General features: G+C 70.7%; 44 protein-coding genes. 12 read left to right on the top strand and 32 right to left on the bottom strand.

Translation table 11 applies throughout. The annotated features are described in order from the left end of the window. A partial coding sequence (gene ligD, locus ABZZ04_RS27705) for a non-homologous end-joining DNA ligase (protein ID WP_356934944.1) occupies positions 1-1,076 on the bottom strand: 1,076 nt, incomplete at its 3' end. Positions 1,077-1,173: 97 nt separating this feature from the next. On the opposite strand from ligD, the gene ABZZ04_RS27700 reads away from it, so the two are divergent. After that, positions 1,174-2,235: an ATP-dependent DNA ligase gene (locus ABZZ04_RS27700; RefSeq protein ID WP_356934942.1), complete on the top strand. Its 1,062-nt coding sequence runs from the start codon at positions 1,174-1,176 to the stop codon at positions 2,233-2,235. On the opposite strand, the gene ABZZ04_RS27695 is transcribed toward ABZZ04_RS27700, so the two are convergent. The 19 genes from ABZZ04_RS27695 to ABZZ04_RS27605 all read right to left on the bottom strand — a co-directional run bounded on the left by ABZZ04_RS27695 (position 2,224) and on the right by ABZZ04_RS27605 (position 20,702). After that, positions 2,224-3,447 (bottom strand): lytic murein transglycosylase, encoded by a 1,224-nt coding sequence (locus ABZZ04_RS27695; protein ID WP_356934941.1) that lies wholly within the window; start codon positions 3,445-3,447, stop codon positions 2,224-2,226. The two genes, ABZZ04_RS27700 and ABZZ04_RS27695, sit on opposite strands and share 12 nt — an antisense overlap. Positions 3,448-3,469: 22 nt before the next feature. Then, the gene (locus tag ABZZ04_RS27690; RefSeq protein ID WP_356934940.1) at positions 3,470-4,270 is read right to left on the bottom strand and encodes a hypothetical protein; all 801 of its coding nucleotides are present in this window, start codon (positions 4,268-4,270) and stop codon (positions 3,470-3,472) included. Between the two features lie 70 nt (positions 4,271-4,340). Next, positions 4,341-4,871 (bottom strand): nuclear transport factor 2 family protein, encoded by a 531-nt coding sequence (locus ABZZ04_RS27685; protein WP_356934939.1) that lies wholly within the window; start codon positions 4,869-4,871, stop codon positions 4,341-4,343. 53 nt (positions 4,872-4,924) lie between these two features. Further along, the gene (locus ABZZ04_RS27680) at positions 4,925-5,542 is read right to left on the bottom strand and encodes a hypothetical protein (RefSeq protein ID WP_356934938.1); all 618 of its coding nucleotides are present in this window, start codon (positions 5,540-5,542) and stop codon (positions 4,925-4,927) included. Then, complete coding sequence (locus tag ABZZ04_RS27675) at positions 5,539-6,060, bottom strand: hypothetical protein (protein WP_356934937.1); 522 nt, start codon at positions 6,058-6,060, stop codon at positions 5,539-5,541. The genes ABZZ04_RS27680 and ABZZ04_RS27675 overlap by 4 nt, the downstream gene beginning before the upstream one ends. Then, positions 6,057-7,319 (bottom strand): MlaD family protein, encoded by a 1,263-nt coding sequence (locus ABZZ04_RS27670; protein WP_356934936.1) that lies wholly within the window; start codon positions 7,317-7,319, stop codon positions 6,057-6,059. The genes ABZZ04_RS27675 and ABZZ04_RS27670 overlap by 4 nt, the downstream gene beginning before the upstream one ends. Further along, positions 7,316-8,452 (bottom strand): MCE family protein, encoded by a 1,137-nt coding sequence (locus tag ABZZ04_RS27665; RefSeq protein WP_356934935.1) that lies wholly within the window; start codon positions 8,450-8,452, stop codon positions 7,316-7,318. The genes ABZZ04_RS27670 and ABZZ04_RS27665 overlap by 4 nt, the downstream gene beginning before the upstream one ends. After that, positions 8,449-9,561, bottom strand: coding sequence for an MCE family protein (locus ABZZ04_RS27660; RefSeq protein ID WP_356934934.1), 1,113 nt, complete (start codon positions 9,559-9,561; stop codon positions 8,449-8,451). Before ABZZ04_RS27660 ends, ABZZ04_RS27665 begins: the two co-directional genes overlap by 4 nt. 1 nt (position 9,562) lies before the next feature. Then, a complete protein-coding gene (locus ABZZ04_RS27655; RefSeq protein WP_356934933.1) occupies positions 9,563-10,582 on the bottom strand; it encodes an MCE family protein in 1,020 nt (339 codons plus the stop codon). After that, on the bottom strand, positions 10,579-11,610 hold the full coding sequence (locus ABZZ04_RS27650) for an MCE family protein (protein ID WP_356934932.1): 1,032 nt from the start codon (positions 11,608-11,610) through the stop codon (positions 10,579-10,581). The genes ABZZ04_RS27655 and ABZZ04_RS27650 overlap by 4 nt, the downstream gene beginning before the upstream one ends. Continuing rightward, positions 11,607-12,920, bottom strand: a complete 1,314-nt coding sequence (locus tag ABZZ04_RS27645) for an MCE family protein (protein ID WP_356934931.1) — start codon at positions 12,918-12,920, stop codon at positions 11,607-11,609. Before ABZZ04_RS27645 ends, ABZZ04_RS27650 begins: the two co-directional genes overlap by 4 nt. Next, positions 12,920-13,723, bottom strand: a complete 804-nt coding sequence (locus ABZZ04_RS27640; protein WP_356934930.1) for an ABC transporter permease — start codon at positions 13,721-13,723, stop codon at positions 12,920-12,922. The genes ABZZ04_RS27645 and ABZZ04_RS27640 overlap by 1 nt, the downstream gene beginning before the upstream one ends. Positions 13,724-13,726: 3 nt before the next feature. Further along, positions 13,727-14,605 carry an ABC transporter permease gene (locus tag ABZZ04_RS27635; protein ID WP_356934929.1) on the bottom strand — a complete coding sequence of 293 codons (879 nt, stop codon included), beginning with the start codon at positions 14,603-14,605 and terminating at the stop codon, positions 13,727-13,729. After that, positions 14,602-15,597, bottom strand: coding sequence for an ATP-binding cassette domain-containing protein (locus ABZZ04_RS27630; protein WP_356934928.1), 996 nt, complete (start codon positions 15,595-15,597; stop codon positions 14,602-14,604). Before ABZZ04_RS27630 ends, ABZZ04_RS27635 begins: the two co-directional genes overlap by 4 nt. Before the next feature lie 567 nt (positions 15,598-16,164). Further along, positions 16,165-16,725 (bottom strand): hypothetical protein, encoded by a 561-nt coding sequence (locus ABZZ04_RS27625; protein ID WP_356934927.1) that lies wholly within the window; start codon positions 16,723-16,725, stop codon positions 16,165-16,167. 20 nt (positions 16,726-16,745) lie between these two features. Continuing rightward, on the bottom strand, positions 16,746-17,705 hold the full coding sequence (locus ABZZ04_RS27620; protein WP_356934926.1) for a hypothetical protein: 960 nt from the start codon (positions 17,703-17,705) through the stop codon (positions 16,746-16,748). 46 nt (positions 17,706-17,751) lie between these two features. Beyond that, positions 17,752-19,218 carry a DUF6801 domain-containing protein gene (locus tag ABZZ04_RS27615; protein WP_356934925.1) on the bottom strand — a complete coding sequence of 489 codons (1,467 nt, stop codon included), beginning with the start codon at positions 19,216-19,218 and terminating at the stop codon, positions 17,752-17,754. A 74-nt stretch (positions 19,219-19,292) separates the two neighbouring features. After that, complete coding sequence (locus tag ABZZ04_RS27610; RefSeq protein WP_356934924.1) at positions 19,293-19,955, bottom strand: hypothetical protein; 663 nt, start codon at positions 19,953-19,955, stop codon at positions 19,293-19,295. A 96-nt stretch (positions 19,956-20,051) separates the two neighbouring features. Next, positions 20,052-20,702 (bottom strand): hypothetical protein, encoded by a 651-nt coding sequence (locus ABZZ04_RS27605; protein WP_356934923.1) that lies wholly within the window; start codon positions 20,700-20,702, stop codon positions 20,052-20,054. A gap of 1,093 nt (positions 20,703-21,795) precedes the next feature. Here ABZZ04_RS27605 and ABZZ04_RS27600 point away from each other — a divergent pair. The 4 genes from ABZZ04_RS27600 (at position 21,796) to ABZZ04_RS27585 (ending at position 26,659) form a co-directional block, all read left to right on the top strand. Next, complete coding sequence (locus ABZZ04_RS27600) at positions 21,796-23,010, top strand: helix-turn-helix domain-containing protein (protein WP_356934922.1); 1,215 nt, start codon at positions 21,796-21,798, stop codon at positions 23,008-23,010. A 211-nt stretch (positions 23,011-23,221) separates the two neighbouring features. Further along, entirely contained in the window at positions 23,222-23,485 is a 264-nt protein-coding gene (locus ABZZ04_RS27595; protein ID WP_148832590.1) for a hypothetical protein, read from the top strand. 209 nt (positions 23,486-23,694) lie between these two features. Then, entirely contained in the window at positions 23,695-24,522 is an 828-nt protein-coding gene (locus ABZZ04_RS27590; protein WP_356934921.1) for a hypothetical protein, read from the top strand. A 58-nt stretch (positions 24,523-24,580) separates the two neighbouring features. Beyond that, entirely contained in the window at positions 24,581-26,659 is a 2,079-nt protein-coding gene (locus ABZZ04_RS27585; protein ID WP_356934920.1) for an MDR family MFS transporter, read from the top strand. Between the two features lie 28 nt (positions 26,660-26,687). Here ABZZ04_RS27585 and ABZZ04_RS27580 read toward each other — a convergent pair whose 3' ends face one another. From ABZZ04_RS27580 to ABZZ04_RS27565, 4 genes are all read right to left on the bottom strand, one after another. Then, positions 26,688-27,137 (bottom strand): YchJ family metal-binding protein, encoded by a 450-nt coding sequence (locus ABZZ04_RS27580; RefSeq protein WP_356934919.1) that lies wholly within the window; start codon positions 27,135-27,137, stop codon positions 26,688-26,690. Positions 27,138-27,249: 112 nt separating this feature from the next. Further along, positions 27,250-28,059: an SAM-dependent methyltransferase gene (locus tag ABZZ04_RS27575; protein ID WP_356934918.1), complete on the bottom strand. Its 810-nt coding sequence runs from the start codon at positions 28,057-28,059 to the stop codon at positions 27,250-27,252. Between the two features lie 143 nt (positions 28,060-28,202). Then, entirely contained in the window at positions 28,203-28,439 is a 237-nt protein-coding gene (locus ABZZ04_RS27570; protein ID WP_148832508.1) for a DUF397 domain-containing protein, read from the bottom strand. Beyond that, positions 28,439-29,299: a helix-turn-helix transcriptional regulator gene (locus tag ABZZ04_RS27565; RefSeq protein ID WP_148832511.1), complete on the bottom strand. Its 861-nt coding sequence runs from the start codon at positions 29,297-29,299 to the stop codon at positions 28,439-28,441. Before ABZZ04_RS27565 ends, ABZZ04_RS27570 begins: the two co-directional genes overlap by 1 nt. A gap of 207 nt (positions 29,300-29,506) precedes the next feature. On the opposite strand from ABZZ04_RS27565, the gene ABZZ04_RS27560 reads away from it, so the two are divergent. From ABZZ04_RS27560 to ABZZ04_RS27530, 7 genes are all read left to right on the top strand, one after another. Beyond that, positions 29,507-29,965, top strand: coding sequence for an ATP-binding protein (locus ABZZ04_RS27560; protein WP_356934917.1), 459 nt, complete (start codon positions 29,507-29,509; stop codon positions 29,963-29,965). Beyond that, complete coding sequence (locus tag ABZZ04_RS27555) at positions 29,959-30,393, top strand: hypothetical protein (RefSeq protein ID WP_356934916.1); 435 nt, start codon at positions 29,959-29,961, stop codon at positions 30,391-30,393. Before ABZZ04_RS27560 ends, ABZZ04_RS27555 begins: the two co-directional genes overlap by 7 nt. 402 nt (positions 30,394-30,795) lie before the next feature. Continuing rightward, positions 30,796-34,461 (top strand): DUF4132 domain-containing protein, encoded by a 3,666-nt coding sequence (locus ABZZ04_RS27550; RefSeq protein ID WP_356934915.1) that lies wholly within the window; start codon positions 30,796-30,798, stop codon positions 34,459-34,461. Then, positions 34,458-35,591 carry an AAA family ATPase gene (locus ABZZ04_RS27545; protein ID WP_356934914.1) on the top strand — a complete coding sequence of 378 codons (1,134 nt, stop codon included), beginning with the start codon at positions 34,458-34,460 and terminating at the stop codon, positions 35,589-35,591. Before ABZZ04_RS27550 ends, ABZZ04_RS27545 begins: the two co-directional genes overlap by 4 nt. Then, positions 35,591-37,936: a DUF5682 family protein gene (locus tag ABZZ04_RS27540; protein ID WP_356934913.1), complete on the top strand. Its 2,346-nt coding sequence runs from the start codon at positions 35,591-35,593 to the stop codon at positions 37,934-37,936. Before ABZZ04_RS27545 ends, ABZZ04_RS27540 begins: the two co-directional genes overlap by 1 nt. Continuing rightward, positions 37,933-39,120: a VWA domain-containing protein gene (locus ABZZ04_RS27535; protein ID WP_356934912.1), complete on the top strand. Its 1,188-nt coding sequence runs from the start codon at positions 37,933-37,935 to the stop codon at positions 39,118-39,120. Before ABZZ04_RS27540 ends, ABZZ04_RS27535 begins: the two co-directional genes overlap by 4 nt. Further along, entirely contained in the window at positions 39,117-41,120 is a 2,004-nt protein-coding gene (locus ABZZ04_RS27530; RefSeq protein ID WP_356934911.1) for a hypothetical protein, read from the top strand. The genes ABZZ04_RS27535 and ABZZ04_RS27530 overlap by 4 nt, the downstream gene beginning before the upstream one ends. 53 nt (positions 41,121-41,173) lie before the next feature. Here the strand turns inward: ABZZ04_RS27530 and ABZZ04_RS27525 are convergent, their stop codons facing one another. From ABZZ04_RS27525 to ABZZ04_RS27490, 8 genes are all read right to left on the bottom strand, one after another. After that, positions 41,174-42,352, bottom strand: a complete 1,179-nt coding sequence (locus ABZZ04_RS27525; protein WP_356934910.1) for a DUF711 family protein — start codon at positions 42,350-42,352, stop codon at positions 41,174-41,176. Further along, positions 42,349-43,530 carry a cytochrome P450 gene (locus ABZZ04_RS27520; RefSeq protein WP_356934909.1) on the bottom strand — a complete coding sequence of 394 codons (1,182 nt, stop codon included), beginning with the start codon at positions 43,528-43,530 and terminating at the stop codon, positions 42,349-42,351. Before ABZZ04_RS27520 ends, ABZZ04_RS27525 begins: the two co-directional genes overlap by 4 nt. After that, positions 43,527-44,261: an alpha/beta fold hydrolase gene (locus ABZZ04_RS27515; RefSeq protein ID WP_356934908.1), complete on the bottom strand. Its 735-nt coding sequence runs from the start codon at positions 44,259-44,261 to the stop codon at positions 43,527-43,529. Before ABZZ04_RS27515 ends, ABZZ04_RS27520 begins: the two co-directional genes overlap by 4 nt. Next, a complete protein-coding gene (locus ABZZ04_RS27510; protein ID WP_356934907.1) occupies positions 44,258-45,994 on the bottom strand; it encodes a non-ribosomal peptide synthetase in 1,737 nt (578 codons plus the stop codon). The genes ABZZ04_RS27515 and ABZZ04_RS27510 overlap by 4 nt, the downstream gene beginning before the upstream one ends. A 165-nt stretch (positions 45,995-46,159) precedes the next feature. Then, complete coding sequence (locus tag ABZZ04_RS27505; RefSeq protein WP_356934906.1) at positions 46,160-46,867, bottom strand: ubiquinone/menaquinone biosynthesis methyltransferase; 708 nt, start codon at positions 46,865-46,867, stop codon at positions 46,160-46,162. A gap of 14 nt (positions 46,868-46,881) precedes the next feature. After that, positions 46,882-47,874 carry a UbiA family prenyltransferase gene (locus tag ABZZ04_RS27500; RefSeq protein WP_356934905.1) on the bottom strand — a complete coding sequence of 331 codons (993 nt, stop codon included), beginning with the start codon at positions 47,872-47,874 and terminating at the stop codon, positions 46,882-46,884. A 67-nt stretch (positions 47,875-47,941) separates the two neighbouring features. Next, on the bottom strand, positions 47,942-49,324 hold the full coding sequence (locus tag ABZZ04_RS27495; protein ID WP_356934904.1) for a cytochrome P450: 1,383 nt from the start codon (positions 49,322-49,324) through the stop codon (positions 47,942-47,944). Between the two features lie 380 nt (positions 49,325-49,704). Then, positions 49,705-51,051 carry a 6-phospho-beta-glucosidase gene (locus tag ABZZ04_RS27490; RefSeq protein ID WP_356934903.1) on the bottom strand — a complete coding sequence of 449 codons (1,347 nt, stop codon included), beginning with the start codon at positions 51,049-51,051 and terminating at the stop codon, positions 49,705-49,707. Positions 51,052-51,245: the final 194 nt, after the last annotated feature.

Here is a 51,245-nt window from a genome sequence, read left to right as displayed (position 1 = left end):
CCTGGAACGGGCGCGGACGGGCCGACCGTCGAAGACTGAGTTCTGGGGCCTCTCGTTTTCCCCCTGCCGTCCTCGTCGCTCCCCTCGCGCCGGGCCCGGCTCGGCCGGACCCGCTTCGGTTCGCCCGGCATCTTCGGGTGGTCGGGCGGGTACGGCAGATCGCCGAGCCCGCGCTCCCGTTCGTCCCGGTCCGCCAGTTCCAGCAGCCCGTCGAGCCGGAAGGCGTGGTCGTCCAGGTCCGCGTGCACGTCGCCCGCCTCGGCGCAGCGCGCGGGCATGGTCCGGATGTCGAAGTCGCGCGGCTCGGCGTCGTCGAGCTCCGCCCAGCGCAGCGGGGCGGAGACCGGGGCGTGGGGGCGGGCGCGCACGGAGTAGGCGGAGGCGATCGTGCGGTCACGGGCGGCCTGGTTGAAGTCGACGAAGATCCGTTCGCCGCGCTCCTCCTTCCACCAGGCGGTGGTCACCCGGTCCGGCATCCGGCGTTCCAGTTCGCGTCCGGCGGCGATGGTGGCGCGCCGGACCTCGGTGAAGGTCCAGCGCGGCTCGATGGGGACGAGGACGTGGATGCCCCGGCCCCCGGAGGTCTTGGGCCAGCCGCGCAGCCCGTGGTCGTCGAGCACGGACCGAAGTTCGTGGGCGGCCCGCACGGCGTCGGTGTAGTCCGTCCCCGGCTGCGGGTCGAGGTCGATGCGCAGTTCGTCCGGGTGGTCGGTGTCGGCGGCGCGGACCGGCCAGGGGTGGAAGGTGAGCGTGCCGAGGTTGGCCGCCCAGATGACGGCGGCGAGCCCGGTGGGGCTGATCTCGTCGGCGGTGCGGCCGCTCGGAAAGGCGATCCTGGCGGTGGGGATCCAGTCGGGGAGGTTCTTCGGGGCCCGTTTCTGGTAGAAGGACTCGCCGTCGACGCCGTCCACGAAGCGCTGGAGGGTCGTCGGCCGGTCGCGCAGGGCACGGGTGATGCCGGGGCCCACGGCCAGGAAGTACTCGGCCACGTCCCGCTTCGTGTAGCCCTTCTGCGGAAAGTAGACCTTGTCCGGGTGGGAGAGCCGTACGGCCCGTCCGTCGACCTCCAGCTCCACCGCTTTCGCCGCTGCGCCCATGACGGTCACGGTAGGCCGGGCCCCGTCGTGTCGCACATCGGAGGAATTGTGCGGTTCCACGGGTGAGAATCCGACCATGGACCTTCCGGTGATGCCTCCCGTGAAACCGATGCTCGCCAAGTCCGTGAAGGACATCCCGCCGGGCATGCAGTACGAGGCCAAGTGGGACGGCTTCCGTGCGATCGTGCACCGGGACGGCGACGAGGTGGTGATCGGCAGCCGCACCGGCAAGCCGCTCACCCGCTACTTCCCCGAGCTGGTCGCCGCCGTCCGGGAGAATCTGCCGTCGCGCTGCGTGGTCGACGGCGAGATCGTGATCGTGCACGAGGGGCGGCTGGACTTCGACCGGCTCGGTGAGCGTCTGCACCCCGCCGCCTCCCGGGTGCGGCTGCTCGCCGAGCGGACCCCGGCCGACCTGGTCGTCTTCGACGTCCTGGCGCTGGGGGACGACTCGCTGCTCGCCACCCCGCAGTCCGGCCGCCGCACAGTCCTGGAGGAGGCCCTGGCCGGTGCCGCGCCCCCGGTGCACCTCGCACCGGCGACCACGGACCCGGCGGTCGCCCGGCAGTGGTTCGAGCGGTACGAGGGCGCGGGGCTCGACGGTGTGGTGGCCAAGCCGCTCGACCTGCCGTACCGGCCCGACGTCCGGGCGATGTACAAGGTCAAGCACGAGCGGACCGCCGACTGCGTGGTGGCGGGGTACCGCTTCCACAGGAGCGGTCCGGTCGTCGGCTCGCTGCTGCTGGGCCTGTACGACTCCGAGGGGGTGCTGCAGCACGTCGGGGTCTGTGCGGCCTTCCCGATGCGGCGCCGCGAGGAGCTGGTGGCCGAGTTGGAGCCGCTGCGCGTCGGTTTCCCGGACCACCCGTGGGCGGCCTGGGCCGACGAGCGGGCGCACGAGGACGCCCGGCTGCCCGGGGCGCGGAACCGCTGGTCCGGGAAGAAGGACCAGTCATGGGTGGCGCTGCGCCCGGAGCGGGTCTGCGAGGTGGCGTACGACCACATGGAGGGCGACCGGTTCCGGCACACCGCCCGGTTCCGCCGGTGGCGGCCGGACCGCGCCCCCGCCGGCTGCACGTACGCGCAGCTGGAGGAGGTGGTGCGGTACGACCTGGCCGAGGTGTTCTCAGCCGGCTGACGGCGTCCCGGACGGGGTGGCGCACGGGTCCTCGCTCGTTCCCGGGTCGGGCGACGGCTCCTCGGTCCCGCCGGACGGGTCGGCCGGGTCCGGGCTCGGGCTCGGCGAGTCGGTGGGGCAGCCGGGGGCGGAATCCGTGGGGCTGGGGTCGGGGCTCGTGCCGGGGTCGGGCGAGGCCGGTCCGCTGTCCGTCGGGTCGGGCGACGGGGTGCCCGGCCCGGTGGGGTCGGGGGAACCGGTCGGGTCCGGGGAGCCGGTGGGCGATCCGGAGGGGTTCGGGCCGGTGGTCGGGGACGGGGACGGGCCGGGCGATCCGCCGGGCTGCGGGCCCACGACGATGCCGCCGCCAGTGCCGGGGCCCCCGACCGGGTGCTTCGGCTTGTTGGGGCCGCCCGCGCCGGGGCTCTTCGGGACGGTGCCCTTGCCGTCGGCCACCGTGTGGACGCCCTTGCGGTAGAACTCCAGCCAGGACAGCACGGTGCGCAGATAGGTGTCCGAGTGGTTGTAGCTGAGGATCGCCCGGTCCAGGTCGGCCTTGACCGACAGGTCGCGGGGTCCGGCGCACAGGTAGTGCCCGGCGGCGAGGGCGGCGTCGTAGATGTTGTTGGGGTCGCGGCGGCCGTCACCGTTGCCGTCCTTGCCCCAGTGCGCCCAGGTGGAGGGGATGAACTGCATCGGGCCGACCGCCCGGTCGTAGGTCCGGTCGCCGTCGTACGCGCCGCCGTCGGTGTCCCGGATGCGGGCGAATCCGGCGCCGTCGAGCACCGGGCCGAGGATCGGGGTGGTCGTCGTGCCGTGGGCGTCGACCCGTCCCCCGCCCGCCTGGCCGGACTCGACCTTGCCGATCGCCGCGAGCAGTTGCCAGGGCAGGCGGCATCCCGGGTCGGTCCGTCCGAGCGCGCCCTCCGCCTTGCGGTAGGCGGCGAGGACGGTGGCCGGGATGCCCGCCTCGGTCCACGAGCGGACGGCGTCCGGGTTCCGCTTCTCCCCGGCCTTCGGCGGCTCGGGCGACTGCAGCGGGGGCAGCTCGGTGTGGTACGAGTCGTCGTTGGGAACCTGCGACCACTTGACCTCGTCGGCCTCCCGGCTCTCCTTCGCGGTCGGTTCGTGGCCGGCCGGTGACGGGGCCTGGGACGCGGTGAGCGCGGCCATCGCCGCGACGGCGGCCGCCGTGCCGCCGAGTCCGCGGCGCATCGTGCCGTTGAACCTCATGCGTGCTCCCCTCTCCCCCGGGTCACCGGGTGAACGTGTCGATGGCGGAGATCCGCCAGGTGCCGCCGCGCCGGACGGCGTCCACGGCGAACATGGCCGCCGCGTAGGTCGTCTCCTCCGCCTTGCCGGTACGGGTGTTGCTCTGGTCGGCGTAGATCAGCAGCCGGGCCCGGTCGCCGTTCAGGCGCTCCACCCCGCTGTCGGTGACGGTCGTGGTCAGCACCAGCTTCTGCTTCTGTCCCTGGGCGCGTACCTGGGCGAGCATGTCCCGGTGCTGCTCCACCGCCCTGCCGGTCAGATGGCTCTTCACCGCCCGGTCGGACTTGGCGGGCGAGGCGTAGTCGTACGAGAACACCGCGCCGACGGCCTCGGAGATCTGGCCCTTCACCTCGCTGGTGCGGCCGATGTCGGTGAGGGCGGTGTTCTGCCGGGCCGGGTCGTTGCGCAGGTCGCCGGCCGAGGCGAACGCCCAGGCGGCGTAGGCCCCCAGGAGCACGGTGAGGACGCCGAGAACGGCGGGGAGCCGGATGCGGAGCCGGGGCATCCGCCCGCGCCCCGGCTTCTCTCCCCCCGGCTTCTCCCCCTTCGGCTCCTCTCCGTCCGGGGTCTCCCCCTTCTCCTCCGTCGTCCGCTCGTCGTCGGCGGTGTCCGTGGCCTCGTCGGTGGTGGTGTCCGGCCCGCCCGGGGTCCGCGCGGACTCGTCCCCGGACGGGGCCGGGTCCTCCGGTCCGAGCGGCGGGGCGATGGTGGCGGTGGCGGCGCGTTCCGCGGCGACGGTGGCCAGTCGGCGCCGGCGGTTGACGAGATGACGGGTCGTCGACATGTGCGGGGTCCTCTCGGTGGCGGGGTGGGAGTCGGTGGCGTCGGAGCCGTCGGGGCCTTCGACCGGGCTCTCAGCCCGCCGTGTTGCCGACGGGCGCCTGGCCGAGGGCGCTGAGCTTCCACCCCTCGGCGGTCCGGGTGAGCTGTCCGATCATCCGGCTCTCCTTCACCGCGGGCTTGCCCTTGGGCGCGGTCACGGTGACCCGCAGCGCCACCATGACCCCGGCCCTGCCCGCCCGGTCGTCGAGTTCGGTGACCGCCCCGGACAGGATCTGGGCGGTGCTGACCGTCTTCGCCTCCTTGATCTGCTTCACGAACGCGTCCCGCCCGTCGACGAGTTGCCGGTGCAGGTCACCGGTGGTGGAGTCGGCCCAGCTGTCGAGGCCCTGCTCCAGCCTGCGGTGGTCGAGCGTGTTCATGTTCTGCACGGCCTGCTCGCCCGCGGCCAGCGCGTCGTCGCGGGCCTGCGCGTACGCCGCCGACTCGTCGTGCGCGGCCTCGTACCGGGACACCCCGCCCCAGACCGCCGCGCCGGCGGCCGCGACCGCCAGCGCGATCGCCGCCGCCACCAGCGGGTTCCCCGTCGTCCGTATCCGTGCCATCGTTCCCTCTCCCTGCCGGCCCCTGCGTGCCGAGTCGCGCGCGTGCGGCTCTTTCATCTGGCGGTGATCTCGACGACGGTCCACTGGCCGTCCCGCAGCCGGGCCGTGACCGACAGCTGTGCCGCCGCCGTGGTGGCCCGCCTGCCCTCGCGCTCGTAGACCTGGTCGAGGAAGACGAGCAGGTGGGCGCTGTCGTCCGTCAGCCGGGTCACCCCGGCGCGCACGACATGGGTGGTGAGCGTGAGCTTCTGGTCGGCGGCCTGCTTCTCGACCTGCCCGAACAGCGCCGCGTACTGCTGGAGCGCCTTGCCTGCCAGGAGTTTCCTCGCCGACTCCTTGGTGACGGCGGTGGCCTGCGGGCTGTACGAGAAGACCTTGCCCAGCGCGTTGCTGACGTCGCCCGCGACCCGGGTGGTCGCCTCTCTGTCGGTCAGCGCGTGGTTCGACGTGGCCGGGGTGTCGCGCAGTTGTCCGCCCTCGACGAAGAGCGCGCCGCCCGTCACGAGCAGCGCGGCCGTCAGGACGGCCGCCACCGCGCGCGGCCACCGCCGTCCGGGTTCGGGCTGTCCGGGCGGGTCCTCCCGGGCGTCCGTGCCGGGTTCCGCGAGCTCCTCGGTGTCCGGTGTGTCCACGTCCGTGCTCACGACCGCCGTACCTCCCCGTTCCCTCATGCGCCGCCCCCGGCCGTGATCGCCGTGAGCGCCTTGATCTTCCAGCCGTCCGGGGTCCGGGCGAGCGTGGCCTCGAAGCGTTTGCGTTCGGTGCCGCCCTTCCCGGTGCGCGGGGTGACCTCGACGTCGACGGTCGCGATCATCTCCGCGGTGCCGGTGCGTTCGTCGAGCGCGGTGAGTGCCGCGTCGGTGACCTTCCCGCGGGCGGTGGCGCCCGCCTCGGCCAGTGCCTCGGCGTCCTTGCTCCGGGTGCGTGCCAGCTGGTCGTGGAGCGGTCCGGTCGAGGAGTCGAGCCAGTCCCCGAGGCCGGCGTCCACGCTCCCGGCGTCCTTGCCGTCGAGGCTGTTCAGCAGGGCGAGGCGGCTCTTCCCCTCGGCCAGTGCGGTGTCCCGGCTCTTCGCGTACGCCAGGTCGTCGTCGCCGCGGGCCCGTGCGTACGACCAGCCGCCGAGGCCGCAGAGCAGCGCGGCGACGAGCAGCACCGCCCAGCCGCCCAGGGTCTTCGTGCGCGAGGTCATTCGCCGCTCCCCCGTCCGAGTCCGAGCAGTCCGGCCATGCCGTCGGTGGCCGGTGCGGGGTCCGGTGCGACACCGAGCGCTCCCGGCAGCCGGTTCGCCGTGCCGTTCCCCAGGAGCATCGAGCCGGGCCGGGCGGGCTCGGGCACGGGTCCGCCCCTCGGCGCGTTCGCACTGCCGCGCACGTTGATGCCGGTGCCGGGCGACGAGGTGCAGCGGGCCTTGGTGTTGACGGCCGGTCCGGGCGTGGTGTCCAGGCCGTTGCGGTAGGTGGTGCCCCCGTATCCGGCGGTGCAGGGCAGCGGTTCGAAGAAGGTGACCGACATGCCGAACCGGGCTCCGTCCCCGTCGATCGCGCTGGACCCGGCGGCGGCCACGGCGGGCAGTCGCACCAGGAGTTCCTCCATGCCGCGCTGGCGGGTGACGGCCACCTCGGAGGTGGTGAGGAGGTTGGCGACGACGACGCCGAAGGCCGGGTCGATGTCCCGCAGCAGTCCGCTCATCTGCCCCGCGGCGCCGGGGGCGGCGGCGATCAGTTTGCGCAGGTCGGTGTCGGAGCCCTTGAGCTGCGCGGCGAGTTCCTTGGCGCCGGAGGCGAAGCCCTTGAGCGCCTCGCCCTGTTCGGCCTGGGTGCGCAGCACCGTGCGGGCGTCGGCCATCAGCCGGGTGTTGGTCGGCAGGGCGTCGTCGGCCGCCCGGACGAAGTCGCTCCCGGTGTCCAGCAGGACCTGGAGGTCGTCGCCGCGGCCCTCGAACGCGGTGCCGAACTCGTCGACGACGGTGCGCAGGGACTCCAGGTTCACGGAGCCCGCCAGCTCGTCGACGCTGGTGAGCACGTCGGTGACGGGGGCGGGGACGGCGGTGTCGGCCTGGTCGATGATGGAGCCGTTCGCCAGGTAGGGGCCCTCGGACCGGGTGGGCCGCAGGTCGATGTACTGCTCGCCGACCGCGGAGAGGCTGGCGACGGTGGCCTTGAGGCCGTCCGGGATCTTCGGGGCGTCCTTCTCGATGCGCAGTTCGGCCTCGATCCCCTCGTCGGTCAGCTCGATCGGTCCGACCCGGCCCACCGAGACGCCCCGGTAGGTGACGTTGGAGTGGGTGTACAGCCCTCCGGTGCGCGGGAGCTGGACCTTGACGGTGTAGTAGCTGCGCAGGCCGACGTAGTGCCCGAGGTCGGCGTACCGGATTCCGAGGAAGCCGAGCACGAGCACCGCGATGACGAGGAAGGAGATGTTCTTGAGCCGGATGGAGAGGGTGATCATCGGCTGCTCCCCTTCGTTTCCGCCGTCCGTACCGCGGGGAGGGGCAGTGGCAGTGCCGTGCCGGTCCCGATCTGCGGAGCGGCCGGGGGTACGAGCGACGGGATGATCTGCGTGCCGGGCATGGCCGTCACATCCAGGTAGACGTTGAGGTAGTCGCCCTTCACCCCGCGCAGCACCTCGTCCGTGAACGGGTAGGTGAACAGCACCTGGAGGGAGTCGGGCAGGTCCTGGCCGGAGTCGGCGAGCGCCTTGAGGGTCGGGGCGATGGCCTTGAGGTCGGCGACCATGTCGGCCTTGCTCTTGTTGATCGTGTCGACGGCGACGCCGGAGAGCGTGTCGAGCGAGCGCAGCATGGTGAGGAGCGAGCCGCGCTGCTTCTCCAGGACCTTCATGCCGGGGGTGAGTCCGGTGAGGACCGTGCCGACGTCCCGTTTGCGGGTGGCGAGGGTGGCGGAGAGCCGGTTCACCCCGTCGAGCGCGTCGGTGATGTCCCCCTTGTGCTCCTCCAGGTTGGTGACGAGGGTGTCGACCCGGCCGAGCATGGAGCGGACCTGGGGTTCGCGTCCGGCGAGTGCCTTGTTCAGCTCGGTGGTGATGGTCTTGAGCTGGTTGACGCCGCCGCCGTTGAGGAGCATCGACAGGGCGCCGAAGACCTCCTCGACCTCGGGGTTCCGGTTGGTCCGGGTCAGCGGGATGCGGTCCCCGTCGGCGAGCCTGCCCTGTGCGGTGCCGCGCGCGGGGGCGGCGAGCTGGATGTACTTCTCCCCCAGGAGGCTGGACTGTTCCAGATGGGCGTAGGCGTTGGCGGGCAGGTCGACCTCGCCGTTGACGCGCATGGTGACCTTGGCGTTCCAGCTGCCCGAGCCGAGGGAGACCTTGGTGACGCGGCCGACGGCGACGTCGTTGACCTTCACCGACGCCTGCGGGGCGAGGCTGAGGACGTCCGCGAATTCCGCGGTGACCTCGTAGGGGTGGTCGCCGAGGTCGGCACCGCCGGGCAGCGGCACCTGGTCGAGGCCGGTGAACGAGGGCAGGCCGGAGCCGGTGACGACCAGGGTCAGCCCGACGCCCACGGCCAGCAGCGCGGCGATGCCGGTCGTGCGGGCTCCGGGTCTGCGCAGGACACGGCTCATCGGTTCGCCCCCTTCTTGTCCGTGGCGTTGTCCGCCGGGGTGCCGTAGACGGTGCCGACGGCCGGGAGCGGCAGGGCGGGCAGCGCCTTGCGGCGGGCGGTGTCCACCGGGGTGAGGCCGGCGAGTGCGGCGGCCCCGGTGAGCGGCCCGCCCATGGAGAGTTCGTTGAGGTTGGTGCGGCCGTTGAGCGTGCGGTGTGCCGGGTCGTAGGCGTTGAGGACGTTGTCCGCGGCGAGCGGCAGCGTGTCGAGCGACTCGGCGAGCGAGGCGCGCTGGTCGACCAGGGTCTGGGTGATCGGTACCAGTGCTTCCACGTTCGCCTTCAGGGCGCCGCGGTTCTTCTGGATGAAGCCCTTGACCTGCCCCAGCGCGGTGCCCAGTTCCTTCAGTGCCGCGCCGAGGTTCTCCTTGTCGTCGGCGAGGAATCCGGTGACCGTGTTGAGCTGCTGTTCGGCGGCGCGCACATTGCCGTCGTTCTCCTTCAGCATGGTGGTGAAGGTCTGCAGGTAGGAGAGCGTGTCGAAGAGGTTCCCGCTGCTCTTGTCGAGGGTCTTGGTGGCCTTGCCGAACTGCTCGATGGATTCCCCGATGGCCTTTCCGTTGCCGTCGAGGTTCTTGGCCCCGGTGTCGAGGAGTCCGGAGAGCTCCCCGTTCGCGTTGGCCCCTTCCGGGCCGAGGGCCTTGGAGAGCTTCGTGATGGAGTCGTACAGCTGGTCCACCTCGACGGGGGTGGCGTTCTTCGCGGCCGGCAGCACCGCGTCGTCCTCGATCAGCGGTCCCCCGTCGTAGGCGGGGGCGAGCTGGACGTAGCGGTCGGCGACGAGGCTGGGGGCGACGACCACGGCGTGCGCCCCCTTGGGGACCTTGACGCCCTTGTCGACCCGCAGGGTGACCTCGACCTCCTCCCCCCGGGGCGTGACCGATTCGACCCGGCCGACCCGGACGCCGAGGATCCGCAGGTCCGATCCGGCGTACACGCCGGTGGCCTGGTCGAAGTAGGCGGTGATGGTCGTCGTTCCCTCGTCGTCCATGGCCATCACCCCGCCGGTGACCGCGACGGCCACCACGACGAGTCCGGCGCCCATGCCGACGATGCGCTTCATCTTCATGTCAGCGGCCGCCTCGCTGCTTGGGTGGCATGCATCCGGTCGCCGGGGGTGTGCCGGCGGGCAGGTAGTCCTTCGGGACGAGTCCGCAGACGTAGTTGTCGAACCAGCGGCCGCTGCCGAGGGTGTTGCCGACGAGCCGGTTGTACGAACCGGCGAGCGAGAGCACCTTGTCGAGGCTCTTGCGGTTCTTCACCAGGACCGAGGTGACCCGGCCGAGCGAGTCCAGGGTCGGCTTCAGCTGCTTGTCGTTGTCCTTGACCAGGCCGGTGATCTGGGTGCCGAGGTTCCGGGTGCCGGTGAGCAGCAGGTGGATGGAGTCGCGGCGGGCCTGGATCTCGCCGAGGAGCAGGTTGCCGTCCTCCAGCAGGGTCTCGAAGCTGCTCTTCTTGTTGGCGAGGGTCTTGGTGAGCTGCTTGCTGCCCTTGAGGAGGGTGGCGAGCTGGGCGTCGCGTTCGGAGACCGTCTTCGAGAGGGCGGAGAGGCCCTCGGCTGCGCTCTTCACGTCCGGCGGGGAGTCCTTGAAGGTGGCGGAGATCGTCTCGAAGCTCTTGGCGAGCTGGTCGGTGTCGATCTCCTCGATGGTCTCGCCGAGCCCGTTGAACGCCTGGGTGACGTCGTACGGGGAGGTGGTGCGGCTCGCCGTGATGCGTTCGTCCGGGTCCTGCGGGGCGTCGCCCAGCGGGTCGACGGCGAGGTACTTCTCGCCCAGCAGCGTCTTGATGGCGATGCCGACGGTGGAGGCGTTGCCGATCCAGGCGTCCTCGACCCGGAAGCCGACCTTCACCTTGGAACCGTCCAGCGACACGCCGGTGACCTCGCCGACCTTCACGCCGGCGACCCGCACCTCGTCGCCCTCCTCCAGTCCGGCGGACTCGGTGAAGTCGGCGCTGTAGGTGGTGCCGCCGCCGAGGAAGGGCAGCGAGTCGGCGCGGTAGGCGCCCAGCCCGACGAGGGCGAGGACGACCAGTCCCACCACGGCGACGGCGACGGGGTTGCGTTCCCGTACGGGTTTGATTCTCATGCCAGGCACCTCGGCTGTGTGATCGCGATGCCGGTGGGCGGGGCGCTGCCGTCCTCGGTCGTCACTCCGCCGACCCTGGCCTCGCAGAGATAGAGGTTGAGCCACGAGCCGTACGAGGCGAGCCGGCTGATCGCCGTCATCTTGGCCGGGGTCTTCTTCAGGAAGTTCTCGATCTGCGGGGTGCCCTCGACCAACTGGTCGGAGAGCCGGCCGAGTTCCTCGATGTCCTTCTTCAGCGGCTTGCGGCCGTCCTCGAAGAGGTCCGCGGTGACGGTGGTGAGCGCGCCCATGGCGGTGACCGCCTCGCCCAGCGGTTTGCGGTCGCCGGAGAAGCCGGTGACGAGTTTCTGCAGGGTGACGACGAGGTCGTTGAAGCCGTCCTCGCGGTCGTTGACGGTCTTCAGGACCGTGTTGAGGTTCTTGATCACCTCTCCGATGACCTTGTCCTTGGCGGCGATCGTGCCGGTCAGCGAGCCGACGTGGGAGAGGATGCTGTCGACGGTGCCGCCCTCGCCCTGGAGCACCTGGACGATGGAGCCGGCCAGCTGGTTGACGTCCGGCGGGGAGAGTCCTTCGAACAGCGGCTGGAAGCCGTTGAAGAGCTGGGTGAGGTCGAGTGCCGGGGTGGTGCGGGAGACCGGGATGGTCGCTCCGGCGGCGAAGCTCTCGCCGACCGGTCCGGCGCCCTGGTCGAGGTCGACGTACCGCTGGCCGACCATGTTGAGGTACTTGATCGACGCGGTGACCGAGGCGGGGAGCTTGCGTCCCTTGCGGACGGCGAAGCCGACCTCGGCGAGCCTCTTGTCGGCCACCTCGATGGATTCGACCTGCCCGACCTTGACCCCGGCGATCCGGACGCTGTCGCCGACGATCAGTCCGGTGGCGTCGGTGAACCGGGCCTTGTACCGGGTGGTCTCGCCCACTCCGGTGTTGGCGATGGACAGCGCCAGCACGGTGGTGGCGAGCACGGTCACCAGGATGAAGACGATCGACTTCGTCAGCGGCCCGGCGAGGGAACGGCGCTTCACTTGAGCTTCACCTCCGCACCGCGGAAGGCCGGACCGATGAGCACGCTGCTCCAGTCGGGCAGGGTCTGCGGCTGGACTTTCAGTGAGGGGGCGACCAGCTCGTTCACGAGCCGGCTCTCCTGCGGGGAGTTGGGCATGCCGAGGGCGGGGCCCCGGTCGGGCCGTGCGGTCCGGTCCGCCTCGCCGCCGCGTGCGGCGCTCTCCTGCGAGGCGGCCGGTGCCGTACGGGCGTCCGCGGTCGGTACGGTCCTGCCGACGTACGGCACGGAGTAGCAGTGCGGTCCGCCGGTGGCGTCGTAGACCGGGGTGTCCCGGCCCGGCACGTACTTGCCCTTGGACTTCACGGGCTGGACCGAGACGTGGAGTCCGGGCTGGTCGGTGCCCTTGCCGAGCGCCTTGTCCATGGCGGGGACGAACCCGGCCATGGTCCGCAGGGTGCAGGGGAATTCGTCCGAGTACCGGGCGAGGAGTTCCAGGGTCGGCCTGCTGGTGGCGGAGAGCCGGATCAGGTTGTCCTTGTTCTCCCGGAGGAAGGAGGTGATGTCCTGCGCGGAGGCGGTGGTGGCCCCGTACAGGTCGGCGAGCTGTGCCTGCTGTTCGGCGACGGTGCCGCTGGTGGTGGTGAAGTCGGTGAGCGCGTCGAGGATGTCGGGGGCGGCGTCCCCGTACACCTTGCTCACCTTGACGAGTTCCTTGATGTCGGCGTTGAGCGTGGGCAGTTGGGGGTTGAACTTCGCCAGGTGGGCGTCGAGCCTGACGAGGGTGTCGCCGAGTTTCTCGCCGCGTCCTTCCAGGGCCTGGGACACCGCGCCGAGGGTGGAGGCGAGTTTCTCCGGCTTCACTGCGGTCAGCAGCGGCAGGACGTTGTCGAGGACCTCCTCCAGCTCGATGGCGTTCTTCGAGCGGTCCTGCGGGATGACGGCCCCGGCCCGCAGTGTCCGCGCGGACGGTGCGGCGGGCGGCACGAGTGCCACGAACCGTTCGCCGAAGAGCGTGGTGGGCAGCATCTGGGCGGTGACGTCGGCCGGTATCCGGTCCATCTCGTCGGGGTCGATGGCGAGGGTGAGCCGGGCTCCGTCGCCGTCGGCCGCGATGCCGCGGACCTGTCCGACGACGACGCCGCGCAGCTTCACGTCGGCGTTCTGGTGCATCTCGTTGCCGACACTGCCGGTGCGTACGGTCACGGTGGCGTCGTCGGTGAAGTCCTTCCGGTACACCGAGACCGAGACCCATACGAGTACGGCGGGCACGAGGAGGAAGGCGACTCCGGCGAGCCGGTGGCGGGCGGTCTGCGCGCGTCGGGAATTCATCAGCCTGCCACCTTCACCGTCGTCGTGGCGCCCCAGATGGCGAGGGAGAGGAAGAAGTCGGTGACGCTGATGAGCACGATGGCGTTGCGCACCGAGCGGCCGACCGCCACCCCCACCCCGGCGGGCCCGCCCGTGGCGTGGAAGCCGTAGTAGCAGTGGGCGAGGATCACCATGACGCTGAAGATCAGCACCTTGAGCACGGACAGCAGCACGTCGTCCGGGGAGAGGAAGAGATTGAAGTAGTGGTCGTACGTGCCCGCGGACTGTCCGTTGAACAGGATCGTGATGGAACGGGAGGCGAGGTACGAGGAGAGCAGCCCGATCGCGTACAGCGGGATGATCGCGACGACCCCGGCGATGATCCGGGTGGAGACGAGGTACGGCATGGACCGCACGCCCATCGACTCCAGGGCGTCGACCTCCTCGTTGATCCGCATGGCGCCGAGCTGGGCGGTGAAGCCGGCGCCCACGGTCGCGGAGAGTGCGAGGCCGGCCACCAGCGGGGCGATCTCGCGGGTGTTGAAGTAGGCGGAGATGAAGCCGGTGAAGGCGGAGGTGCCGATCTGGTTGAGGGCCGCGTATCCCTGGAGGCCGACGACGGTGCCGGTGAAGAGGGTCATCGCGACCATCACGCCGATGGTGCCGCCGATGACCCCGAGGCCGCCGCTGCCGAAGGCCACTTCGGCCAGCAGCCGCTGGACCTCGCGCAGATAGCGGCGCAGGGTGCGCGGTATCCAGATCAGCGCCCGGACGTAGAAGGTGAGTTGTTCACCCGATCGATCGAGCCAGCTGAGCATCGACATCGGTCAGCTCCCCTTCGCGGGGACGATCTGGAGGTAGATCGTCGTGAGGACCGTGTTCACGAAGAACAGCAGCATGAAGGTGATGACGACGGACTGGTTGACCGCGTCGCCGACGCCCTTGGGGCCGCCGCGCGGGTTGAGTCCGCGGTAGGCGGCGACGATGCCCGCGATGAAGCCGAAGATGAGCGCCTTGATCTCGCTGATGTACAGGTCGGGGAGCTGGGCGAGGGCGGAGAAGCTGGCCAGGTAGGCGCCGGGGGTGCCGTGCTGGAGGATCACGTTGAAGAAGTAGCCGCCGAGCGTGCCGACGACCGAGACCAGGCCGTTCAGCAGGACGGCCACCAGCATGGTGGCCAGGACGCGCGGGACGACCAGGCGCTGGATGGGCGAGACGCCCATGACCTCCATCGCGTCGAGTTCCTCGCGGATCTTCCGGGACCCGAGGTCGGCGCAGATGGCCGAGCCCGCCGCGCCGGAGATCAGCAGCGCCACGATGATCGGGCTGGCCTGCTGGATCACGGCGAGGACGCTGGCGCCGCCGGTGAAGGACTGGGCGCCGAGCTGCTGGGTCAGCGAGCCGACCTGGAGGGCGATGACCGCGCCGAACGGGATGGAGACGAGCGCCGCGGGCAGGATGGTGACGCTGGCGACGAACCAGAACTGTTCGACGAACTCCCTGAACTGGAAGGGCCTTCGGAACATCTCCCGGCTCACGGTCGCGGCGAGGGCGAACAGCTTCCCGGTCTCGCGCAGCGGGGCGAGCAGCCGGGTCGGTTGCTTCTGCCCCGGTTGCTTGCCCGTCTTCCGTCCGCCCGCGCCGTCCGTGCCGTCGGAGCCGGACGGGGGCGGTTCGGGGGGCAGTACCGGCATGGGGGCCGTCACGGGTTCCCACCGCCCGCGGCCGGGGCGTAGCTCTTCATGATGGCGGTACGGGCGGCCTCGGGCAGCTGGCCCATCATCGACAGGACCCGTTCCCGGCGGCGCAGGGCGGCCTGTCGCACGGGCAGGCCGGGGGACGGCTCCAGCTGCGGCACGACGGTGCGCGGCGCGTTGGCGGAGCTGATGCCGACCCCGTAGCCGTTGATCTCCTCGGCGGCGAGGGTGGCGGCGTCCTTCTCCTCGGCCATCCCGATGGGGCCCTCGCGGCGTCCGGCGAGGAACTGGGAGACGACGGGCATGTCGCTGGTGAGCAGTACCTCGCGCGGTCCGAAGGTGACCAGGTTGCGGCGGAACAGCATGCCCATGTTGTCCGGGACGGTGGCCGCGATGTCGAGGTTGTGGGTGACGATGAGCATCGTCGCGTCGATCTGCGCGTTGAGGTCGATGAGCAGCTGGGAGATGTACGCGGTGCGGACCGGGTCGAGTCCGGAGTCCGGTTCGTCGCAGAGGATGATCTGCGGGTCCAGGACGAGGGCGCGGGCCAGGCCGGCCCGCTTGCGCATGCCGCCGGATATCTCGCCCGGCAGTTTGTCCTCGGCGCCGAGGAGCCCGACGATGTCGATGCGCTCCATGACGATCCGGCGGATCTCCGATTCCTTCTTGCGGGTGTGCTCGCGCAGCGGGAAGGCGATGTTGTCGAAGAGCGACATCGATCCGAAGAGCGCACCGTCCTGGAACATGAGCCCGAAGAGTTTCCGGGTCTCCATGATCTCGCGTTCCGGACTGTTCACCATGTCGACGCCGTTGATGAGGACGCGCCCCTGCTCCGGCTTCAGCAGACCGATGATGGATTTCAGGAAGACGGTCTTCCCGGTGCCGGAAGGCCCGAGCATCACACTCACCTCGCCGGCGGGCAGCGTGAGGGTGACGTCCTGCCAGATGTTCTGCTTGCCGAAGGACTTCGTCAGGCCCTCGACGACTACTTCGATTCCCATCGGCCCTCCTTCGAAGTTTCTGTGAACGAAGTCATCTGTCAGCGCTCCGGCTCCGGTAAATCCAATGGCGGCTCGTCACACATGCACCAGGAGGCGCACACGCTATGTCTGTCGAAACCGCCAGGACAAGCCGTTGAGCAGCGGAAATCGACGAATCTGAGATGCAGTACGGGTCACTTGTCAACAAGTGACAAAGCCGTACGGCGGCTTTGTCGAAACATGCGCAAGCTTTCCGGCCGGAAGGCCGGATTCCGGCGGTCGGCGGGGCCGGATCCACCGGGGCCCCCGAGGTACCGAACGAGCAGCCGAGGACACCTTTCCCCGCTGCTCAACCGGGACGCTACGGCTCGGTAACCTGCCTCCGCAATAGCAGTTGCTCAACTTTTTGCACAATGACCGGCGTTCTCGCGGTTTTTGTTGCCGGGTGAGTATTCGATTTCATTCACTTGTCGAGAAGTGAGTCGTTCCGGTCCCCGGCGCGAAGAACCCGTGGGACCCACCGCGCACGTCCGCCCCGCCCGGCAGTACCAGCCGGACGGGGCGGACATCGGAGGAACGGTACGGTCCTCAGGCGAACTCGACCCCATAGGCGGCCGAGTACTGGACCGGGTCTCCGGCGTTGAGAATTCCGGCGCAATTGTCGGCGCTCGAGACGACGAGGCCCGCCCCGCCATTCACCGTGGCCTCATTGGTCGTGGTGTTGAATACGACGTTGCTGATCGTCCCGGTGATCGAGCCCGTGCAGATGCCCAACAGCGTTTCCATGCTGAACCGCACCTTGAAGCCCGAGATGCTCCCGCTGATCACACCACCGGACGAGCTCGCCGGGTGGAACGTCATGGGACCGGCCTGCTCGATCTCGGCGGCGGAGCCCAGTGCCCCCACGCACTCCCCCCAGGTCACCGTTCCGACGGCGCCGTCGGCCGTGCTCGTGGCGGTGCTCCGGCCGCAGGAGATCTCCTGGGCGGTGGTGGTGTCGATGAAGTCGGCCCGTGTTCCGGGTACGAGCGTCGCCGTCCAGGCCCCGGTGGCCGGGACCGGCGAGGCGGAGGCCGCGGGCACGGCCGCTGCCACCACCGCGGCGGCCGCCGCGGCCACACACATGGTCCGTCCGGACAGAAGTCCCATCGGATCTCCTCCCGGCCCGGCTACTTCGCCACTCCCGTGTGCCAGCTCTCCGCCAGCAGCCGGCCGGCATCGGGGGCCGACGCTCCCGGCAGTGCCAGGCCCGCCGTGTAAGTGGCGGCGTTGTTGAGCGTCAGGCTGTTCTTGCCGGAGGCCGACGGCAGGCCCGTCTTCAGGTTGACCGCCCAGTTCAGCTCGCCGAGGGTCAGCGGGCCGCAGCCGCTCACGCCGGGCACCGCGAAGGCCGCGTCCCCCTGCGCGTTGCCGGTCAGCTCGATCCGGTTGAGGAAGCCCCCGGTGTTCGCCGTGCCGTCGGCGTCGAAGCGGCGGCTGCCGATGGCGGGCTGGGTGAGGTTGCGCGGGCTCAGCACGATCGGGTCGGAGGCGGTGCCGATGTAGCACTTCGAGCCCAGGAAGGGGTTCTCCAGGTGGATGCGGACCGGGATGTCGACGATCGTCTTCCCGCTCTGCATGCCGGCCGTCAGGTCGAAGTTCGTGGGTGTGCCCACCGACTGCACCGTGGCGACGACCCGGTTGAGGCTGTTGTCCGTCAGCGTCTTGCAGATCTCCGAGACGACCGGGACGCCGCTCGGGCACATCAGTCCGAGGAGACCGCCGGGGATCTCCGTCGGAGCCCCCACGATCGATCCGCCCGCGGCCGGCACGACCTTGGAGGCACCGGTCGTCGTGTTGCGGATGATGCCGAACTGGAGGTCGTTGGCGCCGGTCGTCGCCTCGGTGTTGCCGAGCTTGATGGAGCCGCTCTCGGAGTGCGAGGACACGCACATCGCGATGTCGTTCACGCCGTCGGCGGCCAGCATGGCCGGGTCGTCGACCGGGCAGCGGCTGAACGGGGCCCAGTTGCCGTTCATCCCTTGCGCGGAGGCGGCACTCGCGGACGAGGTGCTCAGCGGAATGCCGACGGCCACCGCCACCAGCGCGCCGAGAAGAGCGGGTCTGACTCGCTTCGGGGCAGCACTCATTGATCGTCCAGCCTTTCTGGAGGAAGAGGTAAGGGGGTGTGCGCGTTCAGCGTTCGGGCTTGGGCCTCGGAGGCTCCGGGCAGTGCGCCGGCGCGCCGTCCACGCAGAGCGGGCCCTGCATCATCTTGGTGTAGTTCGCCGGTCCGGAGACCGCGGCGGTGAACACGTTGTCCAGGTCCTCGGTCGCTCCGCAGCCGGTGAACGGGGGGACGTCGGCGGACCCGAGGAGCGGCCCGCCGGACTTGACGGTGTACCCCTCGTCCGGCCCCGCACCGGTGGAGCCCTTGCCGACGAGGGCGAGCTCCATCGACCGGGCCGTGCGGCAGTTCGGCCCCACGTCGAGAGGTGTGCCGTTCACCGACACGTCGTACAGCCGCAGCTTCACCTGGGCCGTCGCCGTCGTGGATTCCTTCCGGCGGCCGGTCACCGGGTCCGGCGCCCCGTCGTTGAACGTGTCGATGTAGATCGGGCCGGTGAGCGTCATCTCGACGGTGGCCGTCGTAGGCATGAACCCGAAGGTCAGGAAGGTCGACCGGGCGGGTGGCATCTGGGGCTTGCCCCGGTAGTCCATCGTGCCTTCGCTGTGGACCCAGGTCAGCGAGCCGGTGGGGCAGCTGTAGACCGCGAGCATCGAGTTGAGCTGGAGCAGCAGATGGGCCGGGTCCTGGAATTTCGTGGCGGCCTTCTGCTTGTTCACATTGGCGTAGCCGGCCATGTAGCCGTGCGCCGCTCTGGGCGGCGCGGTGACCGGACCGTAGAGGATCTTGCAGCCGGGGAGTTCCGGCGCCGTGACCTCCTTGGTGTCCGCCGCGACACCGGCGTCCGCGTTCCGGGCGTCCTCCTGCGGCGTGGTGCCCGCGTCCGGGCCGTCCGGCGCGCCGGGCACGGTGCCGTCGGACGGCACCGGCACCCGCACGGTCCCGAGCTCCGCCGACTGGTCCGCGTCGGCCGTGCAGGTCACCGGGACGACGACGGGCTCGGGCGTCCCCCCGCCGGACGGCCGGACCACCAGGTCCAGTTGCAGCTTGCCCGCCGCGAAGACCATCGCGCCGCTGGACCGGGGGGTCACGGTGGGTACCGCCCCGCTCGCCTCGACGTCCGTGTCCCGGTCCGCGACGACAGCCGACTCCGGGATCTCCAGGGCCTGCCACATCACGTCCGTCGACACGCCGTTCTGCGTGACCGTCGTCTGCAGGCTCGCCGCCCCGGACAGGACGGGGGACTCGCCCTCGGGCAGTTCGCCCAGCAGTTCCGGCGCGAGCGCCAGGCCGATCCGCACCTGTTCCGGCTGGACCGCGACGCCCACCGGGGAGCTCACCGGCAGCTCCACGGAGACGGTCACGTCCGCCCCGTGTTCGCCCGATGCCGTCGTGCAGGAGTACCCGAGCCGGGTCTCCGCCACATGGGTCCCGCCGGCCACGCCCGTACCCGGCATGAGCCCTGCCAACAGGGCCATCCCGCCGACGGCACCGACCTGGCCCCATCGCCGGGAGCGGATCGACTTCATTCTCATCTCGGCAACCTGCCGTTGTCTCGGAGCTGACTGGTCGTCCGCGGAGGGGCTCGCACCCCCTCGCGGCCGGTGACTCATGGGGAATTCACGGTGAGGGGTTCGTCCAGCACGAAGGTGGCCGAGTACTTCACCCGGTCGCCTTCGTTCAGCAGACCCATGCACGAACCGTCCGTGGAGACATCGCTCATCGTGAGTCCCGCACCGGCGGTGATGCTCAGCTCGCCGGTGGAACTGCGGTACGTGACGCGGTCCAAGGAGCCGGAGATCCTCATCGTGCAGTGCCCCGTCCACGTATCGGCGGCGAAGGCCAGGACCACCCCCGTCAGCCGTCCCGCGACGATCCCTTCGGTGTAGCTCTCGGCGCTGAACTTCGTTCCGGTGGAAACCAGTTCGGCACTGAACGTCGTTCCCAGCGGTCCATGGCACGAACCGCTGACCGGGTCGCCCCATGCGAAGGCCGTGACGGCGCCCAGGTCCATACCGTCCGGATACACCCCGCTCGGCATGGAGCCCCGCACACGGGTCTCCGGCCCGTGGCACACCAGCTGCTGGCCGGTGTCGACGTCCTCGACCGCGGCCCGGGTCCCGTCCTTGAGCACGCCCGAGAACGCCCCGTCGGGGCGGGGGTTGCTCACGGTCCAGGAGTCCGCCGACGTCGCTGACGCCGATGTCACGGACAGACCGAGAACGGCCACCACTCCGGCGGCGGCCGACAAGGAACGCCGGATGATTCTCATGCACGCCCTCACTGCGGATGGGTTCGGCTGCGACCGGATCCCCCGCGCCGACTCCGTTCGGGAGCGGCGCGGGGGACCTCATGCACGATCAATGACTCACGCGTAGGTGATGCTGATCGGGTTGGCGACCTTGTACGTCGCCTTGAACGTGGCCGAGTCACCCGCGTTGAGCAGACCCGCGCAGTTCGTGGCGCTGTCGACCTTCAGGCCGGTGCCGGTGTTGATGGCGAGCTCGCCGGTCGCGTTGTTGTACGTCACGTTGCTCACGGTCCCGCTGATCACGGCGTTGCAGGTGCCCAGGATGGTGTCACCCACCAGGTTGACCTTGACTCCGGACAGGACGCCGGAGGAGATGCCCCCGCTGTAGCTGCTGGCGTCGATGCTGATGACGGCACCGGGAGCGAGCGATGCGGTGAAGCTGGAGCCGAGCGGTCCGGGGCACGGGCTGGCCGCGGAGCCCCAGGTGACCCCGGTGATCTTCGCGAGGCCCGCGCCGGAGGCATACGTACCGCTCGGGGCGGTGCCGCTGGCGGGGGACACCGAGCAGTCCACCTGCTGGCCGGTGGTGGTGTCGACCAGGGTCGCCGACGTACCGGCCTTGAGCGCGGCGGTGAAGCCGCCGCCCGCGGTGGGGTTGGACACGGTCCACCCCGCGAGGGCGGTGGCCGAGGCCGACGTGGCGGCGAGGCCGAGCGCGGCGGCGGCGACGGTGGTGGCGAACAGGGCGCGGCTGAGGGTCTTTCTCACGGAACTTACCTCCGGGAAGTGGAGTTGGACGTACCCGATTACCTCGCACCAGAGCCTGGGAATGGCCGGCTACGAGGGCGGCTCACATCGTGGAACGCAGAAGTCGATGGACTCGACTGCGTGATCGAACTCCGTGCGGATCGAACGTTACGAGCCAGTAGCCCAGCGCGGCAATACCCGACGCAGAAATTCCCGCCCCCTCTCGACAAATGCATTCCGCCTTAGCGAGAACTCAGCAGATCGCCACGGTTTCCTATACGAAAGTGAGTAGTTACGTCCGTGTCATATGCCCATGAGGGGTCCGGACACTCACCCCGGACACAGTCGGCGAGGCCGGGACGGACCACCGGCAACCCTCCTACTCATCAGTAAGATCGTTGGCGACGCGGCCGAATGCCGACCCGGCCCACCGCACCCGCCGCATCACTGAACTGCGCGGAGCGTCACGAGACCGCACCCCGGGGTCCGGGGGCGCACCGGAGGCCCGTCCGCCGGCACGGCCGGCGCCCGCACCGCTCGCGGCAACCGTACGGAGCCGGGCCGGGGACACCCGGGTCCGGATGCCCGGGAACGCCCGGACCAATCGGCTCCGGCCACAAAGAAGCTGATGAGTTATCCATTCCGGCTGACCGGTTCAGAAACTCCGCCGTGAATCCCCCATCGATTTCCCGAAGCCGAAAAATGCATCTCCACAAGACCGCTTTCCGCACCTTCGACGCCCTGCGGACCGGCATGCGGTGCGGCGGACACCGTACCGCGGAAGCGCCTCCCCGGAAGAATGCGCACCACCCGCACGAAATCCCACCAATCCCCCTGCCGGGATTTGGTTACCTACGGTTACTTTCTTGTCCGCGGCAGAGCAGAAGTCCGAAAAACATTGTCCGGAAGTGAGCACTCCCGCCTCACCTGCACCGAAGCACCCCCAACGGCCCCGCGATGCGTGCCCCCTGCACTTCGATCTTGCCCAAGTGGTGGGCACAACCGCTGACTTGGTCTATCTTCATCGCGAACTTGGTACGCACCTGTCGGTTCGTGGGAGCGCTTTCCCCACCGCCTGACCCCCCACCGGGCGCCGGAGAGCAAGGGGACAGTCATGCCAGAACTCATACAGCCGTCGGACACGGGGGATCCGCTGGGGCCGCTCCCCCAGGAATTCGCCGCCATCATGCGGCCCGAACTGCCGAGCCTCATCAAGGAGATAGGCGTCGAGGTCACCCGGGCCTACCCGGAATACGCACGGCTGCTCAACGGCCCCAACGGACAGGCCATCCGGGTCGGCGTCGAGCAGAGCCTCTCCTCCTTCGTGGACCTGGTCGCCGAGCCGTCCACCTCGACCTCGCTGCGCGACGACATGTGCCGCCGGTTCGGGCGCTTCGAGGCGTACGAGGGCCGCACCATGGAGACGCTCCAGGGCGCCTACCGCCTCGGGGCCCGGGTCGCGCTGCGCCGGGCCAAGAAGGTCGGCCGGAGTCACAACTTCTCGCCGACCCTCATGCTCAGCTTCGCCGACGCCCTCTTCGCCTACATCGACGAGCTCGAATCCCTCTCCCGCGAGGGCTTCCTGGAGGTGCAGTCGCAGAACGGCGAACAGACCGAGGCGATGCGCCGGCGCCTGCTGCACCTGATCCTCGCCGGGCGCCCCGCACCCCGTACCGCCATCGCGGAGCTGTGCGAGCAGACCGGCTGGACCCTGCCCGACGAGGTCACCCTGGTCGCCGTCCGCTCCCCCGCCGCCCTGGACCGGGCCGTGGCGGACCGCGACGTCCTGGCCGATCTCAGCGACCCCCAGCCGCACTTACTGATCCCGGGCGCGTTCGACGACGCCCGAAGACACATGCTGGACGAGGCGCTCCTCGGCACCCACGCCGCGATCGGCCTGACCGTGCCCACCGCCCTGGCCTCGGACTCGATCCGCTGGGCCCGGCGAGTGCTCGAACTCGTCGACACCAACGTCATCGACGACGGGCCCGTCATCCTCTGCGAGGACCACCTCATCACCCTGTGGCTGCTCTCCGACCCGGTCCTGGTCGACCAGCTCGCCCGGCGCGAACTCGCCCCCATCTCCCACATCAGCACCACCCGCCGGGAACGGCTGGTGGAGACCCTGCGGATCTGGCTGGACACCCGGGGCACCGCGGCCCACATGGGCGAGCTGCTGGACGTCCACCCCCAGACGGTCCGCTACCGGATGCGCAATCTGGAGTCGATCTTCGGCGAGCAGCTGACCGATCCCGAGAGCCGGTTCTCCACCGAGGCCGTCCTGCGCGCGCTCCGGTTGCGGGACCGGAGCGGCGAATCGCTGCTCTGAGTCGACTTTCAGCCGGATCACGTCACTCACCAAGAGTCAACTTACTTGTGAGTAAAGCGAAATAGCCGGTCACTCTCAAACGGTTGCCACACGGAGACGTTCTCAGCGAGAAACCCGGAACTGTGTGCCGTACACATGGAGGAGTCGGCCGCCCACCCGGCGGCCGCGCCCGCACCACCTCCTGGCCAGCCGTTCCGAGAGGGAACCCCTCATGACCGCCTCGCACCTCCTCGTCCCCGTGCCGATCCCGGACCGGGTCGCCGCGCTGATCGGGTCCTGCATCCCGCCGCACATCCTGCAGGCGGAGTTCGACGCCGACTGCGCCGCGCGCGAGGTGCGCCGCTTCCGCGGTCCGCTGCTCTGCGCCGAGGACCGGGCCGACCGCGAGCAGGCGCTCTCCGACCTGGCCCGGGCCAACAAGATCCTCGCCGCCCACCACCCCCGGCTCCCGGTGCTCCCCGGCAGCCCGTGGTGACCGGGAGCCCCCGCCGTCCGCCCGGCGCGTGATCCGGTACGCCCCGCGGGCGCCGGCCGCGGGGGCGGGCGAGAGGATGTCGGTCAGGTGCGGTGCCGCAACGCGGTCGACCCGTACGGGGCGGCCGTCGCGGCGCTCCGGGGCCGGGAACGGGCGGCGCCGTCACGGCCATTGATCATCCGGTCACCGACACGCCCCGGGAGAACGACATGACCTCCGGACCCCGACCCTCCGTCCTCTTCGTCACCGACCTCGCCTACGAGGCACGCGGACGCCGCTACTGCGACGAGGACATCCATCTGACGTCACGGCTGCGGGAGGACTTCGACGTCGCGCTCTGCCACCCCCGGGACGCCGCCGCGCTGCTGGACGGTTTCGACGTGACCGTCATACGCAACAGCGGTCCCGTGCTGCACTACCAGGAGGCGTACGACGCGTTCCGCGCGCGGGCGCGGGAGCTGGGCGCCCGGGTCTACAACCCGTTGCACGGCCGCGGGGACATGGCGGGCAAGCAGTACCTGGTCGATCTGAGCCGGGCCGGCCATCCGGTGATCCCCACGGTGGACCGGGCGGCCGATCTGGGGTCGCTGCCCGGGGCGGCGCAGTACGTGGTCAAGCCGAAGCTGGGGGCGGACTCGGTCGGTCTGCGGTTCGTGCGGGAGGCGACGTTGGCTGGGGACGAGGACGGCACGGTGCTCGTCCAGCCCCGGATCGACTTCCGCTACGAGGTGTCCTTCTACTTCGTCGACCACGACTTCCAGTACGCGCTGTACGCCCCGGACCCGGAGCGGCGGTGGGTGCTGGAGCCGTACGGGCCGAGCACGGCGGATCTGGAGTTCGCCCGCGGGTTCGTGGAGTGGAACACCCTCGAACACGGCATCCAGCGGGTCGACGCCTGCCGGACCGCTCAGGGCGAGCTGCTGCTCGTCGAGTTGGAGGACCTCAATCCGTATCTCTCGCTGGACCGGGTGGCGCAGCCCGTGCGGGACGCCTTCGTGGCACGCATGAAGGATTCCCTGCGGGACCTGCTGGGCTGACGACACGTCCGGCCGTCCCCCACATGCGGGGGGCGGCAGCCGGTGTGAAGGTGCAGACGTGACCACCACCGCCAGCGAGACCGCCTCCGCCGCGCAGAGTGCCGCCGCGCCGCCCGTGCTCGACCCGCGCCGCCGGAACATCGTCTTCGTGACGATCGTGCTGGGGATCCTGCTGGCGGCCCTGGACCAGACGATCGTCGGCACGGCGCTGCCGACGATCGTCTCGGACCTCGGCGGCGCCGCCCACATGTCGTGGGTGGTCACCGCGTACCTGCTCGCAGAGACGGTGGCGACGGTCCTGGTGGGCAAGTTCGGCGACCTGTTCGGCCGGAAGATCATCTTCCAGCTGTCCGCGATCATCTTCATCACCGGTTCGTTCCTGTGCGGACTGGCGACCGACATGATGCTGCTGATCATCTGGCGCGGTCTGCAGGGCATCGGCGCCGGCGGTCTGATGGTCACCTCCATGGCGCTGATCGCCGATGTGATCCCGTTGCGCGAGCGCGGCAAGTACCAGGGGGCGATCGGCGCGGTCTTCGGGGTGTCGACGGTGATCGGGCCGCTGCTCGGCGGGCTCTTCACCGACCATCTGAGCTGGCGCTGGGCGTTCTACGTCAATGTGCCGATCGCGATCCTGGTGGTGATCGCCGCGGCCCGGACGATCCCGTCGGTCAAGGCCGTCGGGCGGCCCGTGATCGACTACCTGGGCATCGCCATGGTCACGATCGGCGCGAGCGCGCTGATCCTGGCGACGAGCTGGGGCGGCAACGAGTACGCGTGGAGCTCGCCCGTCATCATCGCCCTGTTCGCGGGCGGTGTCGTCGCGCTGGCGCTCTTCTGCCTCGTGGAGTTCCGGGCGCAGGAGCCGATGCTGCCCATGCGGCTGTTCCGGAACCCGGTCTTCACCGTCTGTTCGGTGCTGAGCTTCATCGTGGGCTTCGCGATGCTCGGCGCGATGATCTTCCTGCCGACGTACCTGCAGTACGTGGACGGGGACTCGGCGACCCTGTCGGGCGTGCGGACGCTGCCGATGGTCGTCGGGCTGCTCGCCGCCTCGATCTTCAGCGGCAACGCGGTCTCCAAGACCGGCAGGTACCGGATCTTCCCCATCGTGGGCTCGCTGATCATGGTGGTGGGGCTGTATCTGCTCTCCCGGATGGGCCCGGACAGCGGGGTGTGGCTGGAGTCGCTGTACATGCTGGTGCTCGGGGTCGGGATCGGCCTGTCCATGCAGGTGCTGACAATCGCCGTGCAGAACACCGTGGACTACTCGGACCTGGGCACGGCGACGTCGGGCGTGACGTTCTTCCGCACACTGGGCAGTTCCTTCGGCACGGCGGTCTTCGGCACGATCTACGCCAACACGCTGGGGCCGAACCTGACCGACGGCGTCACGGCGGCGGCGCGGGCGGGCGGCGACCCCGCGGTGCTGGCGAAGGCGGCGCAGAGCCCGGAGGGGCTGCACTCCCTGCCCGCCGCGCAGTCGGCTCCGCTGGCCCAGGCGTACGCGGACACGCTGCACACCGTGTTCCTGTGGACGGTGCCGGTCGCGGTCCTGGGGTTCTTCGTGGCGCTCCTGCTGAAGGAGGTGAAGCTGCGGGACACCGCACGGGCCGGTTCCACGGACATGGGCGAGGGATTCGCGCAGCCCGGGGCCGGTGACTCGGCGAAGCTCCTCGAATTCGCCGTGGCCAAGATCGTGCACGGGGCGGGGCCCGACACGGCCCGGCGGATCGTGGCGGACTCGGACACCCGGCTGGACATGGCGGGTGCCTGGGCGGTGATGCAGGTCGAACTGTTCACCCGCATGGTGGGCCACGCGGGGCTGCGGCTGATCGCGGCCCGGCACCGGCTGCCGCCCGAGGTGCTGGTGCCGGTCTTCGACCGGATGATCGAGGAGGGTTACCTCACCGGGGACGGCCATCTGTTCACGCACACGGCCGCCGGGCGCCGGGAGGCCGAGACGATCACCGAGGCGTGGGCCCGGTGGCTCAACGACCGTCTGGACGAGAGCGGGGCCCGTCCGGACGACCGGCAGCTGCGGGCGGCTGTGGACGCGATCGCCAAGCGGCTGCTGGCGGAGGACCTGGAGCAGGAGCTCGCCCCGGAGCGGGCGCGGGCGGCGGCCGTCGCCTGACCGGGGCCGAGGAGCCGCCCGGCACGGGTCAGTCGACGAAGACCGCGGCCTCGTACACCCAGGCCCCGTCGTGCCGGACGAACCGGCTCTTCTCGTGGAGCGAGTCCGGCCGGCCGCCGTCCGTGCAATGCGCGCGGAAGGTGACCGTTCCCGTGGTGTGGAAAGCGCTGCCCTCCGTCGTCTCCAGCACCTCCAGGCGCACCCATCGCATGCCGGGGTCGAAGTCGACGGCGGGCGGCCGGGTGTCGGGGTGCCAGGTGCGCAGCAGGTACGCCGCGTCCCGGACGACGAAGGCGGTGTACCTGGAGCGCATCAGCGACTCGCAGGTCGGCGCGGCTGCGGTCCCGGCGTGCAGGCGACCGCAGCAGTCCGCGTAGGTGGCGGGCAGGCCGCACGGACACGGCGATTCCGCGGTGACCCCGGGGGGCCGTGCTCCGGCGGTGGCGGGCCGTCCCGGTCGTGTGGTGCGTCGTGACATGCGCCCATTGTGACCTGCGGTACGACCGGTCCGGAACGCCGGTGCGCACCGGGCGGGGGAACGACCGGCCGGTACGGGCGCCGGGGCCGGGGGGTCGGGGCCCGGTGACCGGTCAGGGCTTGCGGGCCACGCCCGCGTAGCCCGGGATGGGCCCGTCACCGGCGACCTCGACGACCTCGCCGAGTTCCGGGTGCCAGTCCGCGGAGAGCGAGACGCCCGGCTCGACCAGTTCGAGCCCGTCGAAGAACGTGGTGACCTCGGCGCGGGAGCGCAGTCGCAGCGTCATTCCGCGGGCCTTGTACAGGGCGGACGCCCGGGCCGCGCTGTCGGGGTCGAAGTCCCCCGTGGTGTGCGAGAGCACCAGGTAGCTGCCGGAGGGCAGCCGCTCGACCAGGCGGTCGACGAGTTCGGCCGCGCCGTCCTCGTCGCCCAGGAAGTGCAGCAGCGCCAGCAGCGACAGCGCGATCGGCTCGTCGAAGTCGAGGACCGAACCGGCCGCCTCGAGGATGACGTCCGGCCTGCGGGCGTCGGCCTGGATGTACTCGGTGGCGCCCTCGGGGGTGGAGCGCAGCAGGGCCGCCGCGTGGGCGAGGACGATCGGGTCGTTGTCGCAGTAGACGACCCGCGCGTCCGGGGCGGTCCGCTGGGCGATCTGGTGGAGGTTGGGTTCGGTGGGTATGCCGGTGCCGATGTCGAGGAACTGGCGGATGCCGTTCTCCGCCAGCCACCGGGTGGCACGGTGCATGAAGGCCCGGTTCACCCGGGCCATGTCCCGCCCCCTGGCGTCGAGGGCCAGCAGCTGTCGGGCCATCTGCTCGTCGACCGGGTAGTTGTCCTTGCCGCCGAGGAACCAGTCGTACATCCGTGCGGGATGGGGCTTGCTGGTGTCGATCTCGACGGCTCGGGGGTCGTGCCCGGTCATAGCGCGCTCCATGGTCCATAGGTCGGCGGACAACAGCAGTGTGGGGCGGGAACGGCGGCGGCGCTGCGGATTCGGGTGAGAGGGCCGGTTCGGGTGAGCGCTCCGGTCGGGTCCGGTCGGTCGGTCCGGGTGGGGGAATCGGGTCAGGTGAGGAGGAAGTCCGCCTGACCGGACTTGGCCCCCTGGATGAAGGCGGCGATCTCGCCGTGGGAGTAGATCAGGGCGGGGCCGTCGGGATCGGAGGACTGGCGCACGGCGACCCTGCCGTCGGAGAGCTTCATCGCTTCGACGCAGTTGCCCCCGTTCCCACCGCTCCACGGCTTGTGCCAGCCCTCGGTGCCGAGATCGGCGGCCGGCATGCCGTTGTATATGGGATCCATCACAGCTCCTTGCGGAAGTCCCGGAGGATTTCCTTCGTGCGTTGTGCAGTGGCGGCCTGAGCCGCCATGCGGTCCATGACTTCGAGGTAGGAGGCCACCTCGGGGCGCGCGTCGAAGTAGACGGCTCCGGTCAGGTACTCGCTGTAAACCATGTCGGGGAGTTCGGGGACGCCGAACCGGAACAGGACGAACGGGCCGTAGGTGCCCGGGTGGTGTCCCGTCGAGAATTCCGCGATCTGCAGTGTCACATGGGGAAGTTCGGTCGCTTCGAGCAGCCGGTCGATCTGACCGCGCATGGCCTCGACGCTGCCGACGGGACGGCGCAGCACCGTCTCGTCCATCACCACCCACAGCTTCGGGGCGTCCGGTCTGGTCAGCAGGGACTGGCGCTGCATCCGCAGCGCCACATGGCGTTCTATGTCCTCGGGTCTGGTCTGGCCGACGGCCCCGGTGCGCATCACCGAGCGCGCGTAGTCCTCGGTCTGGAGCAGACCGGGGACGAAGTGCGGCTCGTACATGCGCAGGAGGCTCGCGGCGCCCTCCAGACTGACGTACATGCTGAACCAGTCGGGCAGCACGTCGTGGAAGCGCTGCCACCAGCCGGGTTTGTTGGCCTCCTCGGCCAGCTCCACGAAGGCCTCGGCCTCGTCGTCGGCGACCCCGTACGCCTTCAGCAGCATCTGCACATAGGGGATCTTGAGAGCGACCTCGGCGGTCTCCATCCTGCGTACCGTCGCAGGCGCGACCCGCAGAACCTTGGCGGCCTGGTCGCGGTTCAGGCCGACGCGCTCCCGCAGATCCTGCAGGCGCTTGCCGAGAACGACCTGACCCACGGTCGGGGCGGACCGCGGTTCGCTCACTTCAGACCTCCCCATGCGCTGTTTGCGAGCAGTGTGCCATGCATGGGCCATCCAGAACACAGCCACTCTGAAATTTTCAGAGTGCCCCTTGCCAAGTGTTCACGACAGGGGGAGAGTTGGTGAGTGAACCAGTTCACGTAGTCGCGCCGGCCCTCATTCGCGTGAGAGCGCGGAGCGTGACGCAGCCCCCACTGTGAGGAATCGGTTGTGGCACCTGGCAGTGCGCTCATCCCCCGGCTCATGGATCTCAGTCCCGGGACGGAAGCGCTCCGGTACTGCTTCGCGCTGCCCGCGCACCCCGAGTCGGTGGCCGGCGCACGGCGGCTGACCCGGGCCCGGCTCGACCAGTGGCGGATGGACGCGGACACCCATGACGCGGCGATCCTGATCGTTTCGGAGCTGGTGACCAACGCGGTGGTGCACACCGTGAGCACGCGCGTCGTGTGCGAGCTGCACCGCCTCCACAGACGGCTGCGCATAGCCGTGCAGGACCAGGGACACCAGCCCGGCGGGCCGCAGTTGCGCCGCACCTCCGACGACGAGCACGGGCGCGGCCTGCTGCTCGTCGACGCGATGTGCAGCGCCTGGGGCTCCCGTGACACGGGCAACGGCTCGGGCCGCATCGTCTGGGCGGAGCTGTCGCACGGCCCGGAGCAGTCATGTTGAAGAACGCGATGTCCCACCTGCTCAAAGCCCGTCGCTCCCGCGATCCCCGGCTCACCACGGACACGGTGCGCCTGCCGCTGCCGCCCGCGCTGTCGGCGAGCCTGGGCTGCGACGCGGTGGGGGTTCCCGCCAGGTACGGCTTCCGGCTGATGTCCCACCTGCCGCGCACCGGCTGCGTCTTCGCGGACGCCGACCGCTGGTGGTGGATCGTGCCCGCGGGCTCGGACCTCGATCTGGACTGGCCGCAGCAGGTCTCCTACGCGAAAGGGGCCTACGTCCCGGCCGCGCGCCCCCGGTTGATCCACCAGCCCGACAACCGCACGCCGTACACCCCGCCCATTCCGCTCTTCCTGATGGTGTGCCAAGTGACCGGTGTGGCCCCGTCATGGGCACCGTCCGGCGGCGAGCGGGCCATCTCCGCCCCCTGATATCCCCTTCCATGGCACGGGGGGTGACCGGCGCCCCTTCCGGCCGCACGGTCCGCACGCCTCGTTCATTCACGGAACGTGACGAGTTCGACCGCAACGGGCCGCGGACCGCCTCCGCCGCGACCGACCACGGCCGACCGCGGACCACTGCGGAAAAGGCACCCGGGACAGGCGACGGAACGACACCTTCCGCTCGTGGCACGACGGCCGGCACTCCTCGCGCACCGGCCGCACCGGAAAGGCGCCTTGCCCGAGTGCGAACTTCCGCGTAGTCGATGAACTGCGGCTTTTCTCACCGGACACCCCGGGCACACCGCGCTGTCAGTGGTCCGTTCTACTGTGGCACCACTGATCGAGGAGCTCGCGGCGGTGCGAGTCGAAAGTGGCGAAGGGGGCGGGGCTGTGCGTCGCTGGGAATACGTCGAGGGCAGTGCGTCGAAGTTCTGGGAGACCGAGGCCGTGGGCACCGCGGTGACGGTGCGCTACGGCCGGTGCGGCAGTGACGGGCGTACGCAGACGAAGGAGTACGCGTCGGCGGAGGCCGCCGCGGCCCAGGTCCTCAAGACGATCGCGGAGAAGGAGAAGAAGGGGTACCTCGAGGTCGGGGCGTCCGCCTCCCGCCCCTCCGCCCCGGCCTCCTCCGATTCCGCTTCCGGCTCCGTCCCCGTTGGGGCTTCCGCGGCCGTCCCCGTTCCGGGTGGGACTTCCACGGCCGCCCCCGGGGAGGGCGCGGTGGTGCTCCCCGACGAGGACACCTTCGTACTGCCCGCCAACTGGAGGCGGGTGCTCCATCCGCGGCGCGGCGGGGTGCGCCGGGTGCCGGGCAAGCCGGCCAAGGGCGCCTTCGACACGATCGAGGCCGCGATCTCGGAGCAAGCGGCCTGGATCCAGGAGTTCCTGGACGCACCGACCTCGGATGCCGGGGTGGCCGAACAGCTGCGGGCGCATCTCGGCGGCAGCCCCGCACCGGTCGGTGCGGCCGCTCTGGCCTCGATCGTCGAGACGTCCGTGCCGAACTCCGTGTGGGCGGACTTCTGGGTCGCGCGGTACGGCCTGCCGTTCGCCGCGCGGACGGCGGTCGAGACGTTCTCGGTCAGGGGCACCTGGCAGCGCGGCGGCGGCAAGCGCGGCGCGCCCCGGCTGGTCGCCTTCCAGGAGCCGCACTACTACTGGGCGCAGGAGCACCGGGCCCCGATCGACCGGGTCCGTGCCCTTCTCGCCGCGGCCGACGAGGACACCTACCGGGCGGCCGTCGAGGCGCTGGCCCGGTGCCGGACCGACGTCATGCACCGGACCCTCGTCTCCTACCTCGTGCCGAGCGAGACGGAGTGGGTGGACGAGCTCTGCGCGGATCCCGAGGTGACCGACAGCAACCACCGCATCCTGCGGGCGATGGTGTTCAACTCGCTGGGTTCCGCCGAGCAGATGGCCCGTTTCTCCCCCTCCTCGGACTTCATCGACAACGTCTCGTTCATCGCGACGGCCGCCGAGGGCATCGGCCCGGCCATCGCCCCCCATCTCGTCGAGGTCCTCGACCGCTCCGACCGCTACTACTCGGAGAGCGTGAAGCTCGCCGCCGAGTCCCTGGTCGAGCTGCCCACCGACGAGGCATTCCTCGCCCTGTTGTCCCATGTGGACTCGAAGCAGGTCCGTCCCTCCCTCCTCACGGCCATGAGCCGCTACCCGGTGCGGGCCGTGCGGCTGCTGGCCGCGCAGGTGGCCGCCGGCCCGAAGGGCGGCTCCGGCCTGGTGCCGCAGCTGCTCCAGGGACACGTCGGCGCCCACCGCGACGTGGTGGCACTGGCACTCGACGGCCTCGCCCCGGAAATCGTGGAGATCGTCGAGCCGCTGCTCAACCCGGCTGACCTGATCGCCGACGCGCCGGCGGACTCCCTGCCCGCCGTGCTGACGTCGCCGCCCTGGTCCCGGCCCCTCACCAAGCTCAAGGACAAGGTCGTGCCGGGGCCGACCGCCGAGGCCGAGCCCTCGATCCGGTGGCTGCCCGAGGAGCAGGCCGCGTGGGCGGCCACCTCCTCCTGGTACACCTCCAGGCCCGGCAACGGCTCCTGGGAGAAGGACACCGCCGCCCTGGAGCGCGACCTGGCCCGGGGCAGCCTGCAACCCGCCTGGTTCTTCGTCCACGGCGAGGAGGAGCAGGCCGCCCCGCTGCTCGCCACCTGGGACCCGACCGACCTGTGGGCCGGCGAGGAGACGCTCAAGCCGGTCGTCGCCCGGTTCGGTCTCGCCGCGCTGCCGCTGCTGCTGCGCGCCGTGCCCCGGCAGCCCTCCTCGCTCGCCCCGCTGTTCCTCCCCTTCGTCGACGTGCAGGTCGCCCGGCACATGGCGAACTGGGCGGTCCGTCTCAAGTCCACCGCTGCCACCGCCCGCACCTGGTTCGCCCGGCACGGTGTGGCGGCCGCCCCGCTCCTGGTGCCGGACGCCGTCGGAAAGGCGGGCACCGCACGGCGCGCCGCGGAGCAGGCGCTGCTGCACATCGCCTCGACGCACGGCGACGACGTGGTGCGCGAGGCCGCCCGGACATACGGCGAGGAGGCCGCGGCGGCGGTGGAGGACCTGCTGTCGGTCGATCCGCTGGAGCGTGCGCTGCCCGCCAGGATGCCGGTGCTGCCCGGCTGGGCGGAGCCCGCGCTCCTGCCGCAGATCAGGGTCCGTTCCGGCGGTGCGCTGCCGGCGGCGTCGGTGCGGCACGCCGTGATGATGCTGGCGCTGTCGAAGCCCGGCGAGGTGTACCCCGGCGTCGAGGTGCTGACCGGGACGGCCGAGGCCGCCTCGCTCGCCGAGTTCGTCTGGGCCCTGTTCGAGCAGTGGCGGATGGCGAACCTGCCCGCGAAGGAGTCATGGGCGCTGCAGGCGCTGGGGCTGCTGGGCGACGACGAGACGGTCCGTCGGCTCACCCCGGTGATCCGGGCCTGGCCCGGGGAGTCGGCGCACCACCGGGCCGTGGAGGGCCTCGACGTGCTGGCCGCCATCGGCAGCGACGTGGCCCTGCTGCATCTGCACGGCATCGCGCAGCGGGTGAAGTTCAAGGCGCTCAAGGAGCGGGCCGGCGAGAAGATCGCCGAGGTCGCCGCGGTGCTGGGGCTGACCGGGGAACAGCTCTCCGACCGTCTCGTGCCGGACCTCGGGCTGGACGCGGACGGTTCGACGGTCATCGACTACGGGCCCCGTTCGTTCACGGTCGGTTTCGACGAGCAGTTGCGGCCGTACGTGCTGGACGGTGACGGCAAGCGCCGCAAGGACCTGCCGAAGCCGGGTGCCCGCGACGACGCGGAGCTCGCCCCGGCGGAGCGCAAGCGGTTCATGACGCTCAAGAAGGACGTCCGGACGATCGCCTCGGACCAGGTGCGCCGACTGGAGGCCGCGATGGTGGCCGAACGCTCCTGGACGGCCGAGGAGTTCCGGAAGCTGTTCGTCGAGCATCCGCTGATGTGGCACCTGGTGCGCCGGCTGGTGTGGCTGAGCGAGGCGGAGGACGGTACGCGCACCGCGTTCCGGGTGGCGGAGGACCGCACGTTCGCCGACGCGGAGGACGACGTCTTCGTCCTGGCCGACGACGCGACGGTGCGGCTCGCACACCCCTTGCACCTGGGTGACGAACTGGCCGCCTGGTCCGAGGTGTTCGCCGACTACGAGATCCTGCAGCCCTTCCCGCAGCTCGGGCGGAGCGTGTTCACCCTGCCCGGGGAGGAGGCCGACGCCTACCGGCTCCCCCGGTTCGAGGGGCTCAAGGTTCCGGTCGGGAAGGTGCTCGGGCTGCAGCGGCGCGGCTGGGAGCGCGGGGTGCCGCAGGACGCCGGGGTGGAGCGCTGGATCTCCAAGCGCCTGGGCGACGACTGCTACCTGGTGATCGCGCTGGACCCGGGCATCGCGGTCGGCGTGGTCGACATGTTCCCCGACCAGACCCTGGACACGGTCTGGCTCGACAGCCGACCCCATGACCACTGGGGGCGTGATGGATACCCGCTCCGGTTCACCGGACTGGACGCGGTGACCGTGTCCGAGCTCCTCGGTGACCTGGCCGAACTCACGGAGGGCGTCGCATCATGACCGTACGGGACGAGACGCGTGGGGGCGTGCCGGACGACGGCGCGGTCGCGGTGCAGCGGCCCCCGGCCGAGGTGCGGTACGCCGAGGAGCTGGCCGCGCTGCGCGCCGCGGACAACGATCCCCGGCCGCCCGGCTGGGAGTTGAGCCTGCGGGCCGCCCGCCGGTTCATCGTCGGCGACGCCGGTACGGGCATCAGCCGGAAGTTCGTCGGCAACCCCTCACTGGTGGACCGGGCCCTGGTGACGCTGGCGACGAGCCGCGGGCTGATGCTGGTCGGGGAGCCGGGCACGGCCAAGTCGCTGCTGTCCGAGCTGATCGCGGCCGCGGTCAGCGGGGACTCGACGCTGACGGTGCAGGGCGGGGCGGCCACCACCGAGGACCAGATCAAGTACGGGTGGAACTACGCGCTGCTGGTCGCCGAGGGGCCCTCCACCCGGTCGCTCGTCCCGGCCCCGATGCTGCGCGGCATGGCGGAGGGCCGGCTGGTGCGGTTCGAGGAGATCACCCGCTGTCCGCTGGAGGTGCAGGACTCCCTGTTGTCGCTGCTCTCCGAGCGGGTGGTGGCCGTCCCCGAGCTGACCGGGCCCGAGGGCATGGTCTTCGCCCGGCAGGGCTTCAACGTCATCGCCACGGCCAACACCCGGGACCGGGGCGTCAACGAGATGAGTGCGGCGCTCAAGCGGCGGTTCAACTTCGAGACGGTGTTCCCGATCCCCGATCTGGACACCGAACTGGCCCTGGTCGAGGCCGAGGTGACGACCCTGCTGCGGCGTTCGGGGGTGGAGCCGCCGCCGGACCGGGACGTGCTGGAGGTGCTGGTCGGCACCTTCCGGGAGCTGCGCGCGGGCACCGGCGACAAGGGCGGGGCTGGTGGTTCGGACCGCCCCACGGCGGTGATGAGCACGGCGGAGGCCGTCTCGGTCGCCCATGCCGTGGGGGTGCGCGGCTGGTTCCTGCGCGGCGAGCCGGGCAGTGCCGCCGATGTGGTGGCCTGCCTTGCGGGCACGGCGGCGAAGGACAGCCCGGAGGACCTGGCCCGGCTGCGCCGTTATCTGGAGCAGCAGGTGTCGCGCCGTCAGGGCCCGCACTGGAAGGCCCTGTACGACGCGCGCCATCTGCTGGCCGACTGATGCCCGCGGTGTTCCTGGGGGTGCGCCACCACTCCCCCGCCTGCGCACGGCTCGTCGAGCGGACCGTCGAGGAGCTCCGGCCCGCCCTGGTGCTGGTCGAGGGTCCGGCCGAGATGAACGGCCGGCTGGACGAGCTGCTGCTCGGCCACGAGTTGCCGGTCGCGGTGTTCAGCCATTACCGCGACGAGCAGCGTGCCGCGACGTCCTGGGCCCCGCTGTGCGACTACTCGCCCGAGTGGGTCGCGCTGCGGGCGGGGCGGGCGGCCGGGGCCGAGGTCCGTTTCATCGACCTCCCGGCCTGGCATCCCGCGTTCGCCGAGCGCACCAACCGTTACGCCGACGCGGAGGTCCGCTACGCGGAGGCGACGGAGCGGCTGTGCCGGCATTTCGCGGTGGACTCCTCCGACGCCCTCTGGGACCGCCTGTTCGAGGTCGAGCCGTACGACGGCCTCACCGACCGGCTCGACGCGTACTTCGCGCTGGTCCGGGGCGACGCCGCGGCCGACGCGGGCGACCGCGCCCGTGAGACGTACATGGCGGCGTGGGTCCGGGCCGCGGTCGAGGCGGCCGGGGACCGGCCGGTGCTGGTGGTAACCGGCGGCTTCCACCAGCCCGCGCTCCGCGCGCTCACCGGATCCGGCGGGGAGGGCGCCGCGGGGGACGACGACTGGGAACGGGGCGAGGACGGGTGGCCGCGGGTGCCCGCCCCGCCGGGTGGTGCCATGGCCGGGAGCTTCCTCGTGCCGTACTCCTTCCGGCAGTTGGACGCGTTCGCGGGATACCAGTCGGGAATGCCGTCACCGGGCTACTACCAGCGGGTGTGGGACTCGGGGCCCCGGGCCGCCGCGGACGACCTGCTGCGCGTGGTCGTCGAGCGGCTGCGGGCGCGGAAGTTCCCGGTGTCCACCGCCGACCTGATCGCCGCGCGGAGCCTGGCGCAGGGGCTCACGACGTTGCGCGGCCACCCGTCCCCGGCGCGGATCGACGTGCTGGACGGGCTCGCGGGGGCCCTGATCACGGACGACCTCGACCAGCCGTTGCCGTGGACGGCGCGCGGCACCCTCGCGACGGGCGTCCATCCCGCGGTCGTCGAGATGCTCGCGGCCTGCAGCGGTGACCGCACCGGCCGTCTCCATCCCGGTACTCCCGCACCGCCGTTGGTGCACGACGTGGCGGCTCGGCTCGCCGCGCTGGCGCTCGACGGCGACGCGGGCTCCTCGTACCGGCTGGACCTCACGGACGCCGCCGATCTGGAGCGCAGCCGGGCGCTGCACCGGCTGCGCGTGCTGGGGATACCCGGCCACGGGCGGACGTCCGGTCCCGAGCACGGGGTCGATCCCGTCTTCACCGAGCGCTGGGAGGCGCGGGCCGCCCCGGGCCGCGAGGCGGCGCTGGTGGAGGCGGGGGCGTACGGCGCGACCCTGGCGGAGGCGGCGGCCGTCGCGCTCGCCGAACGGACGCGTGCCGCCACGACCGGGGCCGACGACCTGGCGAAGACGCTGTTCGACGCCGTGCTGTGCGGAATGGACGGTTTCTCGGAGCAGTTGCTCGGTGAACTGTCCTCCCGGGTCGGCGGATTGCCGACGGTGGGGCCGCTCGGCGAGATACTCGCCACGGCGTTGGGGCTGTGGCGGCACGACCGGGTGTTCGGAATGGCGCACGGTCCGCTGCTCGCCGCCGTGATCGAGGGGGCGACGGCGCGGTTGCTGTGGCTCCTGGAGGGTGCGCGCGGTGCCGCGGGAGTGGACCGGCCCCGGCTGCGGGCCGTGGTCGCGATACGGGACACGGTGATGCACGCCCCGGGCCTGCTGCCCGTCACACGTGCGACGGTGGCCGGGATCGCCAGGCGGATCAGCGACGATCCGCAGGCGCCGGTCGATCTGCGCGGTGCCGCCTTCGGGCTGTACCGGGCCCTGGCCGAGGAGCCGGACGCCGCCGGGGACCCGGCCGACGCGGTCCGTGCGGTGGCGCGGGCCGGGGCGGACGCGCTCGGCGACTGGCTGGCCGGGCTGTTCGCGCTCGCCCGCGACGAGGTGACCGGTGTGGTGGGCGAGGACGGAGCCGGGGGCGGGTCGTTGATCGACGTGCTGGACGGCCTGGTCCTCGCACTGCCCGACGAGGAGTTCCTGGCCGGGCTGCCCGCGCTGCGGCAGGCCTTCGCGTTCTTCCCGCCCCGCGAACGGGAGCGGATCGCCGGCCGGCTGCTGGAGCGGCGCGGGGTGCGCGGTTCGTCGCGTTCCCTGCTGCGGACCACCACGGACCCCCTGCTGATCGCCGGGGCCCGGACGCTGGAGGAGTCCGTGTCCCGTCTGCTGGCCCGTTACGACCTGGGAGCCACCCCATGACCACGCACGAACACGCGCCCGACCCGGCGCCCGCGCCCGCGGAGGAGGGCGGCACGGCTCCCGACGCGGGCCTGGAACGCTGGCGGCTGGTGCTCGGCTCCCCCGCCGAACGGCACACCGGGCCGCTGGGCCCGGGCAACGACGGCCGGGACGCGGCCCTCGACTGGCTCTACGGCCGCGACCCCGATCTCGCCGAGCGGGGTGTGCGCCGTTCCGGTTCCCGGGAAGGCGGTGACGGGCCGTCCGCGGTGACCGCGGTCGACTGGCTCGACGACATCCACCGGCTCTTCCCGAAGGAGACCATCGAACGCCTGGAGCGGGACGCGGTCGAGCGGTACGGCATCCAGGAGATCGTCACCGATCCCGCGGTGCTGGAGCGGGTCGAGCCGAGCGCGACGCTGCTGCGGGCCGTGCTGCGCACCAAGCACCTGATGAACCCCCAGGTGCTGCAACTGGCCCGGCGCATCGTCGAGACGGTGGTGAAACAGCTCCTGGCCAAGCTGCGGCCCGAGGTCCGCCGGGCGTTCCACGGCACCCGTTCGCGCAGACCCAGCCGGGTGGCCCTGGCCAGGGACTTCGACTTCCGGCAAACCGTGAGGGCCAACCTCGCCCACTACCAGCCGGCCGAGCGCCGGCTGCTCATCGAACGAGCCCATTTCCACTCCCGTACCCAGCGCCATGTGACGCAGTGGCAGTTGATCCTGCTGGTCGACCAGTCGGGCTCGATGGCCGGTTCGGTCATCCACTCCGCGGTGACCGCCGCCTGTCTGTGGGGCCTGCCCGGTCTCAAGACTCATCTGGTCGCCTTCGACACCCAGGTGGTGGACCTGACCGCCGATGTGACCGACCCGGTGGAGCTGCTGATGCGGGTCCAGCTGGGCGGCGGCACCGACATCGCGCGGGCCGTGCAGTACGGCGCGGGGCTGGTGGAGAATCCGCGGCGCACCATCGTCGCGCTGGTCACCGACTTCTACGAGGGCGGCGACGCCTACCGGCTGGTGCGGGCGGTGCGGGGACTGGTGGAGCAGGGCACGACCGTACTGGGGCTGGCCGCGCTCGACGAGGACGCCAACCCGGACTACGACCGCGGGACGGCCGGGCGGCTCGCCGAGGCCGGGGCGCACATCGGGGCGATGACACCGGGCCGTCTCGCCGAGTTCGTCGCCGAGAGGCTGGGCCGATGACCGACACGTCCACCGGTTGTGCCGACGCGCGGGCCGATCTGCTCGCCCTCACCCCGGACACGCTCGCGGCGCTGGCCAACCGCGGCCTGGTAAAGCGAGCCACGAAGGAGCTGGACGCCGGGACGGTGCCCGAGCTCACGACCGATCCGGACGCCACCGTCCGGGCCCGTTTCGACGACGGCACCACCACGTCCCTGCCGCCCGCCGCCGGTCTGGACAACGGCGACTGCAGCTGTGCCGCGCCCGGTGTCTGCCGTCATCTCGTCGCCCTGGTGCTGGCCTACCAGCGGCGGGCGGAGTCGGCCGCGGACGGCGCGCCCGCCCCGGTCGCCGACTGGTCCCCCGGCGACACCGGCGACGAAGCCCTCGTCGAGGCGGTCGGCGCCCGCCCGGCCGCCGCGGCCCGCCGCACCTTCGAGCGCGGCTACGGAGCCGTCGTGCACCGTCCGACCCCCGGCCATCCCGATCCCCGGGTCGAACTCTCCACCTGCACGGTGCGTTTCCCGGTGCCCGGCGAGATCGGGTACGCGCTGACGGACGCGGCCGCCGAACTGCGCGGCGAGATGGTGGCGCTCGCGGTGTGGGCGTTCCGGGCCGCCGACGCGACGGGGACCGCGGAGCGTTCCGTGTCCGTCCAGGTCGGGGGCGGCGGCTCCGCCTCGGCGCCCACGCCCCTGTCCGCGCTCGACACGGCCGTCGGGCTGGTGGACGAGCTGCTGGCGGAGGGCGTGGCCCACGTCGGGCCGGTCCACGGCGGCGCCCTGGCGCGTGCCGGTGCCGGGCTGACCGCCGAGTCGATGCACTGGCCCGCGGGGGCGCTCGCCGAGCTGACGGACCAGCTCACCGCGTACGCCGACCGCGGCGCCCACTACCGTCCGGAGTCGGTCGCCGCCCTGATCGCCGAGGTGCACGCCCGGCGGCGGGCCGCCGCGCACCCCGGCGTGCTCGGCACCCGCGAGGCCGGGGACACCCCGCTGCGCCGGGTCCGGCTCACCTCGCTCGGCTGCCGTGTCCACGGCACCGGCCGGGCCCTGACCGCCGAGGTGTACTTCGCCCATCCCGGCGCGGGCAACGTCCTCGTGCTGCGCAGGGAATGGACGGCGGCCGAGGGCAGGGAGCTCACCGCCCACGGGCTGTCCGCCCGGCGTCTCCTCGCCACCTCGCTCGGTTCGCTGGCCGCCGGGAGCCTGGTCAGCGAGAGCGTCCGGCGTACTCCGAGCCGTGCGCTGGCCGTCGCACGGGGCCGGCTCGGCGCGACGACCATCACCCCCGTCGGCACCGCCTGGACCGAGCTGCCCGAGCCGTTGCTCGTGCGGGACCTGGCCGCGCTGACGGCGGGCTGGGACGGCCGGCCGCCACGGCTGATCCGGCCGCGGGTCGAGGCGGAGAGCGTCCATGTCGTCGCGCTGTCGGCGGTGGAAAGCGTCGGCTACGACCCGGCCGAGCAGCGTCTCGAGGCCGTCGTGCGCGATGCCTCGGGGGCCCGGGCCCTGGTGGTGTCGGAGTACCGGCCCCGGTGTCCCGGTGCGCTGGACGCCCTGGCCGATGCGTTGGAGAGCGGCGCCACGCATGTGAGCGGTTCGGTGCACCGCTCGGGCGGCGGGGTGCGGATCGACCCGCTCGGGGTGCTCACCCCGGCCGGGGTGGTCGTGCCCGATCTCGCCGAGGGGGACGGTTCCACGGCCCTGGCGGCGGTGGCCCGGCGGTCCGCCGATCCGCTGGCGGCGGTGCTGGACGAGGCGATGTCCGCCATGTCCGCGGTGGCGCACAGCGGGCTGCGCCATCTGAACGCCCCCGCCCGGTCCCGTATCGAGGACTCCGTGACCGCGCTGTCCCGCACCGGTCTGACCCGTGCCGCGACGCTGCTCCGTGCTTTCCTCGACGCGCTGGACGACGGTTCCGCACCGGGCGAGGAGGGGATGGCCGCCCGGTGCGGGGCGTGGCTGGAGGCCCAGCTCCACCTCATGGTCGGCGGCGAGCTCCGCTCCGGCCAGGTCTGAGGTTCCGGTGGTGCGCGGCGGGGTTGCGCCGCGCACCACCGGCCCGTGACGCCCTACGCGGTCGGATAGTCGATGTTGACGATCTGTTCCGCCCGGAATTCCGTGCGCCGCGGATCGGAGTCGGCCGGCGCGAGCATCAGACGGGCGGACAGTGGTTTCGCCCACCGCGCCGACAGTGCTGCCATGTCCCCGATGATGGCGGCGACCTCGTGGTCCGGGGTCGAGCCGGGCAGGGGGATGGTGTCCAGTCCGGCACCGCAGACCGACGAGTACGCGAGCACCGAGTCCGCGTCGATCCGGCCTTCCTGCCAGGCGAGTGCGAGCACCCTGTCCTCGAGCACCGGGAGCATCAGCCCCGCGTATCCGACGGTGGGCCGACCGGTCGACCGGATTCCGGTGGTGACCGCGGCGCAGGTGGCGAGCATGCCGGGAGAGCCGAACCGGGTTCCGCCGACCTCCTCCAGGAACTCCCCGATGCTGGCATCCGGCGCGCAGGCGGGCGACGGGTCGAAACCGTGCAGCTTCAGGCCGTGCTGTTCGCACGACTTCCCCAGCACGCCTTCGAACAGGGCCAGTTCCTCCTGCAGACACGTCCTGGTCAGGCTGGTCGCCTCCGCGAGGCTCCGGGGGCGATCCGCTCGGGCGCGTGCGAGCAGCGCGCCGGCCGACTGCAGCCCCACGCTCACCCCCGCGTCGCCGCCGTCGCTGAAGGATCCCGGAAACAGCGGAGCGTTGGCGCCCAGATTGGCGATCGCCGCGAAGCGGAAGTTGGCATCGCCGTCCCGGTTCGCCAGCTCGCGGATCACGGCCCCGCTGAAATCGACGGCGGCCCGGTCCACGTCGGCGCCCTCGGCGACGACGACGGACATGAACAGCGACGGGTGTTCGACCAGCACTTCCGCGACCTCGGAAGGTTCCAGCTCCGCCAGCGCGGCGGGCCGCAACGCGGCCAGGGAGGCGCTGCCCACGCCCGACCGCCGGCATCCTTCGACGAGATCGGCGGCTCGTGTGCGGAGCCGGTCGTGGTCCAGCGGCTCGTCGAGTGCCGGGGCGGAAAGACGGACCGTCTGCACGTCGAACCCGGCACGGGTGATCTCGTCGCCGATGGCCTGTGCCTTGTCGCCGTATTCGCCGATGCCGACGACATCGGCCCGTCCGCCCCGGAACACCTCGTCGGGAAGACAGAGGGTCACGGCGCGGACCCGGGAAACGGATGCTGTCGTCTCTGTCATGCGTGAAGCACCACCGGAAGTTCGTTCAGGCCCCAGGTGAAATTCGACCCGTTGTAGCGTGGCTCGCCCTCGAGCGTCATCGACTTCACCATGCCGGTCAGCGTCCGGAGGAATGCCGTGATCTCCATTCGCGCGAGCCGGCTTCCCAGGCACAGGTGACGGCCCGCACCGAAGCTCAGATGCCGGTTGCCGGTCCGTCCGACGTCGAACGTGTCCGGGTCGTCGAACACCTCCTCGTCCCGGTTGGCCGAGCCGATCCAGGTCACGACGCGCTGTCCGGGTTCGATCTCGGCCTCACCGACCCTGACCGCCTCGACCGCGGTCCGCATGACGTGCATCCCGGGCACGGACCAGCGCAGCCCTTCCTCGGTGGCGGCCTCCGGGGCGACCTCCCCCCGGACGATTCGGTGCCACTGGTCCGGGTGCTCCGCCAGTTGGAGCATGAGCGAGGCCAGTGTGTACCGGGTCGTCTCGTTCCCACCGGCCAGAATCCCGCTGAGGTTGAAGACCAGTTCCGCGTCGGTCAGCGGGTCGCCGTCGTTCCGGGCGGTGAGCCCGCTGATGAAGTCGTTCGCGGCGGTCCTGCGGTTCTCGCCCACCATGTCGTTGAAGTATTTGAAGATCTCGCTGTTCGCGGTGATCCGCTGGATCTCCGAGGGGGATTCGAACGCCTCGGTGGTCTTCTTGCCGATCCATTCCCAGTCCGAGCGGGGCAGCCCCATGATCGCGCAGATGACGTCGGTGGGGATGCGTTCGAGATGCCTGATCAGGTCCGGTTCCGGGTTCCGGAGGGCCGTCGCGACGACGTCGGCGACGACCTTCTCCACATACTCCTCGGCCCTGGCGAGGACCTCGTTCGAGAACGGCTGGATGAACACGCGCTTCATCCGGGTGTGGTCGGGCGGGTCGGAAACGATCAGCATCTTGTTCGCGACGGCCCCGACGGCGGCGGCCGTCGAGCCGAGCCGCATGCCTTTCGTCGAGCTCATCCTCGTGCTGTCCCTGTGCACGGACACCACGTCGCGGTACTTGGTGATGCTCCAGAACCCTTCCGGTTCCCCGTCGGGCTGCTGCCAGGACACCGGGTCGTTCGCCCGGTACCAGGCGAAGGCGTCGTAGAACCCGGTTCCGTCGAACAGGCCCGGTGCGAACAGGTCCGGCGCCGTCTGCTGCCTCATCCGCGCACCACCCGACGGGGAGCGTTCTCGAACGCGATGTCGGAGAGGAGCCCGGTGAGGACGTCCTGGTCCATGAACTCGTGATGGTCCGTGTCGATCACTTGATGTCCTTGGTAATCGGTCGACCTGTCGCGCCAGCCGAGCATCTGCGCCGTGGTGGCGACGTCGTCGCGGCGGCCCGACACCGACAGGAGCGATGTGCTCGTCAGCGGTGCGGACGGGACCCGGTAGCCGGCCATGAGACGCAGGTCCGAGCGCATCGTCGCAGCCGCGTACCGGGCGGATTCGGAATCGCGGACCGCCGGGTGCATCAGGGCCGTCAGTTCTTCCCATGGTGGATCGGCCGCCGGGAAGGACTTCCAGTGCTCCGGCGACCGGGCGGCGACCACCACCAGTGAACGCGGTGCCGTGCCTTCGAGTTCGAGTTTCCTCGCGACCTCGTACGCGATGAGCGCGCCGAGGCTGAGGCCGAGGAGGACCAGCGAACGGCTGCGTGCCGGGCCGCGCAGTTCGGCACCGACACGATCGACCACTTCGGCCAGGTCGTTCGCCGGAGGATCCTCCAACCGGTCCTCCCGTCCCGGCAGTTGCACTCCCAGCAGGTTCAGCCCCGTGGGCAGCGCCTCCGTGACCGAATGCAGGCGCAGACAGCCCGCGCCCGCCTGCGGGAACACCACCGCTGTCGTGGCGACGCTCCCGCCGTCCGCGGTGAAGGACCGCAGATAGCTCACGCCGGCCTCGTTTCGTCGATCCGGCCGGCCAGCGCCCGGGGGGTCCTGGCCGTGAGGACGTCGGTGATCGAGACCGTGATCTCGAACCGTGTCTCCAGCCGGGAGGCCAGTTGGGCCGCGAGCAGCGAATGCCCGCCGATGGCGAAGAAGTCGGAGTCCTCCAGGACACTGCGCCCGAACACGTCGCCCCAGGCCTCCAGGACGTACCCGAGGACCTGGTCGTCACCCGGTGACCGGCCGTCGTCCGCGGCCGTGTCGTCCCGGTCGCCGGAGAGTTCGGCTTCACCCAGCGCGGCCACCTCGCCCCGTGAGACCTTGCCGGTCGTCTCGAGCGGAACAGCGGCGATTTCATGAATGAGGGTCGGGCACAGCTGCCGTGGCAGCCGTGCGGCGAACGCGGAGTCGAGCTCCTTCCGCAGCTCCTCGTCCAGGCGGGAGCCGGATGCCGTCACGAGACCGACCGCGAGAGTGTTCGGTTCGCCCCGTACGTAGGCCACCGCCTTCTCGATGCCGGGCACCTCGCGGGCAATGCTCTCGATCTCCTCGAGCTCTATTCGGAAACCGCCTATTTTGACCTGGTTGTCGCCCCTGCCGAGGAAATTCAGCTGTCCGTCCGTGCCCCACGAGCCGAAGTCCCCGGTACGGAAGTACCTGGCGCCGTCCCGGTCGATGAACCGGTCCGCGGCCGGTCCGCCCGCGCCGATGTACCCGAGGGCGACTCCGACGCCGCCGATCAGCACCTCGCCGGTGACGCCGGGGGGCACTTCGTCCAGGTCGGCGTCGACGACGGTGATCGTGCAGCCGGACATCGGCCGGCCGATCGTGCGGGGGTCCTCCCCGCGAGCGGTGTCGGACATGGTGGCGGCGATCGTCGCCTCGGTCGGTCCGTACACGTTGAGCACCCGGTCGGCGATGCCCCGGAGCCGGTCGACGAGGGAGTCCGGGCAGCGCTCCCCGGCCACCACGGCGACCTCGACCTCGGGCAGCTCCTGGATCGCGGCGTAGAGCGAGGGGGTCATGCACAGGTTGTCGATCTTCTGTGCGGCCAGGGCCTGTTCCACGTTCCCGGCGGCGGCGTCGATCGCCACGCACGTGACGCCGTTGACGAAAGGAGTGAGTGTCGACCACAGCCAGCCGTCGAAACCCGGGGAGACGACCGAAACGGCCCGGCTGCCCGGTCGGTATTCCAGCGCTTCGGCGTTGGCCAGGAAATTCTCCAGGCCGGCGGCTCCGACACGGACGCCCTTGGGACGGCCGGTGGTGCCCGAGGTGTAGACGACGTACGCCTCCGGCCCGCGCTCGTTGCGGGGCCATTCGTCGCAGTCGGTCCCGGCGGGTCGACCGTCCGCGGAGCCGGCCTCTGAACCGGCCGTACCGATCACCACGAGATCCAGGTCCGCGGCTTCCGGTTCCGAGGAAACGATCACCGAGCAACCGGCGTCCTTCGTTGTCCAGCGCAGCCGTTCGATCGGGTTCCGCTCGTCGAGCAGCACCGCCGACGATCCGTTCTCCCAGATCGCCAGCAGGCTGCTCAGCGCGTATCGCGACCGGCCGGCCATGACGGCGACCCGGTCGCCCACCCCCACTCCGGCCCGTTCGAGCCGGCCGGCCAGGGTCCGTGTCGAAGTGGCGATCTCTTTCCAGGTCAGGCCGCTGCCGTCGATCCCGACCGACCCGATCCGGTCGGGGTACTCGCCCACCCAGCGCTCCAGCGCCTTCTTCGTGCGCGACACGTGGGGAACCGCCGAATTTCCGATCGAAACAGGTGTGCTCACAAAATCTCTCCCCCATGATTCGCCAAGAATTTCCTGGCGCGTCGAGATACCTCTGTTTTCAGCTGCCCCTCTGCACGGACTCGTTCGGGATCCTCCGCATCCGGGGCGGGAGCGCCGCCACCGTCAATTCGACTTGGTGGCCCACAGGATGACGTTCGTTCCGAAGAACTTCTTGCGCCATCCGATCTCCCGGAAACCGAGCCCGCTCAGCACACCTGCGATGTGCTGCGGCGACTGGAAGGCGAGTGTGCTGGATTCGAGGTAGGTGTAGGACGACCGGTCGCGCGCCACGATCTGCCCCAGCAACGGGACGATCACGCGAACTCCCCACCCCACGATCGGCTTCACCAGACCGCTCGGAGGGCACGTTTCGAGGATCACGACCCGGCCACCGGGCTTGAGGACCCGGTGCTGCTCGCGGAGCACTCCCTCCAGGTCCTCGACGTTCCTGAGGAGATACCCCTCGGTGATCCCGTCGAAGGACTCGTCCCCGAACGGCAGGCTGGCCGCGTCCGCACGCTGCCACCGCACCGCGTCCGCCCCGGGCTTGGTCCTTGCGCGGCTCAGCATCTCCTCCGAGAAGTCGACGCCCGTCACGGTGGTCGCGGGATACCGCCGTGCCGCTTCCAGGGCGATCACGCCCGTCCCCGTGGCCAGGTCCAGGAGCTCTCCGCCACGGGCCGGAGCGACCCGTGCGACCACTTCACGGCACCACTTCTCGTGGCGGCCGAGCGTCATGACGAAGTTCATCCGGTCGTAGTACCCGGCGATCTTCTCGAAGATCCCGTGCACTTCGGAGCCCTTGTCGCGGGAAATCCGGTCATTTGCCAACTTTCAGAACCCCTCTACGCAGGAACGCCCGTTGTCGACTCGGCCCGATCGAGATGACGGCTCATTCGGGAATCCATCCCGAACACGTCGGTCCCGACCATGACCGCGACAGCAATGAGCCCGATCAGCGCCGAGCCCATGGACGGTTGCACCCCGAAGAGCAGAAAGCCGAGGAACACGACGGACACATACATGTCCCGCTGGCCGGCCAGGTTGTACTCGACCTGTGTCCGGGCTCGGACCATGGTGGCCATGTTACCCACGGCCGGCAGCGCCATCAGGCCCACATAAACCAGCCGATCGGGCATGTCGGCGACGAGAACGAGCACCGGGAACGCGAGGTAGACCAACGACGTCGCCGCCGCGGCGACCCAGGCTGCCGAGTGCTGCGACGACATGAGTGCCGGGATCGTCCGGAGTCCCGCTTCCTTGTCCCCCGCGTAGTCGGGAACATTCTTCATGATCCCCTTCGCGAAGTACCAGAAGAAGATGAAGACCCCGAGAACGAGCGGCAGGGAGGAATCGTACCGGGGAACCTCCCACCACGAGTCCGTGAGAAGCACGCCCGCGATGTACGGTTCCGTGACCGCCATCGAGAACACCGCCATGCCGATGACCGGACGGCCCTTCAGCCGGAATCTCGGCGAAGAGTATCCGAGCACCAGGAAGACGCTGAACGCCCAGATGACGGTCTGGACCAGTGATATCAGAAGCGATATCAGCAGCATTATGCCCAGCCCCACGAACACAATCCTCTGGAGAGTCCCCACGCCCGCCGTTTCGACCAGCTTCAAGCGGCCTGGTACGTTCTTCCCGTCCTCCACGAGATCGGTCACGGCATTACGGGCGTTGGCCGCCAGGGGCGCAATGATGTGGAAGGCTATGCCCAGCAGCATCACAAGGTCGAAGCGGTGGTCGGCCACCGCCGCACCCACACAGAATGCGAGAGGACTGACAAGCAGCGTGCGAGGTCGCACGAGCTCGACTATCGCATTGAAACGTGCCATGCGGCGCATTGGTCGGCCTCTCTCGGTGATATCGCTTTTTCCTGAATACATGCAACCGCAATGGGGATCAGATTCTCTTGAGGGTCAGCCCGAAACCATCACGGGGCCTCAGGGTGATGAGGGCCACGGGTTCGGGACTCGCGGAGTCCTGCAGCGATATCTCGAACTTGTCGATGATGCTCGCCAGCAGCATGCTCATCTCCATCATGGCGAACCCCTTGCCGATGCACATGTGGGCGCCGGCACCGAAAGGCAGATACTTGCCCTTTCCGGGCACACCGTTCATGAAACGCTCGGGAATGAACTCATCGGGTCGCTCCCAGATGTCCGGATCCCGGTGGACAGCCGCGACATTGAGCATCACGAATGTCCCCTCGGACACCTTGGCCGTGCCGATGAGTGCGTCTTTCCTGGCTTGACGCGGAATGGTCGGGGACGGTGGAAAGAGCCGCATGCTCTCATTGATGACACATTCCAGGAACGTGCCGCGCTGCGTCTCCTTGCGGTCAGTCGATGCGGGCGAGCGCACCTCCTGCCGGACACGCTGCTGAATTTCCGGGTAACACGCGATCAGATAGAGGACCCAGGTCAGTGCGCTGGCCGTGGTCTCGTACGCGGCCAAGAACGTGGTCAGAATCTCGTCCCGGACCTCGAGGTCGGTCAGTGGAGTCGCATCGTCGCCGACTCTGACATCCAGCAGGATGTCCAGCAGGTCATCAAGCCGCTCGCCGCTTCCACGGCGTTCTTCCATGAGCCGGTAGACGAGATCGTCGAGATTTTTCAGGGTCGAGGAAAAACTGCGGTTCCGTCGGCTCGGCACACTCACCGGCAGGGCGAAGGGCCCACGTATCCGGCGTTCGACGAAGTCGAGCAGGAACGAAGCCGTTCCCGGGTTGATCATCTCGGCGACCGTGTCGCCGCATCGGCTGAACATGCACGTCGAGACGATCTCGAGCGTGAAGGCCAGCATTTCCTCGTGGACGTTCAGGTCCACCCGGTCGGAGCGTTCCCATCGCTCCGTGTGTTCCGCGACGACGTCAGCCATCTTCTGCCGCATGCCCGCAAGGCTGGAGCGACTGTACATGGGCTGGAGAGCCCTTCGCCGCTGCAACCAGCTGTCATGGTGCGGATTGCTTATCAGCCCGTCCCCGAGCACCAGCCTCAGAGGGTTCTCGCCGCCCGGCTTGCCAAAGGTGTGGATATCGGAAAGGACAATGTCCGCCGCAGTGCTTCGGTTCACGAAAACCATGCGCCTGGGGCCGACGTTGAAGTACGATATTTCGTTTCCGGACGAGGCCGCGTGCTGGATGGCATTCAGCAGGTTCGACCGCAGCCGCAGGAGATCCCCGACCACCGGGACGTTGGCCCGCGGCGCCGTCGGTGCCGACAGAACACCGCTGTCGTGCCGTAACTGCCTTGTGGGCAGCACGCTGCCGACGGTTCCCGCCATCCCTGATCCCCCTGATCAACCGAAGTGTGATGTATGGCACCGGATATGAGAGTCCGAGTCCGTACCGAACACACCGGATGGGCAGGTCGTCGCCGCCCGGAACGGGCACACCGAAATCCCCCGACGGTGCAAGATCGTACCGACGGTACAAGGTCTTACTCCCCGGAGGTCGAGCGGTGCAACGCCCCTGACAGGAAGTGGCCAATCGGTCCGGGGCGTCGTGTCTCCTCCGTGACCGCCAACGGCCCCGTCATTCCAGGGGCATTATTTTTGACCTCAATATGCCACCGGCCTTGTCCCCGGCCGTTTCGTCGCTTCATCCCGCCGGTTTGAATTCCGCCCGGCCGCAGGGCGGCCGGGCGGCGTCATCCGGGCGCGGTTCAGGGACGGTTCAGACGGGCGAGAGCGGGGTGGGCCTCGGCGTATCCGTCGACGAGACGTTCGGCGACGGTCACCGAGTCGACCAGCGGGTGCAGGGCGAAGGCCTTCACGGCAGTCGCGCGCGAACCGCTCTCCGACGCCTCCAGGACCGCGCGTTCGACCGCCTTGACCGCGGTGACCAGGCCGACGGCATGGTACGGAAGCGGGTCGACGGCGACCGGGCGGGCGCCGTTGGCGTCGACCAGGCACGGCACCTCGATGACGGCTTCGGCGTCGAGCACCGGAAGCGTGGTCCGGTTGGGGACGTTGAGGATGAGCGTGGTCCGTTCGTCGCGGGCGACCGCCCGCATGAGGGCGAGCGCCACCTGCTCGTAACCGCCGGACTCCAGGTCGCTCTCGTCCCGTTCGCCGACCCCGGCGGCCTCCCTGTTCTCCGACATGTACGTGGCTTCGCGTTCGGCGCGCGTGCGGTCCCAGGTGGCCAGGGCGGGGGCCGCCGGGTCCTTCATCCGGGCGTAGAAGCCCTCCTGCTGCTCGCGGAGGAAGGCGCCGCGGGTCTGTTCGGCTTCCCGGTAGGCGCGTACCGCTTCCCGGTTGAAGTAGTAGTAGTGCAGGTACTCGTTGGGGACGGCGCCCAGCGAGCGCAGCCAGTCGGCGCCGAACAGGCGGCCTTCCTCGAAGGAGCCGAGGAGCTCCGGGTCCGCGAGCAGCCGCGGGAGTTCGTCCCGGCCGTCGACGCGCAGCCCGCGGACCCAGCCCAGGTGGTTCAGGCCGACGTAGTCGATCCGGGCCCGGTCCGGGTCGGCGCCGAGCACCCGGGCGATGCGGCGGCCGAGGCCCACCGGGGAGTCGCAGATGCCGATGACCCGGTCCCCGAGGTGGCGGGACATGGCCTCGGTGACCAGACCGGCCGGGTTGGTGAAGTTGATGACCCAGGCGTCGGGGGCGAGCCGTGCGATGCGCCGGGCCAGGTCGACGGCGACGGGCACGGTGCGCAGCCCGTAGGCGATGCCGCCCGCCCCGACCGTCTCCTGGCCGAGCACGCCCAGGTCGAGGGCGACGCGTTCGTCGGCAGCCCGGCCTTCGAGGCCGCCCACCCGGATCGCCGAGAAGACGAAGTCGGCGCCGCGCAGCGCTTCGTCGAGGTCGGTGGTGGCCTCGACGGTGGGCGCGTCGGGGACGTTCTCGGCCTGCTCGGCGAGCACCCGGGCCACTGCGGTGAGCCGGTCGGCGTCGGTGTCGTAAAGGGTGACCGCCGATACGCGGCCCTCGGCGTGGTCGGCGAGCAGCGCCCCGTACACGAGTGGAACCCGGAATCCGCCGCCGCCCAGAATTGTCAGCTTCACGCTTCCGCATGGTACGGGGGCCGGATCGGACCGGGCACGAACGACTCCGGACGGCAGGATCGTCCGACCGCCCCTGTCCGGACGGCACCGGCATCCGTGCCGATGGCATCCGCACCGACGAGGTCCGGCCCGGGGGGGGGGGCCGCGGGGGGGGGGGGCCCCCGGGCCGCAGCCGGGGGCGGGCCCCCCCAGGA

Origin of the sequence: Streptomyces sp. NPDC006435, from assembly GCF_040612315.1 — a bacterium.
Taxonomy (GTDB): Bacteria; Actinomycetota; Actinomycetes; order Streptomycetales; family Streptomycetaceae; genus Streptomyces.
Note: the sequence above shows the minus strand (reverse complement) of the source record. Positions and strands in the feature narration are given on the sequence as shown.

Bases quoted from the DNA above. Each gene is read 5' to 3' on its own strand.
- ABZZ04_RS27700 (WP_356934942.1), top strand. From the start codon at position 1,174: ATGGACCTTCCGGTGATGCCTCCCGTGAAACCGATGCTCGCCAAGTCC.
- ABZZ04_RS27695 (WP_356934941.1), bottom strand. From the start codon at position 3,447: ATGAGGTTCAACGGCACGATGCGCCGCGGACTCGGCGGCACGGCGGCC.
- ABZZ04_RS27690 (WP_356934940.1), bottom strand. From the start codon at position 4,270: ATGTCGACGACCCGTCATCTCGTCAACCGCCGGCGCCGACTGGCCACC.
- ABZZ04_RS27685 (WP_356934939.1), bottom strand. From the start codon at position 4,871: ATGGCACGGATACGGACGACGGGGAACCCGCTGGTGGCGGCGGCGATC.
- ABZZ04_RS27680 (WP_356934938.1), bottom strand. From the start codon at position 5,542: ATGAGGGAACGGGGAGGTACGGCGGTCGTGAGCACGGACGTGGACACA.
- ABZZ04_RS27675 (WP_356934937.1), bottom strand. From the start codon at position 6,060: ATGACCTCGCGCACGAAGACCCTGGGCGGCTGGGCGGTGCTGCTCGTC.
- ABZZ04_RS27670 (WP_356934936.1), bottom strand. From the start codon at position 7,319: ATGATCACCCTCTCCATCCGGCTCAAGAACATCTCCTTCCTCGTCATC.
- ABZZ04_RS27665 (WP_356934935.1), bottom strand. From the start codon at position 8,452: ATGAGCCGTGTCCTGCGCAGACCCGGAGCCCGCACGACCGGCATCGCC.
- ABZZ04_RS27660 (WP_356934934.1), bottom strand. From the start codon at position 9,561: ATGAAGATGAAGCGCATCGTCGGCATGGGCGCCGGACTCGTCGTGGTG.
- ABZZ04_RS27655 (WP_356934933.1), bottom strand. From the start codon at position 10,582: ATGAGAATCAAACCCGTACGGGAACGCAACCCCGTCGCCGTCGCCGTG.
- ABZZ04_RS27645 (WP_356934931.1), bottom strand. From the start codon at position 12,920: ATGAATTCCCGACGCGCGCAGACCGCCCGCCACCGGCTCGCCGGAGTC.
- ABZZ04_RS27640 (WP_356934930.1), bottom strand. From the start codon at position 13,723: ATGTCGATGCTCAGCTGGCTCGATCGATCGGGTGAACAACTCACCTTC.
- ABZZ04_RS27630 (WP_356934928.1), bottom strand. From the start codon at position 15,597: ATGGGAATCGAAGTAGTCGTCGAGGGCCTGACGAAGTCCTTCGGCAAG.
- ABZZ04_RS27625 (WP_356934927.1), bottom strand. From the start codon at position 16,725: ATGGGACTTCTGTCCGGACGGACCATGTGTGTGGCCGCGGCGGCCGCC.
- ABZZ04_RS27620 (WP_356934926.1), bottom strand. From the start codon at position 17,705: ATGAGTGCTGCCCCGAAGCGAGTCAGACCCGCTCTTCTCGGCGCGCTG.
- ABZZ04_RS27615 (WP_356934925.1), bottom strand. From the start codon at position 19,218: ATGAGAATGAAGTCGATCCGCTCCCGGCGATGGGGCCAGGTCGGTGCC.
- ABZZ04_RS27610 (WP_356934924.1), bottom strand. From the start codon at position 19,955: ATGAGAATCATCCGGCGTTCCTTGTCGGCCGCCGCCGGAGTGGTGGCC.
- ABZZ04_RS27600 (WP_356934922.1), top strand. From the start codon at position 21,796: ATGCCAGAACTCATACAGCCGTCGGACACGGGGGATCCGCTGGGGCCG.
- ABZZ04_RS27595 (WP_148832590.1), top strand. From the start codon at position 23,222: ATGACCGCCTCGCACCTCCTCGTCCCCGTGCCGATCCCGGACCGGGTC.
- ABZZ04_RS27590 (WP_356934921.1), top strand. From the start codon at position 23,695: ATGACCTCCGGACCCCGACCCTCCGTCCTCTTCGTCACCGACCTCGCC.
- ABZZ04_RS27580 (WP_356934919.1), bottom strand. From the start codon at position 27,137: ATGTCACGACGCACCACACGACCGGGACGGCCCGCCACCGCCGGAGCA.
- ABZZ04_RS27575 (WP_356934918.1), bottom strand. From the start codon at position 28,059: ATGACCGGGCACGACCCCCGAGCCGTCGAGATCGACACCAGCAAGCCC.
- ABZZ04_RS27570 (WP_148832508.1), bottom strand. From the start codon at position 28,439: ATGGATCCCATATACAACGGCATGCCGGCCGCCGATCTCGGCACCGAG.
- ABZZ04_RS27555 (WP_356934916.1), top strand. From the start codon at position 29,959: ATGTTGAAGAACGCGATGTCCCACCTGCTCAAAGCCCGTCGCTCCCGC.
- ABZZ04_RS27545 (WP_356934914.1), top strand. From the start codon at position 34,458: ATGACCGTACGGGACGAGACGCGTGGGGGCGTGCCGGACGACGGCGCG.
- ABZZ04_RS27540 (WP_356934913.1), top strand. From the start codon at position 35,591: ATGCCCGCGGTGTTCCTGGGGGTGCGCCACCACTCCCCCGCCTGCGCA.
- ABZZ04_RS27535 (WP_356934912.1), top strand. From the start codon at position 37,933: ATGACCACGCACGAACACGCGCCCGACCCGGCGCCCGCGCCCGCGGAG.
- ABZZ04_RS27530 (WP_356934911.1), top strand. From the start codon at position 39,117: ATGACCGACACGTCCACCGGTTGTGCCGACGCGCGGGCCGATCTGCTC.
- ABZZ04_RS27525 (WP_356934910.1), bottom strand. From the start codon at position 42,352: ATGACAGAGACGACAGCATCCGTTTCCCGGGTCCGCGCCGTGACCCTC.
- ABZZ04_RS27520 (WP_356934909.1), bottom strand. From the start codon at position 43,530: ATGAGGCAGCAGACGGCGCCGGACCTGTTCGCACCGGGCCTGTTCGAC.
- ABZZ04_RS27500 (WP_356934905.1), bottom strand. From the start codon at position 47,874: ATGGCACGTTTCAATGCGATAGTCGAGCTCGTGCGACCTCGCACGCTG.
- ABZZ04_RS27495 (WP_356934904.1), bottom strand. From the start codon at position 49,324: ATGGCGGGAACCGTCGGCAGCGTGCTGCCCACAAGGCAGTTACGGCAC.